Origin of the sequence: Pseudoscardovia radai (genome assembly GCF_002259605.1) — a bacterium.
In the GTDB taxonomy this organism is placed as follows: Bacteria; Actinomycetota; Actinomycetes; order Actinomycetales; family Bifidobacteriaceae; genus Pseudoscardovia; species Pseudoscardovia radai.
The window spans coordinates 230686-288356 of record NZ_MWWR01000003.1 but is presented as its reverse complement, the minus strand read 5'-3'; the positions used below and the strand labels follow the sequence as shown (position 1 = coordinate 288356).

The 57671-nt window shown below is 67.1% G+C and carries 45 protein-coding genes and 1 tRNA gene (2 of these 46 only partly in view); 6 read left to right on the top strand and 40 right to left on the bottom strand.

Translation table 11 applies throughout. The features are described from left to right. Both PSRA_RS02160 and PSRA_RS02155 read left to right on the top strand, forming a co-directional pair. A protein-coding gene (locus PSRA_RS02160) for a hypothetical protein (protein WP_094660207.1) crosses the window boundary here: on the top strand, positions 1 to 640 show its 3' portion. Its footprint begins 557 nt before the window's first position; only the last 640 of its 1197 coding nucleotides appear in the window; its start codon lies off the left edge, out of view; its stop codon occupies positions 638 to 640. Positions 641 to 710: 70 nt separating this feature from the next. After that, positions 711 to 2300, top strand: a complete 1590-nt coding sequence (locus PSRA_RS02155) for a hypothetical protein (protein WP_094660206.1) — start codon at positions 711 to 713, stop codon at positions 2298 to 2300. 6 nt (positions 2301 to 2306) lie between these two features. Here the strand turns inward: PSRA_RS02155 and PSRA_RS02150 are convergent, their stop codons facing one another. The 11 genes from PSRA_RS02150 to PSRA_RS02100 form a co-directional block, all read right to left on the bottom strand. Next, entirely contained in the window at positions 2307 to 3203 is an 897-nt protein-coding gene (locus tag PSRA_RS02150; RefSeq protein ID WP_094660205.1) for a hypothetical protein, read from the bottom strand. A gap of 245 nt (positions 3204 to 3448) precedes the next feature. After that, a complete protein-coding gene (locus tag PSRA_RS02145) occupies positions 3449 to 4588 on the bottom strand; it encodes a hypothetical protein (RefSeq protein WP_094660204.1) in 1140 nt (379 codons plus the stop codon). Positions 4589 to 4822: 234 nt separating this feature from the next. Continuing rightward, a complete protein-coding gene (locus tag PSRA_RS02140) occupies positions 4823 to 5623 on the bottom strand; it encodes a histidine phosphatase family protein (protein ID WP_094660203.1) in 801 nt (266 codons plus the stop codon). Next, positions 5620 to 6081 carry a ribosome silencing factor gene (rsfS, locus tag PSRA_RS02135; protein ID WP_094660202.1) on the bottom strand — a complete coding sequence of 154 codons (462 nt, stop codon included), beginning with the start codon at positions 6079 to 6081 and terminating at the stop codon, positions 5620 to 5622. The genes PSRA_RS02140 and rsfS overlap by 4 nt, the downstream gene beginning before the upstream one ends. A gap of 99 nt (positions 6082 to 6180) precedes the next feature. Continuing rightward, complete coding sequence (gene glmU, locus PSRA_RS02130) at positions 6181 to 7608, bottom strand: bifunctional UDP-N-acetylglucosamine diphosphorylase/glucosamine-1-phosphate N-acetyltransferase GlmU (RefSeq protein ID WP_094660201.1); 1428 nt, start codon at positions 7606 to 7608, stop codon at positions 6181 to 6183. Between the two features lie 112 nt (positions 7609 to 7720). Further along, entirely contained in the window at positions 7721 to 8533 is an 813-nt protein-coding gene (locus PSRA_RS02125) for a Fic family protein (protein ID WP_094660200.1), read from the bottom strand. A 206-nt stretch (positions 8534 to 8739) separates the two neighbouring features. Beyond that, positions 8740 to 8810: transfer RNA gene (locus tag PSRA_RS02120), tRNA-Gln, on the bottom strand. A 136-nt stretch (positions 8811 to 8946) separates the two neighbouring features. Further along, on the bottom strand, positions 8947 to 9963 hold the full coding sequence (locus tag PSRA_RS02115) for a ribose-phosphate diphosphokinase (RefSeq protein ID WP_094660199.1): 1017 nt from the start codon (positions 9961 to 9963) through the stop codon (positions 8947 to 8949). Positions 9964 to 10055: 92 nt separating this feature from the next. Continuing rightward, positions 10056 to 10799, bottom strand: a complete 744-nt coding sequence (gene nadD / locus PSRA_RS02110) for a nicotinate-nucleotide adenylyltransferase (RefSeq protein WP_094660198.1) — start codon at positions 10797 to 10799, stop codon at positions 10056 to 10058. A 14-nt stretch (positions 10800 to 10813) separates the two neighbouring features. Next, complete coding sequence (locus PSRA_RS02105; protein WP_094660197.1) at positions 10814 to 11449, bottom strand: hypothetical protein; 636 nt, start codon at positions 11447 to 11449, stop codon at positions 10814 to 10816. Then, positions 11446 to 12768 (bottom strand): glutamate-5-semialdehyde dehydrogenase, encoded by a 1323-nt coding sequence (locus PSRA_RS02100; RefSeq protein WP_420820532.1) that lies wholly within the window; start codon positions 12766 to 12768, stop codon positions 11446 to 11448. The genes PSRA_RS02105 and PSRA_RS02100 overlap by 4 nt, the downstream gene beginning before the upstream one ends. A gap of 206 nt (positions 12769 to 12974) precedes the next feature. Between PSRA_RS02100 and thrC the strand changes: the two genes are divergently transcribed. Next, positions 12975 to 14462 (top strand): threonine synthase, encoded by a 1488-nt coding sequence (gene thrC / locus PSRA_RS02095; protein WP_094660196.1) that lies wholly within the window; start codon positions 12975 to 12977, stop codon positions 14460 to 14462. 88 nt (positions 14463 to 14550) lie between these two features. On the opposite strand, the gene PSRA_RS02090 is transcribed toward thrC, so the two are convergent. The 29 genes from PSRA_RS02090 to PSRA_RS01950 all read right to left on the bottom strand — a co-directional run bounded on the left by PSRA_RS02090 (position 14551) and on the right by PSRA_RS01950 (position 54818). Further along, complete coding sequence (locus PSRA_RS02090; RefSeq protein WP_094660236.1) at positions 14551 to 15228, bottom strand: HAD family hydrolase; 678 nt, start codon at positions 15226 to 15228, stop codon at positions 14551 to 14553. 57 nt (positions 15229 to 15285) lie between these two features. Further along, a complete protein-coding gene (locus PSRA_RS02085) occupies positions 15286 to 16476 on the bottom strand; it encodes an SLC13 family permease (RefSeq protein WP_094660195.1) in 1191 nt (396 codons plus the stop codon). Positions 16477 to 16649: 173 nt separating this feature from the next. Next, entirely contained in the window at positions 16650 to 18374 is a 1725-nt protein-coding gene (gene recN / locus PSRA_RS02080) for a DNA repair protein RecN (RefSeq protein WP_094660194.1), read from the bottom strand. 2 nt (positions 18375 to 18376) lie between these two features. Further along, on the bottom strand, positions 18377 to 19378 hold the full coding sequence (locus tag PSRA_RS02075; RefSeq protein ID WP_094660235.1) for an NAD kinase: 1002 nt from the start codon (positions 19376 to 19378) through the stop codon (positions 18377 to 18379). 83 nt (positions 19379 to 19461) lie between these two features. Beyond that, entirely contained in the window at positions 19462 to 20328 is an 867-nt protein-coding gene (locus tag PSRA_RS02070; RefSeq protein WP_245834833.1) for a TlyA family RNA methyltransferase, read from the bottom strand. A 3-nt stretch (positions 20329 to 20331) separates the two neighbouring features. After that, positions 20332 to 20709 (bottom strand): hypothetical protein, encoded by a 378-nt coding sequence (locus tag PSRA_RS02065; protein WP_094660193.1) that lies wholly within the window; start codon positions 20707 to 20709, stop codon positions 20332 to 20334. Continuing rightward, positions 20706 to 21836 (bottom strand): HAD-IIA family hydrolase, encoded by a 1131-nt coding sequence (locus PSRA_RS02060; protein WP_094660192.1) that lies wholly within the window; start codon positions 21834 to 21836, stop codon positions 20706 to 20708. Before PSRA_RS02060 ends, PSRA_RS02065 begins: the two co-directional genes overlap by 4 nt. Continuing rightward, positions 21833 to 23965 carry a tetratricopeptide repeat protein gene (locus tag PSRA_RS09770; protein ID WP_476704356.1) on the bottom strand — a complete coding sequence of 711 codons (2133 nt, stop codon included), beginning with the start codon at positions 23963 to 23965 and terminating at the stop codon, positions 21833 to 21835. Before PSRA_RS09770 ends, PSRA_RS02060 begins: the two co-directional genes overlap by 4 nt. A gap of 176 nt (positions 23966 to 24141) precedes the next feature. After that, positions 24142 to 25467 carry a tyrosine--tRNA ligase gene (tyrS, locus tag PSRA_RS02050; RefSeq protein WP_094660191.1) on the bottom strand — a complete coding sequence of 442 codons (1326 nt, stop codon included), beginning with the start codon at positions 25465 to 25467 and terminating at the stop codon, positions 24142 to 24144. 207 nt (positions 25468 to 25674) lie between these two features. Beyond that, on the bottom strand, positions 25675 to 27294 hold the full coding sequence (locus tag PSRA_RS02045) for a hypothetical protein (protein WP_094660190.1): 1620 nt from the start codon (positions 27292 to 27294) through the stop codon (positions 25675 to 25677). 1012 nt (positions 27295 to 28306) lie between these two features. After that, positions 28307 to 29323, bottom strand: coding sequence for a hypothetical protein (locus PSRA_RS02040; RefSeq protein ID WP_094660189.1), 1017 nt, complete (start codon positions 29321 to 29323; stop codon positions 28307 to 28309). A gap of 119 nt (positions 29324 to 29442) precedes the next feature. Next, on the bottom strand, positions 29443 to 30741 hold the full coding sequence (locus PSRA_RS02035; protein ID WP_143516298.1) for a hypothetical protein: 1299 nt from the start codon (positions 30739 to 30741) through the stop codon (positions 29443 to 29445). Between the two features lie 257 nt (positions 30742 to 30998). Beyond that, positions 30999 to 32168: a mediator complex subunit 15 domain-containing protein gene (locus PSRA_RS02030; protein ID WP_143516297.1), complete on the bottom strand. Its 1170-nt coding sequence runs from the start codon at positions 32166 to 32168 to the stop codon at positions 30999 to 31001. Between the two features lie 163 nt (positions 32169 to 32331). Then, complete coding sequence (locus PSRA_RS02025) at positions 32332 to 33336, bottom strand: hypothetical protein (protein ID WP_143516296.1); 1005 nt, start codon at positions 33334 to 33336, stop codon at positions 32332 to 32334. Between the two features lie 171 nt (positions 33337 to 33507). Continuing rightward, the gene (locus PSRA_RS02020) at positions 33508 to 34827 is read right to left on the bottom strand and encodes a hypothetical protein (protein ID WP_143516295.1); all 1320 of its coding nucleotides are present in this window, start codon (positions 34825 to 34827) and stop codon (positions 33508 to 33510) included. A 264-nt stretch (positions 34828 to 35091) separates the two neighbouring features. After that, a complete protein-coding gene (locus tag PSRA_RS02015) occupies positions 35092 to 37731 on the bottom strand; it encodes a hypothetical protein (RefSeq protein ID WP_094660184.1) in 2640 nt (879 codons plus the stop codon). A gap of 245 nt (positions 37732 to 37976) precedes the next feature. Next, complete coding sequence (argH, locus tag PSRA_RS02010) at positions 37977 to 39479, bottom strand: argininosuccinate lyase (RefSeq protein ID WP_094660183.1); 1503 nt, start codon at positions 39477 to 39479, stop codon at positions 37977 to 37979. Positions 39480 to 39647: 168 nt separating this feature from the next. After that, on the bottom strand, positions 39648 to 40886 hold the full coding sequence (locus tag PSRA_RS02005; protein ID WP_094660182.1) for an argininosuccinate synthase: 1239 nt from the start codon (positions 40884 to 40886) through the stop codon (positions 39648 to 39650). Between the two features lie 120 nt (positions 40887 to 41006). Further along, entirely contained in the window at positions 41007 to 41564 is a 558-nt protein-coding gene (gene argR / locus PSRA_RS02000) for an arginine repressor (RefSeq protein ID WP_094660181.1), read from the bottom strand. Beyond that, positions 41561 to 42535 carry an ornithine carbamoyltransferase gene (gene argF / locus PSRA_RS01995; RefSeq protein WP_094660180.1) on the bottom strand — a complete coding sequence of 325 codons (975 nt, stop codon included), beginning with the start codon at positions 42533 to 42535 and terminating at the stop codon, positions 41561 to 41563. Before argF ends, argR begins: the two co-directional genes overlap by 4 nt. A 41-nt stretch (positions 42536 to 42576) precedes the next feature. Further along, entirely contained in the window at positions 42577 to 43872 is a 1296-nt protein-coding gene (locus PSRA_RS01990; protein WP_094660179.1) for an acetylornithine transaminase, read from the bottom strand. Beyond that, entirely contained in the window at positions 43862 to 44815 is a 954-nt protein-coding gene (gene argB / locus PSRA_RS01985) for an acetylglutamate kinase (protein ID WP_094660178.1), read from the bottom strand. Before argB ends, PSRA_RS01990 begins: the two co-directional genes overlap by 11 nt. A 51-nt stretch (positions 44816 to 44866) precedes the next feature. Further along, a complete protein-coding gene (argJ, locus tag PSRA_RS01980; RefSeq protein ID WP_094660177.1) occupies positions 44867 to 46045 on the bottom strand; it encodes a bifunctional glutamate N-acetyltransferase/amino-acid acetyltransferase ArgJ in 1179 nt (392 codons plus the stop codon). Beyond that, positions 46042 to 47136: an N-acetyl-gamma-glutamyl-phosphate reductase gene (argC, locus tag PSRA_RS01975; protein ID WP_094660176.1), complete on the bottom strand. Its 1095-nt coding sequence runs from the start codon at positions 47134 to 47136 to the stop codon at positions 46042 to 46044. Before argC ends, argJ begins: the two co-directional genes overlap by 4 nt. 252 nt (positions 47137 to 47388) lie before the next feature. Further along, a complete protein-coding gene (locus PSRA_RS01970; RefSeq protein ID WP_094660175.1) occupies positions 47389 to 48108 on the bottom strand; it encodes a DUF4190 domain-containing protein in 720 nt (239 codons plus the stop codon). 329 nt (positions 48109 to 48437) lie between these two features. Next, entirely contained in the window at positions 48438 to 51041 is a 2604-nt protein-coding gene (gene pheT / locus PSRA_RS01965; RefSeq protein WP_094660174.1) for a phenylalanine--tRNA ligase subunit beta, read from the bottom strand. A 3-nt stretch (positions 51042 to 51044) separates the two neighbouring features. Beyond that, the gene (gene pheS, locus PSRA_RS01960) at positions 51045 to 52112 is read right to left on the bottom strand and encodes a phenylalanine--tRNA ligase subunit alpha (protein WP_169712461.1); all 1068 of its coding nucleotides are present in this window, start codon (positions 52110 to 52112) and stop codon (positions 51045 to 51047) included. A gap of 186 nt (positions 52113 to 52298) precedes the next feature. Further along, a complete protein-coding gene (locus tag PSRA_RS01955) occupies positions 52299 to 53261 on the bottom strand; it encodes a TrmH family RNA methyltransferase (RefSeq protein ID WP_094660172.1) in 963 nt (320 codons plus the stop codon). A gap of 129 nt (positions 53262 to 53390) precedes the next feature. After that, on the bottom strand, positions 53391 to 54818 hold the full coding sequence (locus PSRA_RS01950; protein ID WP_094660171.1) for a dipeptidase: 1428 nt from the start codon (positions 54816 to 54818) through the stop codon (positions 53391 to 53393). A gap of 144 nt (positions 54819 to 54962) precedes the next feature. On the opposite strand from PSRA_RS01950, the gene PSRA_RS01945 reads away from it, so the two are divergent. From PSRA_RS01945 to PSRA_RS01935, 3 genes are all read left to right on the top strand, one after another. Then, a complete protein-coding gene (locus tag PSRA_RS01945) occupies positions 54963 to 55571 on the top strand; it encodes a DUF3043 domain-containing protein (protein WP_094660170.1) in 609 nt (202 codons plus the stop codon). Between the two features lie 131 nt (positions 55572 to 55702). After that, complete coding sequence (locus tag PSRA_RS01940) at positions 55703 to 57211, top strand: FAD-dependent oxidoreductase (RefSeq protein WP_094660169.1); 1509 nt, start codon at positions 55703 to 55705, stop codon at positions 57209 to 57211. A gap of 266 nt (positions 57212 to 57477) precedes the next feature. Beyond that, a protein-coding gene (locus tag PSRA_RS01935; protein ID WP_094660168.1) for a DUF4191 domain-containing protein crosses the window boundary here: on the top strand, positions 57478 to 57671 show its 5' portion. It continues 580 nt past the right edge of the window; only the first 194 of its 774 coding nucleotides appear in the window; it begins with the start codon at positions 57478 to 57480; its stop codon lies beyond the right edge, outside the window.

The window sequence follows — 57671 nt, the reverse complement described above, 5'->3', positions numbered from 1 at the left end:
CGCCTTCAGCAAGGACGGCTGGCAGGACGATCCCACATACGCCGCCGAGCAGGCGGCGAAGCTGCGCACGTCCATCGATTCCATGCAATCCCACCTCGATGCCACGTTCTCGGACCTGCACGGCAGGGAGAATGCCGTGGCGGGAATCGTACTGAACGATTCCGCGAGCGAAGCCGACGTCTGGAACGCCATCGACTCGGCGACCCAGGCCATGGGCGTCACGTACGCGTTCGGTTCGGATGCCGCCGATTGCGGCGACGCCGCGTCGCAGGACGAGACGGACGACGGCTCCGCGATCGCCTCCTTCTGCTTCACGGATGCCACGACGGACCACCGCAACACCATCACGTTCGTCAACGACGCGGCGGATTGGAACGAGATAAAAGCCAATCCCTTCCTGCTTGATGCGACGAAGCACGAGCTGGCGCACCGCTCCATCTCCATCGTCTGCGGCACCACCGAGCCGAATATCGTGGGCACCCGCACGGAAGCCGTGACGAACGCCTATTCCTTCACCTACCTGGGCGGCGACCGGCAGCGCAGCGAGAACATGCAGGCGGGGCTCGAGGACTACCAGGTGCAGGACCAGGACATCCAGGTGGCCCAGAAAATCCACGATTCCGGCACCTGCCGCTGGTAGGCGGACCGGTGTCGTATCCGCCACATCGCTGAAATCCGGCGGATACGATGGACGGGGGAAGGAGAGGCATATGGACACCCGGCAGCATGACCCCCGCGGTTCCGCACGCTACGATGCGCAGGGATACGATGCGCAGGGATACGATGCGCAGGGATACGATGCGCAGGGATACGATGCGCAGGGATACGATGCGCAGGTCTGGAATCCGTCCGCACCGTATCCGCATAGCCAGGCGATGACATCCGAAGCGCCGTATGGCGTTCCGTATGCGGCGCCGTATGGCGGTGAGCCACATCACGCATACGGCGCGGCACCGACCACGGGGCGGGACTCCGCGTGGTGGACGCCCTCGCCATACCCCGTCGTCCCGCCCCTTCCGGATCGCCCGCCGTATCCGGGGGCGACGCAGCCGCCTGCCGCCGCAACCCGCTTCCCGGCACCGTTACCGCCCTCGTCACAGCCCTACGTCCCCGCTTTCCGCACGGCGTACCCGCCGCTCGGCACCGGCCCCGTGTCCTCCGACCGGCGCCGATCGAACGGCTTGGCCATCATCGCGTTCATTACGGCGCTTGTCGTGCTCATCACATGCGCCGTAGCGCTGCGCGGCGTACCAACCACCGACACCGTGCTCGGCAGCGGCCGGACCGCAGCCTCCGACTCCTCGGCGCAGCCGCCGTTCGCATCGTCGGGCTCCTCGCCCAGCCACCGGCGGGATGCGTCGAACGGATCGTGGTCCCTGACGGCCGACCAGGTGTGCTCCAATGTCTCGTCCGCACTGTCAAGCACCGACGGCTGGACCGATTCGACCGGCTCCGCCCCGGCCGAACTGACCGCCCTGCAGGCGGACCAGTCCACGTGCCAGAGCGGCGCGTCGTCGCTGAGCTCCACCGATCTCGACGCCATGAGCAACCGCACGATCGATGCGCTGCTCGCCTGGTACGACGACATGGCCGCGCGCTATTCGGACCGCTGGATGCTCAACTACCAGCTCGACGGGCAATGGTCCGACGAGACGAAGTCGCTCTCGCGCGCCTTCTCCGACGACGGCTGGGACAGCGATCCCACGGTCGCCGTGCAAGGCGCCGCGTCGCTGCGCTCCGCCATCGACCCCGTCAAGGCGCATCTCGACTCCGTGGTCTCCGACCTGCATAGCCGCGAGTCCACCGTGGCGGGCATCACCGTAAGCGCCACTGCAAGCGAGCAGGAAATCTGGTCCGCCATCGACACGGTGGCACAGGACATGGGCGTCACCTATGACTACGGATCGATTTCGGACTGCACAGAGGACCGCGTCGCCGACGCGAGCGACGAAGGCACGGCCATCGCCTTCTTCTGCTTCACGGATGCGACGACGGACCTGCGCAACAAAATCACCTTCACCGACGATTACCCCGAATGGAACCAGCTCAAGAAGGACCCGTGGATGCTCGACGCGACGAAGCACGAGCTGGCGCACCGTTCCATCTCCATCATGTGCGGAACGACGGACCCGAGCATCGCAAGCGACCGTACGGAGGCCGTGACGAACGCCTACGCCTTCGCCTTCATGGGCATGGATCGTCAGCGCACCGAGTTCGAGCAGTTCGGCCTTGATGATTACAAGGCCACCGACGCGGATACCGCGGTTGCGCAGAAAATCCACGATGGCATCTGCGAGTAGACTGTCTCAGGCGCTGGTGGCGGTGGAGCCGGAGGAAGAGGAATCGGTTCCATAAGGGTCGATTCCGTAGGGATCGGTGCCGAAGAGATCAGTGTCATAGGGATCCGATCCGTAGGGGTCGATTCCGTAGTAGTAGTAATCCGTGCCGTAGGAATCGGAGCCATACGGATCCGTGCTGTCATACGGATCGGAGCTGTCATACGGATCAGAGCCGAATCCATACCCGGCATCGGCCGAATGCGAGGCGCCCGACGTGGACACCTCGAAGGAGTTCCTGTGGTCCGCCTCCGCGAGCACGCACAGCACGACGACGAGCAGCATCGCAATCAGCCACACCGCCGTATGCGCGTACCACGGGCGACGTGCATCGACGACGGGTGCCGTCGCCCAGTAGGGCGCCCCCGCCACAGGCGCCGCAGCAGCCGCGGCATTCGCGGACGGCGGCACAGACGATGGCGCAGATGGCGCAGATGGCGCAGATGCATACGATGCCGCCTGATAGACGGCGCCATACGATTCTCCGGCCGATGACCCGCCGGAGAGGGGACCACGGGAGAAAGAACCACCGGCGAAAGAATCGTCATGATATCGGTCGGCATGCCAGGCTCCGTTATCCGCGAAGCCCCCGTTATCCGAGAAGCCCCCGTTATCCGAGAAGCCCACGTCGCTCGCAAAATCCGTGTCGTTCACAGTGCCCTCGGCGACCCCGTGCCACGAATCATCACGGTAGTTCATAAGCTCATCGGTGGCTGACGCCGCGGAATCCGCCTCATCGTCGAAGCCATAGCGGGCGTCATAGGTCGAACGACGCGGGCGGGACGCGTCGGAAGGCTTGGTGCCAGGACCACCGCTGCCTGGACCACCGGCACCGGGAACGGGCATGGGCCCGGATGGGTTCTGCATAGGTGATGGGTTCTCCATAGCTCCCCTTTCGATTCGGCGCGCTGATTCGTGGCGCTGGTTCGTCGCGCCATGGAGCAGACGGGCGGGTTCCATGGACGGGACTCCCCTGCGCTCTCCTGTGCTCCATCGTGCGGCACCGCACCGACGCGCCGCTTCCATCTGTGGCCATTATCTCACAGCGGTTCCGGCGCGCCGCGTCATCGCCCGGTGGCGTCACTGCCCGGTGGCATCACTGCTCGCTGGCATCACTGCTCGGCCACGTCGGCCTGCGAATCGACGGTGGACGACGCGCTGGCCGAACTGCCGGACGACGCGCTGGCCGAAGCCGAAGGCGACGAGGATGACGAGGCGGAGGCGCTGGGCGAGGACGTGACGGACGAGGATTGCGACATCGAGGCGGACGGCGTGCTCTGGGCCGTCTCCGACTCGGAAGCCGACGGCGTGGAGGAGGCGCTTTCAAAGGTCTCGGACGGGGCGTCGGTCTGCTCGTCCGTCGACTCATCGAACGGCGTTTCCTCGCTCGACGAGTCCTCCCCGTCGGTGGTCTCGTATGTGGTGGTCACGACGACCTGAGGCGCGGGATGCACGTCGGCGGGCTTGGAGCCCAGCCCCTCGCCGCCCGTGGCGAACTGGATGACGACCGCCGTGAGAATGACGGCGACAACCGAGCACACAAGGGCGACGATGAACAGCTTGGTCTTGTTGCTCAGGCCTTTCTTTCCCGCGCCGGATTCCCCGGACGCGTCGGCGTATCCGGCGGCGTCATATCCGTCCGGCTGCGAAGCGATGGCGCGTGCCCCGTCGCCCGTGGCGCCGTAGAGGGTGCCGGAGGCGGCCGACGGTTCCGCGGCAAGCGGCTCCCCTGTCAGCGGATCGAGAACGACTGTTTCGTCGGAACCCGCGGCAGCAGGCGTCGCCGCGCTGCCGAAATCCTCGTCCGTGACACCGGGCATGGCCTGCGTCGCGTCAAGGTTCTGTGACGACACGCCCTGTGACGGGTTCTGCGACGGGTTCTGCGACAGGGCGGCGGGAAGAACCGCGGGCATGATGGCCGTTTTATCGAGACGCGCCGCGGAATTCAGGCGTGTCGCAGTGCCGACCGCCGCACGCGGGGCACGCCGGGCGCGCGGGTCGGCGGACGCCGCCCCGTCCTTCGCATCGTTTTTCGAATCGTCTCGCCCCAGCTGCTCCTGCATTTTGTCATGCGAGACATTGAGCACGTTCTGGTAGATCTGCGTGGCGAGCGCCGTCACGATGGACGCGACGGCGGCGCCGATGACGGATCCCGCGATGCCGATGTGGTTCATGAGAAGGAACGATGTGACCGCCGCGAGGGCACCCGCGAGAATCTGAAGCCATTTGATGTTCTTGAAGAAATCCTTCATACGCCTGCCACATACCTCCGGGTTCATACCGATCTCTGCCGCCGGCATCCCATCGGCCGGCGCACCGTCATTCGGTTGCGTTTCCACATTCGGTTGCGTTTCCACATGCGGTTGCGTTTCCACATGCCGTAACTTTCTGCATCCAGTGATAGCGCATCATGCCGCATGGATGCCGGGAAAATCGTGAAAACACACAATATTCACCGAACCTGCATCAGCAAGGCGCGCCGCGCCTCAGAGAACCGGCGGCACGGCGGCCGCGACGTCGCCGCTGGCGAAGGGGTCGTTCCACTGCACCCCGTCGGGCACGACGGGGCCGCGGTTGAACTCCATGAGGCGCCACAGCAGCGTCCCGTCCATGGTGCCCAGCACGCGGAAACGGCACCAGTGCCCGTTGTTCGGGCCGCTCACCGACGCATACGTGGGGTCGACCACATCCAGGTGCATCAGCCGCTGGATCGTCTGGGAAATCCACGCGCCATGCGAGAACACGAACAGCTCGCACGATTCGTCGTACTCCGTCGCCCACTGCGTCACGGCCTGCGCCCCGCGATGCCCGACGGAGGCCTTCGACTCGGCCCCGTGACGCATCTCGCCGTCCTGGAAGCGCTTCCACAGCTCGAAATCGCGCGGCTGGCGCTGTTCGAGGTCGGACCAGCGGCAGCCCTCCCATTCGCCGAAGCCGCGTTCCTTGACGCGCTCGTCCACATGCACCCGGGCCCCGACAAGGGATGCGAAGTCCCCGGCCGTTTCCTGGGCGCGCACCAGCGGCGACGATACGACGACGGGTGTGCGGCCGGAATCGCGCACATACGCGTCGGCAAGCGCCATCGCCGTCCGGTGGGCCTGCCACCGGCCCACGTCGTTGAGCGGAATGTCGACCTGCCCCTGGAGGCGGCCTGCCGCGTTGTAATCCGTGCGCCCGTGGCGCACGAAGGTCACGGCGTAGACGTGGCGCGCCGTACCGGCGTCACCGCGGTCCGAGGCGTCGAGCTCAGCGCGGGCGCCGGCGGCGCCGCGGGTCGGTGCGGTCACTGCTCGTCCGAGCTCTCGGCGTCGTCAGCCGCGTCGTCATCGGCATCATCGGCCGCAGCACCCGTGCCTTCCGGCTCCTTGAGCACGGAGGCGGTGTCGGGAAGCTGGAGGTCGATGCGCGGGCAGTCCTTCCACAGGCGCTCGATGTCATAGAACGCGCGGGCCTCGGCGTCCATCACATGCACCACGAAATCGCCGTAGTCGAGCAGCACCCACTCGCCTTCCTCGATGCCCTCGCGCTGGCGCGGGTCGCGCTTCGTGGCGAGGTACAGCTGTTTCTCGATCTCCTCGGCGATCGCCAGAACGTGGCGGGGCGACGTTCCTGTGGCGAGGAAGAAGATATCGGTGATCGCCAGCGGCTCGGACACGTCGAACGCGACCATGTCCTCCGCCTTCTCGCTGTCCGCGGCGGCTGCCGCGATACGCACCGCATCAATCGAATCCTGAACCGCTGCCATGGTCCATCCTCTCTCCCCGCGTCCGGCGCGGGACCCTGGGCCCCCAGGCTTCGGGGACCGCTTCTATCGTACCGACATCGTATCGGAAGGCGCGGAGCGTCAGTCCGCGTCGCGCTCCCACTTGGGCTTCCAGCCCTCGACCACATGCTGCGTGTTCTCCGAGAACACCATGGAATCGTCGGGCACGGCGTGGCGCACCACGGATCCGGCGCCCGTCGTCACGCCGTCGCCCACCGTCACGGGGGCCACGAAGAGGTTGCCGGCGCCCACATGCACGCCCGAGCCGATCTCGGTGCGGTTCTTGTGCACGCCATCGTAGTTCGCGGTGATGGTGCCGCCGCCGATATTCGTATGCTCGCCGATATGCGTGTCGCCAATGTAGCTCAGGTGGGGCACCTTGGTGCCCTCGTCGATATGCGCCTTCTTCATCTCCACGAACGCGCCGGCCTTCGTCTCCGCGGCCAGCTCGTTGCCGGGGCGCAGATACGTCCACGGGCCGATGGTGGCGCGCGGACCGATGTGGCTGGACTGGACGCGGCTGCGCTCCACATGGGCGCCTTCGTCCACGATGGCGTCGATCAGCGTGGTGTACGGACCCACGACGGCGCCGCAGGCGACGCTTGTGTGGCCCTGCAGGAAGCTGCCCGGAAGCACCTCCACGTCGCGGGCGAGCGTCACGTCGTCCTCGATCCACGTGGTGTCGGGGTCGAGGATCGTGACGCCTTCGCGCATCCACGCCTCGCATACGCGCAGGTTATGCGCCTTGGCGAGGTGCGCGAGCTGCACGCGGTCGTTGACGCCTTCCACGCTCAGCGAGTCCTCGGCGACGCACGCGCCGACCTTGCCGAGTTCGCGTGCCTTTTCGAGCGCGTCGGTCAGGTAGAACTCGCCCTGCGCGTTGTCGCTGCCGAGGTCGGCGATGGCGCGTTCGAGCACACGGCTGTCGAAGAGATAGACGGAGGTGTTGACCTCGGTGACGGCCTGTTCGGCGGCGTTCGCGTCCTTCTGCTCCACGATGCGCAGAACCTGGCCGTCCTCGTCGCGGATCACGCGGCCGTAGCCGAACGGATTGGCCAGACGGGTGGTGAGCACGGTGGCGACGTTGCCCTGGTCGGCGTGGCATGCGGCGAGGCGGCGCAGCGTGGCGGCATCGAGAAGCGGCATGTCGGAGGCGGCGATGAGCACGGTGCCCTCGAAGCGCCCTTCCTCGCGCAGCTGACTGACGGCGCACTGCACGGCGCGGCCGGTGCCGGGCTTGTCATCCTGGCGCACGATGACGGCGTCGGCATCGTAGTCGAGGGCCGCGGCGGCGACGCGGTCCGCCTGGTAGTGCACGACGACGCCGATCGTGGCGGGGCTGAGCTGCGCCACGGAGCCCATGACGCGCTGGAGGAACGTCTTGCCCGCGAGGGTGTGGAGCACCTTCGGGGTATCGGATTTCATACGGGTTCCCTCGCCCGCCGCAAGAATAATCGCCACGTCAAGGCCCGTCGGGGCCGTCGTCCGTCCATCGGCGGAAGCGCTCATGGAATTCTCCCTCACTAGTCGTGATACTGGTCGAGATATCTACCCTCGTTGCCGGCGCTTGCCGGCGCACTGCTGTCAGGCCCGTGTCTGAGTGTGGATTGTAGACGTGGGGTCAGGACAGACCCGCCGGTTGCACAGCACGGTGATATTCCGCCTCGCTCCACCGGTCGCGATATGTGTACGCAAGGTCATCGCCGCCACCGGGCAGAAGGATATGCGCGCGGTACATGTCCCGCTCGAAAAGCAACGTATCCACGAGGTACCCCGGTTCCTCGGGAAATCTCATCAAGCCGTTGATATACCTGTCACGAAAGTTGTCGTGGATAACGAAAGGCAGTGCGTCGATGCGCAGCAGCTCCTTGAAGATGATGAGGCGTCCCACCCTTCCGTTGCCGTCGGAGAACGGATGGATGCGTTCGAACATCCAGTGCGCACGGGCTATCTGGAGCGGATCGTCCTCGAGACCGGCGAGGATGCCGAACAGGTCATCCATAAGACGCGGCACATCATCGGGCATGGCCGTGCGCACGGGTGTCGCGAGGGCCCCGATGACGTTCGGCCGACGCTTGTAGTCGCCTACGCTGAGGGAAGGATCCGCCGCCTGGGCGGTGCCGCCCTTGAGGATGGCGTGTACATGGCAGACCATGTCACGGTCCACGGGATCGTCCACATGGTCGAGAATCCAACGGAAGGCGGTGAAATGGTTACGCGTCTCGATGGCATCATCGGGACGTATGGTCTCGCCTTCGCTGCCTGCCGTGTACGTACCCGTGGCAAAAAGCTGCGCAGTCTGCCGGGCCGTCAGCGTGGACCCCTCCATGTGGTTGGAGTTCCACGCGAACTGAATCTGCGTGGGAACGTAGATGCCGTTGCTATACCCCGTGTCACGTTCACTGACGAGTCTGTCCACAATGCGTTCCGTCATCGTCTACCAACTCCCAATCATCTGACATGTATTCCGCCGTCCTGCCGTCCATGATATCGTCCGTCGGCTTCGAAGCCGGCTCCGGGGAAGCACAGGACGCACAGGGCGGGAAAAGAAAAGGCGCACGGTCACAGGGCCGTGCGCCTCATGCCTCCCGGGGCGCCGAGAGGCGGCAATCGTGTTCCGTCTGAGCGGAACCGTTCGGGCTCCCCCACCTGGATTCGAACCAAGACAAAGGGTTCCAAAGACCCGTGTGCTGCCATTACACCATGGGGGAATGCTGCGGGTATGTTCGCGGCCGGAGGGCTTGCGCCGGCCGGCCGCGCCGCACAATTCATACAATGTACACCATCGGGGCGCCTTCGCGCACGCGCGCGGTGCGGCGGAAGGCTCCGCCGGGCGCCGGGAATCCGTCAGGCGAAGAGGAAGCCCTGGCCGTGGTGCGTCGGATACTTATCGAACAGCTCGGCGACGGAGCTGTCGTTGAACACGGCCTGGATCGCGCTGGCGAGAAGCGGCGCGATGGACAGGACGGTCAGGCCGTCCCAACGCTTCTCCTGCGGGATCGGCACGGTGTCGGTGACGACGACCTCGCGGGCGCCGCACGCCTTGAGGCGGTCGACGGCCGGGCCGGAGAACACGCCGTGCGTGGCGACGACGGTGATGGAGTTGGCGCCGGCGTCGCGCAGGACCTTGCAGGCCTCCGCGATGGTGCCGCCGGTATCGATGAGGTCGTCGACGAGCACGCAGTCCTTGCCCGCCACGTCACCGACGACGCGGTTGGCGACGGCCTTGTTCGGGCGCGTGATGTCGCGGGTCTTGTGCACGAAGGCGAGGGGGCCGCCGCCGAGGCGCTGCGCCCACTGCTCGGCCACGCGGATACGGCCGGCGTCCGGGGAGACGACGGCGACGTTCGACAGGTCGAGGCGGTCGCGCACGTAGTCGACGAGCACCGGCATGGCCACGAGGTGGTCGACGGGGCCGTCGAAGAAGCCCTGGGACTGCGCGGCGTGCAGGTCGACGGACATGATGCGGTCCGCGCCGGCGGCCTTGAGCAGGTCGAACATGAGGCGGCAGGAGATGGGCTCGCGGCCCAGGTGCTTCTTGTCCTGGCGCGAGTAGCCGAGGAACGGGCAGACGGCGGTGATGGAGCGGGCGGAGGCGCGCTTCGCCGCGTCGATCATGATGAGCTGCTCCATGATGAACTTGTTAATCGTCTCGCCCGCATGGGTCTGGAGAACGAAGACGTCGGCGCCACGCACGGATTCCGTGTAGCGCACGTAGATCTCACCGTTGGAGAAGTCGTACTCCGTGGTGCCCATGACGTCGATGCCGAGCTGCTTCGCCACGTCGGCGGCGAGCTTGGGATGGCACCGGCCGCTGACGAGGATGAGGTTTTTATCAGGTTTTCCTGCGAGAACTGCGCTCACCGTATCTCCAAACTTGTGATTGAAGCTGACTTAAAAACATAGTAGCGAGTCGCGCTGACAGCCCGCCCGCGCATCGTGTCGCTCCCCCAAGCCTAGCCTTCCTTCGACGCCGGGGGCCGGCGGTACAGGCCGTGCTTGGAGATGTACTGCACCACGCCGTCGGGCACGAGGTACCAGACGGGTTCGCCGGCCTCCGCGCGCCGGCGCACGTCCGTGGAGGAGATGGCCAGGGCGGGGATCTCGATGACGTCGACGCTGCGCAGCGGCACGCCGGCCTTGTGCAGGTTGACCTCGTAGCCGGGACGGGAGACGCCTACGAAATGCGCGATGCCCCACATCTCCTCGGCGTCCTTCCAGCGCATGAGCTGCGGAATGACGTCCGCCCCTGTGATGAAGAACAGCTCGGCGTCCGGGTACAGCGTGCGCATGTCGCGCAGCGTGTCGATGGTGTACGTCACGCCGGGGCGGTCGATGTCGACGCGGGAGACGACGAAGTTCGGGTTCGACGCCGTGGCGATGACGGTCATCAGGTAGCGGTCCTCGGCGTTCGTCACGTTGCGGTCGAGCTTGAAGACGGGGCGGCCTGTCGGCACGAAGATGACCTTGTCGAGGTCATACACCCACGCCACCTCCGAGGCGGCCACGAGATGCCCGTTGTGGATAGGGTCGAAGGTGCCGCCCATGATGCCGATGCGCATGACGTCGTGGTAGTTGCCGCGCGCGGAGCGGCGCCGCGCCAGATGGGTCTGCGCGCCGATGCGCGCGGGCGTGCGCTGGGGGTTCGGGTTCGGGACGTCCGGCGTCGGGAAGCCCGGGTTCGGGGAGGTGTCGGTCATGCGGTCCGGCTTCCTTATGCGCGGGAGGCGCCGGAATCATCCGGCGATTGCGCGTCTGACGATTGTGCGTCCGACGATTGCGGGGCCGGGGCCTGCGTCGAAGCGCCGTCCGCGGAAGCGCCATCCGACGCCTCGGCCTGCGCGGCGGGCGCGTCATCGGACGGGATGCCGGGATGCGCCTCGCGGTTCTCGGCCTCGATGCGGCCCATGTCCTCGTTCCATTCGTCCTCCACCACGCGCCGGATCTCGGCGAAGGTGGGCAGGAGGAACTCGGGCTGGTAGGACTTGCGCACGGCGGCGATGCAATCGGCCACCTGCACGAGCGAATCGGCCATGTCGTCGGCCTTGTCGGCGCGTTCGGACTCCATGAACTCGCGCACGTGGCTCTCGGCCCAGTCGAACTGCTGGGCGATGAAATCGTATTGCGATGCCTCGGGCGTCACGACGTCCTCGGCGTCCTCTTCCGGCCAGCCGATGAGGATCGCGTCGGCGTATTCGAGCGCGGCGCGCTGGAAGGCCGAGGGAATGCCGTCCTCGATATGCACGAGGAACACATAGCGCACGATGCTCAGGCGTCCCGACGAGAGGCGCAGCGGCGCCTTCGGGTCGTCGTCCATCATGAGGCGCATATCGCCGTCTTCGTACGTCATGGCCTCACCTGGCCCGTCCCGTAGCCGATCCACTTCGTGGTCGTCAGCTCCTCGAGGCCCATGGGGCCGCGCGCGTGGAGCTTCTGCGTGGAGATGCCGAGCTCGGCGCCGAGGCCGAACATGCCGCCGTCGGTGAAACGCGTGGAGGCGTTGACCATGACGACCGCGGAGTCGACGCGGGAGACGAATTCCTCGACGGCGCCGTAGTCCTGCGACACGATGGCCTCGGTGTGCCCCGTCGAATACCTCTGGATATGGCGCACGGCCTCGTCAAGCGAGTCGACGACGCGGATGCCGATCTGGTAGTCGAGGTATTCGGTGTCCCAGTCCTCCGGCGTGGCGTCGACGATGTCCTCGCCGGTCACGCCCGCGTCGGCCAGGACCTTCTTCGCGGCGGCGTCCACATGCATAAGCACATGGTGCTCGCGCAGCGCGGCAGCCGCACGGGGCAGCACGTCGCCGGCGATGCCGGCGTGCACGAGCAGCTTCTCGGCCGCGTTGCACACGCCCACGCGCTGGGTCTTGGCGTTGATGAGGATCGCGATGGCCTCGTCGATGTCGGCGGCCTTGTCGACGTAGATATGGCAGTTGCCCGAACCGGTTTCGATGGTGGGCACCTTGGAGTTCTCGACCACGGCCTTGATGAGGCCGGCGCCGCCGCGCGGCACGAGAACGTCGATGGAGCCGCGGGCGAGCATCATGGCGGTCGCGCCGGGGCGGCCGATGCGGTCCACGGTCTGCACAAGGGCCGGGTCGTAGCCGCGGTCGGCGAGCGTGCGGCCGATGATGTCGATCGTCGCCTCGTTCGTGTTGAAGGCGGCGTGCCCGCCGCGCAGGATCGCGGCGTTGCCGGACTTGAGGCACAGCGCCGCCACGTCGATCGTGACATTCGGGCGCGCCTCGTAGATCATGCCGACGACGCCCATGGGCACGCGCACCTGCGTCAGGCGCATGCCGTTGGGCAGGTTGTTGCCGCGCACGACGCGGCCGACCGGGTCGGGAAGCGTGGCGACGTCGCGCACTCCCTGCGCCGTGGCCTCCACGCGCGCCTGGTCGAAGCGCAGCCTGTCGAGCAGGCCGGTGGACATGCCCCCGGCCTTCGCGATCTCGTAATCCTTCTCGTTCGCGGCCGCGATGCGGTCCTCCCCGGCCACGAGGGCGTCCGCGATGGCGTCGAGCAGGCCGTTCTTCTCGAGCGTCGTCGCGCGCGCGAGCCTGCCTTGGGCCGTCCGGGCGGCGGCGGCCATCCCGCGCACCTGCGCGAGTGCCTCGGTGACGTCGGTATCGTCGGTCATATCAGCCCTTCCCTTGGCATGCATGGGCCTTCCATCCATGTGGGAAACATCATGCCACCACCACCTCCCAACGCGCCCGGCGCAGGCGCCCGCGGACGCCCTGTCCCTCCCCGATCCCCGTCTTTCCCCGCCGCACGCATCGTCTCTCCGCGCCGTTGCGCCTCCTTGCCCATGGCCGCATATAGACTGGAGCGCGTAGGTTTCGTCATTGCGCAAGACAAGGATTCGTCGTGGAACTCTTTCACAGCACCCGCAGCACCGCCAGCCAGGTCACCAGCAAGCAGGCCATCCGCAAGGGCATTGCCTCGGACGGCGGCCTTTTCGTCACCGATTCGCTCGGCGAGAAGAAAGTCGACATCGCAGGCCTGACCGACCTCGACTACCAGGGCATCGCCCGCACGGTGCTCGGTGCCCTGCTCCCCGACTTCACCGAGGAGGAGCTCGCCGACTGCGTGGCGGGCGCCTACGGCGAGCAGTGGGACGACGCCGCCATCACCCCGCTCAAGCCGCTGGGCGACGACTTCATCCTCGAGCTGTTCCACGGCCCGACAAGCGCCTTCAAGGACGTGGCGCTGCAGATCCTGCCGCGCTTCATGGCGCGCACCACGGCCTCCGATGCGGACGAGCGCATCATGATCCTCACCGCCACCTCCGGCGACACGGGCAAGGCGGCCCTCGCGGGCTTCGCCGACGTGCCCGGCACCGGCATCACCGTGTTCTACCCGGATGGCAAGGTCTCCGAGGTGCAGCACCTGCAGATGGCCACCCAGAAGGGCGCGAACGTGCAGGTGTGCGCGGTGCGCGGCAATTTCGACGATGCGCAGAGCGCCGTCAAGTCCATCTTCGCCGACGGCGAGCTGGCGTGGGACCTCGAGAACAACGCGCATACGGTGCTCTCCTCCGCCAACTCCATCAACGTGGGCCGCCTCGTGCCGCAGGTGGTGTACTACTTCGCCGCCTACGCGCAGCTGCTCAAGCGCCAGGAGATCAACGCGGGCGACGAGGTGGAGTTCTGCGTGCCGACCGGCAACTTCGGCGACATCCTCGCCGGCTACTACGCCCAGCGCCTCGGCCTGCCCGTCTCGAAGCTCATCGTGGCGTCCGACAAGAACAACGTGCTCTTCGACTTCCTGACCACCGGCACGTACGACCGCAACCGCCCGTTCTTCACCACCATCTCCCCGAGCATGGATATCCTCATCAGCTCGAACCTGGAGCGCATGCTCTACTACTTCGCCGACGGCGACACGAAGCTCATCTCCGGCCTCATGGATTCGCTGGCGACGACCGGCCGCTACGATGTTCCCGCCGATGTGCTGGCGAAGATCCGGAAGACCTTCGGGGCCGGCTGGGCCGACGAGGACCAGGTGCGCGCCGCGATCAAGGATTGCTGGGACAGGAACCACTATGTGATCGACCCGCATACCGCCTGCGCGTACCACACGCTGGCCACCACGCCGCGCACCCCCGGCGTGCCGCGCGTCATCCTGAGCACCGCGAGCCCGTACAAGTTCCCGCGCGCCGTGCTCGAGGCGCTCGGCGTCGAGGCCCCGGCCAGCGACTTCGCATGCATGGACACGCTCTCTCAGCTGTCCGGCACGACGGCGCCGGCCGCGCTGCGCGGTCTTGAGAACGCCGAGGTGCGTTTCACCGACGTCATCGACGTGCCCGACATGACGGGCTATGTGCGCGACACCGCGATGAAGATGGCCGAGTAATGGCGATGGCGCAGTAAGCCGATCGCCGAACCGACTGCGGGGCCCCGGGAAACCGGGGCCCCTTTCATATCCACATGAAAGCGCGCCGTCAGGCGAGAATCGCAGGCGCGGTCGTGAAATCGCGCAGGGTGCCGTCGGCCTCCGCCTTCAGCTGCGGCCAGATGGAGCGGGAGGAATCGTCGAGCATCGCCCACGCCGCCATGCCGATGCGGTGCGCGGTGCATACGCCGATCACGATGTCTTCGAAAACCGTGCACCGGCGCGGCTCGACGCCCATCTCGGCGGCGACACGCAGGTAGAGGTCCGGATGGTCCTTGTTCAGGCCTCCGACCTCCTCGATGCCGCAGACGGCGTCGAAAACGCCGGCGAGCCCGAGATGGTCGAGCGTGGGGTCGCGCAGGGACGGCATAAGCGTGCTCGCCACGCCGATCCTGGCCCCGGTGGCCTTGAGATGCGCGAGGTAGTCGCGGGCGCCGGGCTTGAGGCGCACGCGTGTGGTGTACAGGTCGAGCGCGAGGTCGTTCCATTCGTCCATGACGGCCTGCGGGGTGTCATCCAGATGGAAGCGGTCGATCGTGTAGCGCGCGATATCCGGGAAGGCCATGGGCGAGACGGCCTGCTGGTAGTCGTCGGGCACGCTGATGCCGCGGCGTGAGAAGAAGATCTCGTCCACGTCATCCCACACGCCGAGCGAGTCGAGCAGCGTGCCGTCGAGGTCGAAGATCGCGCCCGCGCCGGCATTGGGCTGCGCAGCTCCGGACTGCATGGCTTCGGAGCCGGAGCCGAGGCCGGGTGCGGATGCGTGGTCCATAGATGTCTCCCGTCAGATTCCCGTGGGTTCGATGATGGCGGCCAGGCCCAGCAGCACCACGAGGAACAGGATGTTGACCGCGGTGTACGTGAGCAGGTACTGGCCTTTCTGGCGCCGGTACGTGCGCGTGACGGATTTATACGATACCAGCGACGCCATCGACGCGATGAGGGTGCCCATGCCGCCGAGGTTGGTGCCGATGATCAGCGGGCGCCACGCGTCGGAGAAGCCCGACAGCAGCAGCGTGGTGGGCACGTTCGAGATGATCTGGCTGAAGCCGACCCCCAGGGAGATCGGATGGCTTCCCACCAACGACGCGGCGATGTTGTAGAACTCGGGCACGCGGCGCATATTGCCGATGAACACGAAGAACGCGGCGAAGGTCAGCGGTAGGAAGTAGTCGACCTTGCGCAGCGTGCGGTGGTCGCATGCAATCATGACCACGACCACGAGGCCGAGCATCAGCCATTTGTTCACGATTCCGTCGACGCCCAGAAGGCAGATGACGAACAGCACGCCGTACACCCACGTGCGCCACCCGCCGAATCCCATCGTGCGCACCTCGTCGGGCTGCATATCGGTGCTCGGGGCAAGCACGGAGCGCTCGATGTCATCGGAATCCACGGAATCGAAGGAACCGATCTTGCGGTTGCCGAACACCACGCATGTGACGATGACGAGCAACGCGGCGGCCGCCGCGGAATACGGCGCCATGATTCCCATGACCGCCGCCGTCGACAGGCCCGACAGCTGATGCAGGTACAGGTTGTGCGCGTTGCCGATGGGCGTGAGCATGGAGCCGACGTTGGCGCCGATCGTCATGAGGGTTACGACGAGACAGGTGCGCTCGCGCATATTGGCCATCGCGAGAACCGAGATGGCGAAGGGCACGAAGGTGACGAGCGCCACGTCGTTGGTGATGAACATGGCGGAGAAGAATGTCAGCGAGATCAGCGTGAGCACGAGGCCGCGCTCGGTATGCGAGCGCCCCAGGAGCTTGGAGCCGATGATGTGGAAGAGGCCGACGCGCTGCCATCCGCAGACCACGATCATCAGCGCCACGAGCTGCACGATGGTGTTCATGTGGATGTACGTGGCGTACTGTGCGTCGGGCGGCACGATGAAACACGATGCGATGGCGAGTACGAGGGCGACGGCGAATACCGTCTCATCCTTGAGCCAGTCGGCGAACTTGCGTCTCATTCCTCTCCTTTGCCGGTCAATAGGCACCATGATATCGCGCCGTCTGGCACCGCTCCGACCACCCCGGAGGCCCCATGAGCCCTAGAGCCGCCACGAAAACACCGACCGTCGGCCGGCTGTGGCTAGGTGAACGCAAGGTTAACCGGCCGACGCGCACCCCTTGGCGTCGGCGGTCACAATTGGCTGGATTCGAGCAATTCCCTGGCGTGTTTCATGGACGCGGCGGACTCGCTTCCCGACAGCATGCGCGCGATCTCGTGCACGCGCTGCGTTCCCGTCACCTGCGTGACGCCGGTGCTCACGGAGCCGCCGGCGTCCTTCGTCTTGGCGACGACGAACTGCGCGGACGCCCACGAGGCGACCTGCGCCAGATGCGTGACGACGATGACCTGCGCGCCGGTGGCGAGGCGGGCGAGGCGTTTGCCCAGCTCGGCGGCGGATTTGCCGCCGACGCCGGCGTCGACCTCATCGAAGACGAAGGTGGGAAGTTCGGCGGCGCCATCGTGTTGCGTCCCGGACGCGGAGCGCTGCGAGCGCGCGTCGGCGGCGGCGAGTTCCATCGACAGCATGAGGCGGCTCAGCTCGCCGCCCGATGCGGATTTGCCCAGCGGCAGCTCCCCCGCGCCGGGGAACGGCGTGAACAGGAACTCCACGCGGTCGGCGCCGTGCGCGTCGAGTCCGTCGGCGGGCGTCACGCGCACTGCGAAGCGCGCGTCGGGCATGGCGAGCGAGGCGAGCTCCCCCGTCACCTGCGAGGCGAGGCGGTCGCCGGCCTCGCGGCGCACTTGGGACAGCGCCCCGGCGGCGGTGCGGGCGGCCGCGAGCGCCGCGTCACGCTCCTGGGTGAGCTCCTCCACGCGTTCGGGCGAGGCGTCGAGGTCCTCGAGCTCGAACCCGGCCTTGCTGCGCCATGCGAGCACGTCGTCGAGCGTCGGGCCCCAGCGGCGCATGAGTTCGTCGAGGTCATGGATGCGCGAGTTGATGGAGTCGAGGTCGGCGTCCTCCCCCTCGTCGTCGATCAGCGCGGAGAGCTGGAACACGATGTCGTCGACGTCGGCGCATGTGGCCTCGAGGCGTTCGATCAGCTCATCGAAGACGTCGACGCCGTGAACGGAGCGCAGCGAGTCGATGGCCTGACGCATGAGGTCGCCCGCGCCGGAGCGGTCGGTGGATTCCACGACCTGCGACGGGTCGAGGGCCGTGAGCGCCGTGCCGATGCCGCGTGCGATGTCGGCGGCGTGCTCGACGCGGTCGCGCTGCTGACGCAGCTGCTCATACTCCCCCGGTTCGGGGGCGACGCGGTCGATGCGCTCGATGGATTCGCGCAGGTAGTCCGCGCGCTGGCGGGCCTCGGCCTGCTGGTTCGTGACGGCGTCGAGCCTTTCCTGCGCGGCGCGGTACACCTTCCATGCGGCGGCGTAGGAGTCGAGAAGGGATGCGTCGGCGGCGTAGGAGTCGAGGAAGTCGCGTTGGCGGGGTGCGGAGGCGATGCGCAGCTGGTCGGCCTGCCCGTGGATGACGATGAGCTCCCCGGCGAGCGAGGACAGCACGCCGCGGGGCACGCTGTGGCCGCCGAGCACAGCGCGGGAGCGGCCGGAGGCGGGAACGGTGCGTGTCAGGAACAGCTCGCCATCCTCCGGGGTGACGCCGGCGTCCTTGGCGATGGCGCAGGCCGTGGGGTTGTCGGTGACGTCGAAAACGCCTTGCGCCCACGTGCCGTCGGCGCCCGCGGACACGGCCTCGGCGTTGGCGGTGCCGCCGGAGATGAGGCGGATGGCGTTGAGAAGCATGGATTTTCCGGCGCCGGTTTCGCCGGTGATGGCGGTCATGCCGGGCGAGGGGGTCACGATGGCGTGGCGGATCGGCCCGAGGTTGCGGATCTCGAGTTCCTCAAGCATGCTCAGGCTCCTTCGCGGGTGTCTGGGGTCGCGGAAATACCAGGGGTGGCTTCATCGTCCGCCGCCCCGTTCCAGCGGGCGTGGGCGGTGCGCTTGCTCTGCTCGCGCCAACCGATGACGGGCAGGTCGAATTTCGTCACGAGGCGGCGGGTGAAGGGCACGTCCTCGAGGCGCGCAAGGCGCAGGTGGCTGTCGGAGGCGCGCACGATGACGCGCGTGCCGTTGGGAACCCGCCCCTGGCGGCGTCCGTCGCAGCAGATCCACCCTCCCGATGACGAGGGCGGTGAATCGAGGATCTCGATGCCGAAGGTGGATTTCGATCCGATGATGAGGGGGCGTGCGAACAGGGCGTGCGCGGCCAGAGGCGTCAGTTCGAGGGCCTCGACGCCCGGCCAGATCACGGGGCCGCCGGCGGAGAAGGCGTAGGCGGTGGAGCCGGTGGGCGTGGAGACGATGACGCCGTCGCAGCCGAAGGAGCTCATGGCCACGCCGTCGACCTCGATGCCCACCTCGATCATGCTGCCGCGGTCCGTGTGCTCGAGCGTGATGTCGTTGAGGGCCCAGTCGCGCAGGGGGGCGTCCCGCCCCGGGATCCACACCTCCATGTCGGCGATCATGCGCTCGTCAATCGTGTAGTCCCGGCTGGCGATGCGGCGCACGGCCTCCTCCAGCTCGAAGCTTTCGAATTCCGCAAGGAAGCCCACGTGACCGAGATTCACGCCCAGCACGGGCACGCGCGTGCCCTTGACGAGTTCGGCGGCGCGCAGAATCGTGCCGTCGCCGCCGAGAACCACCACGATCTCGGTGTCGTCATCCACATGGGGCGTCGGCTGGCCGAAGGGGCGCGGGTCGATCTTGTCGATGAGGCGCACGTCGAAGCCGCGCGATTCGAGCGCGGCCATGGTGTCGGCGACGACGGGAGACCCGGTGGCCAGGCGCGGATGCGTGACGATAACGGCCTTGCGCACGCCAATGGCCCCGGCGGGGACGTCCGGCAGGCTCATCCCCTCCCCTGTGTTCGGCCTGAGATCCATGCCACGCACTCCTTTCGCCTCCGCGCCGCGCATGCCGCGCGTCGTCTTCCATCCTATGCGCGATCGCCGCCCTCCGCGCGGTCGCTTCGCGCGGGGCGCGACAGCCACAGGAGGAATTCCTCGTTGCCATGCGTGCCCAGGATCGGGGACGGGGCGAAGCCGCGCTCCGTGAAGCCGTTGCTGCGCGCGCACTCGCGCACGGTGCGCACGGCCTGGTCGCGCCGGGCCTCGTCGCGCACGATTCCGTTCTTGCCCAGATGCCCCTTGCCGACCTCGAACTGCGGCTTGACGAGCAGCACGATGGTGGCGTCGAGCGTCGGGTCGGCGTCGAGAATGCGGCGGATGACGGGGATGACATACGTCAGTGAGATGAACGACACGTCGGACACGATGAACGACGGGACGGCGGGAAGGTCCGCCGCCTCGACGTCGCGCACGTTGACGCCGCTCATGTCGAGCACATGCGGGTCGCGCGCCACGCGCGGGGCGAGCTGGCCGTGGCCGACGTCGAGCGCCGTGACGCGCGCGGCTCCGCGGCGCACGAGGACCTCCGTGAAGCCTCCGGTGGACGCGCCGATGTCCAGGCATTCGCGGCCGCGGGGCGACGGGAGGTCGAAGACATCGAAGGCGCCGACGAGTTTCAGCGCGCCGCGCGACACGTAGTCGTCGCCGGCATCGACACGCAGCTCGTCATGCGGCAGCACATGCTGCGATGCCTTGCGCACAGGCGCCCCGTTGAGGCTGACGGCGCCCTTGCGGATCAGCGCCTGCGCACGGGTGCGGGAGGCGGCGAGGCCACGGCGCACCAGGGCGGCGTCGCAGCGCTCGGTGGGAATGTCGGCGGACGTGCCGGCAAGCGTGCCGGAGGACGACAGACGATGCGGCGATCCGCCGAGGGAACGATTCATCGATCGGGCCATGGCTCACCGCCTGTGATGGCGACCGTGGCGGCCGGACTGGCGGTCGCGGTTCGACTGGCCGGGGTTCGCGGCGCCGTTGGAGGCGCCGTTGGATGTGCCATTGGAGGCACCAGACGCGGCGGACGAGGCGCCGAGGGCGTCGAGATCATGCTGGAGCGCGGCGAGAACCGCCTCGTAGGCCTCGGCCTGGGCGTCGTAGTCGTCGCCGCGCGTCTGGCGCAGGGCCGGGAAGCGCTCGAGAAGCTCGCGATCCGATGCCCCGTCGGCATCCGGAGACTCGCCGGAAACATCAGGCGTGTCGCCGGTTTCCGGAGCCTTGTCCGAGTCGGGCGCCGAGCCGAACGGGGCCGCGCTCCGCGGCATGTCGTCGATATAGCTCATCGGCTGCCGTCCGTCCCGGTCCCATATGCGCCATCGGCCTCGTCGGCTTCATGAAGCACAGGTGCGAAATCGGGCAGGCGGAGCGCCTCGGGATTGGCCCCGTTCTCGTCCACGGCGGCCCAGGCGCAGTCACATGCGGCGCGCAGGGCATCCAGCGTGTCGGGGGCGTCAACCGGACGGCCGCCAATGTCGATGCGCACCGTCCGGCCATCGCAGCGCGCCACGGCGTCGCCGCAGCGGAACGATCCGTCCGCCCCGCGTTCGACGGCGGGCTGCACGCGGTTAAGGCCCCTCAGGTCGGCGGCCACATACGTGGGTCGCTGCAGAGGCGCGGCGGTCAGGATCTGCGCGGGGTCCGCCACTCCCGTGAGCACGACGAGGGAATCGTATCCCCCGCGGTTCGCGGCCTCGATATCGGTGTCGAGGCGGTCGCCGCAGGGCAGCGACCTGTCGACCGGCACGAGGGATGCGGTTTTCGAGAACAACTGGCGCGACTCGTCGTACATAGCGGCCTCGGGCTTGCCGGCGGAGCCCTCGGGCCTGACGCCGGTGGCGGTGATGACGGGCAGCTGCATGGCACCGTTGCCCGGCGCGATGCCGCCTTCGCGCGGAATGGTGAGGTCTTTGTTCGTCACGAAATACCGCGCGCCCTGCGCGATGGCATACGATGCCTCGGCCAGCTCCGCCCAGCTCAGGTCCTGGTGCCAGGACTGGATGACGGCGTCGGGATGCTCTGCGGCTGTATGCACAACCGTCAGGCCGTTCTTCTCGATCTCCTCGCACAGATGCTCGCGTCCCACGACGAGGACGCGCGAGCCCTGCGGAAGCCTGTCGGCGAGCATGCGCGCGGCGACGATGGCGGAGGTGATGACCTGGTTATCGGCGACTCTCAGGCCGAAGCCCTCGAGTTGCTCGGCCACGGTATGCGGGTAGCGCGACGGATTATTCGTCGTGTACGAGATCTGCATGCCGTGGCGCTCGGCGTCGGCGATGCCGTCCGCCGCATGCTCGACGGGGTTCTTGCCCCGGTAGACGACGCCGTCGAGGTCAAGCAGGACGAGATCGTACGTCTCGCTGAGCGGGGCGGCGGTTGATTTCAGGGCATGCGGCGTGCGGATATCGCTCATGCGGCGTCCGTTCCGTTCGTCGTGTCGACGTCGGCAGCGTCAGCGGATGCGGCGTCGGCGGTCTGCTCCGTCGGCTCCACGATATCCGCGGCCGGCGCGGCCGACTCGGTTTCGGCAGGCTCGGCTTCGGCGGGCTCAGCAGGCTCAGCAGCCTCGGCGGGAGCATCATCCGTCGTCTCGGCATCGGCCGCATCGTCCGCGTCCGCCTGCTCGGAGGCAGCATCGTCGGCCTTCTCGGAATCATCGGAGGCAGCATCGTCGGACGTTTCGCCCTCGTCGGAGGCAGTATCGGACGCTTCGGCGGATTCCTCACCATCGGAAGCCTCGGCAGCCGCCTCGCCATCGGAAGCCTCGGCAGCCTCACGCTCGGCCTCGCGCTGGGCGCGGCGCTCCTCGGCCTCGCGGCGTTCCTCCTCCTCGGCGTCGAGGATGTCCTCGGCGGTCACGATGCCCGTACGTTCCATCTCCTCGGGGTTGAGCAACTGCAGGTCGTTGTCGATGAAGGTGTCTTCGGCAATCTCCTCATCATCCATGTCGGCGTACTCGTCCTCGTAGGTCTCGACGGTGTCCTCGAGCTCCTGCGCCTCCTGGGCGCGGCCGGCCTGCTCGAGCAGGTTCTGCTCGGCCTGGAGGGCGCGCATGCGGTACGGGCCGGGCAGGCCCTTGGAACGGGACAGGCGGCGGATGACCTCGATGGCTTGGTCCCACTTGCCGAGGTCGCCCAGGGCGCCGGCGTACACGATGAACATCTCGGCCTTGGAATCGGCGGTCAGACGCTTGGCGTCCTCGCTCATGGCCAGCTCGACGGCTTTCTCCGGGTGTCCGAGGGCACGCTCGCAGTCGGCCATGAAGGGCAGGTAGTCCGGGTAGCCGTTCATGCGGTAGGCGGTGCGGAATTCGCGCAGCGCCGTCTCGTACTCGCCCGTGCGGTAGGCCACGAGGGCGTAGGTCTCGCGCGCGAAGTCGACGCGCGACGCCTGGTGCGCCACCCACTTGGCGTGCTCGAGGGCAGCCTTCGGATCGGTGTCGACGAGGGAGTCGGCGGCGAGGATATGCAGGCCGATGTTCTCGGCGTGTTCCTTCGACAGGCCGCGCAGACGCTCGCGCTCATCCTCCGACAGCATGTTCCACATCATGCCCTCGGGCATGACGGGCTCGTTGGGACGGCGCGCCTTGTACGGGTTCTGCGACGGATACGACACGGTGCCGTCGGAATTGCGGCGGCCGCCGCGGTAATTCGCGTCGGAATCGCGGCGGAAGCGGTGCTCGCGCTGGAAGTCGCGGCTGTCGCCACGCCCCTTCTCATAGGAATCCTGATTCGTCCTCTCGCGGTCGTCGCGGCGGAAGCCACGATCGCCGTCGCGATCGCCGCGGAAGGAGCGGCGGTCGTCGTGCGCATAGCGCGGATTGCCGCCCTCGCGGCGGTCATCGCGATGGAAGTCACGGCGGTCGCCATCACGGTGGAAATCACGTCGATCGTCACGATCGAAACGCTTCCCGCCGGACCTGCGGTCATCGCGGTCGAAACGCCTGCCGCCGTCACGGCGGTCATCGCGCTTGAAATCACCGCCGCGCTTGAAATCACGACGGTCGCCATCGCGATGGAAGTCACGACGGTCGCCATCACGCTTGAAATCGCCACCGCGCTTGAAATCGCGACGGTCGCCATCGCGATGGAAATCGCGGCGATCGCCGTCACGGTGGAAGTCACGACGGTCACCATCACGGTGGAAATCACGCCGATCGTCACGATCGAAACGCTTCCCGCCGGACCTGCGGTCATCGCGGTCGAAACGCCTGCCGCCGTCACGGCGATCATCACGCTTGAAATCACCACCGCGCTTGACATCACGACGGTCACCATCGCGATGGAAGTCACGACGGTCGCCATCACGCTTGAAATCGCCATCGCGATGGAAATCGCGACGGTCGTCGTGCTTGTGGAAGCCCCCGCGGTTCGATCCGCCCTTATGGAAGCCGCCGCGATTGCCGCCGTAGCCGCCGTGGCCGCGGTCGCCGCCCTTGTGATACCCGCCGCGGTCCGAACCGCCCTGACGTCCGTATCCGCCGTTGTTGTCGTTCATTGATGATCCTCCAAGACCCCCGGGAGACCGGGATATGCGCCTCATGCGCCTGCCGCGTCCGGGGTGGCGCGCCCATGCCGGGCCGCGCCGGCTCTTATTGCCGGAATCGCGAAGTAGACAATACTCGATAGTGCCAGACGGGACACGCCGCGGTCGCGGCCTCCCGAAGGAAACCGCCGGTCGCGATGCGCCCCGTCACGCTGCACAAAAACTTACGGGACTCAGGCGTTGCCCAGTTCCACAGCGCCGAGGGCACGCTTGCCGCGGCGCACGACCGCAAAGCGGCCAGACAGGAAATCCTCCTCCGTCAGCTCGGCGTCCACATCCGTGACGCGTTCGTTATTGATATACAGGCCACCGGACGCGATGGTCTTGCGCGCCTCCGACATCGACTTGAACAGGCCGGCCTTGACGGCGGCCTCGGTGACGCGCGTTCCCGGCGTCGCCGTGGCGAACACGGAACGGCCGTCCTCGTCGGTCACCTTCACGCCCTCGAGCGCGGACTCAAGCGTCGCCGCGTCCACACCCGACAGCTCGCCGCGGCCGAACAGCGCGGCGGCCGCGTCGATGGCCTGCTGCGTGGCATCCTCGCCGTGCACGTAGCTCGTAACCTCCCAGGCCAGCGTGCGCTGGGCCTCACGGGCGCCGGGGTTCGTCTCCACCTCGCCGGCCAGACGCTCGATCTCGTCCTTGGGAAGGAAGGTGAACACCTTAAGCAGCTTCACCACCTGGTCGTCAGGCTGGTTGAACCAGAACTGGTAGAACTTGTACGGGCTGAGCATCGTCGGGTCGAGCCACATGGCGTTGCCCTCGGACTTGCCGAACTTCTTGCCTTGCGAATCCGTGATGATGGGGCTCGTCATGACGTTCACGGACGCGCCGCGCACCTTGCGGATGAGGTCGAGGCCCGACGTGAGGTTGCCCCACTGGTCGGCGCCGCCGGTCTCGAGCACCACGCCGTATTCGTCGAACAGGTGCAGGAAATCGTTGCCCTGCAGCACCTGGTAGCTGAACTCGGTGAAGGAGATGCCCTCCTCGGAGTTAAGGCGACGGGCGACGGTCTCCTTGGCGAGCATGGTGCCGAGGCGGAAGTTCTTGCCCACGTCGCGCAGGAAGTCGATGACGGACATATTCGCCGTCCAGTCGTAGTTGTTGACGAACTTCACCGCGTTGTCGCCTTCTGCGGAGAGGAAGCGCGAGATCTGGGTGCGCAGGCGCTCCACCCAGCCGGCCACGATCTCCTTGGGGTTGAGGGTACGCTCGCCGCTCTGGCGCGGGTCGCCGATAAGGCCGGTGGCGCCGCCGACGACGGCGTAGGGCTGGTGGCCGGCGGCCTGCAGGTGGCGCATGACGATGAGCTGCACGAGGTTGCCGATATGGAGGGACGGGGCGGTCGGGTCGAAGCCGCAATAGTAGGCGATGGGCTTTCCGTTGAGAACGGCGGCAAGCTGCTCGCGGTCCGTCGACTGATTGATCAGACCGCGCCACTCCAGCTCCTCCATCAGCGTGGAGAAGCCCGCTTCGCTGTAATTCCTCACCTGAGCCATGATGCTCCCTCTGTTCTTGTATAACCGCGCCCTGCGGCGCGTCGCGCCCGAAACCGGGATGTCGTTCCGGCTGTGCCGGAGAGCGCGCCGGTGTTGCCGACGCGGATACTCATACTCCTGACATTGTGCCAGCCTATGGCGACAGGGCGGAAGCTCGATGGATGGCGGAGGCGCGGACGGGGCGACGGGGCGCGGACGGGGCGACGTCTAGGCGCGGTCGCCGTTCGGGGCCGCTCCCCTCCTGGGATACATGAACGATTGGTCGCCGTCATCGGAATCGTCGAAATCCCTGTAGCGCTGCGGGGAGAAACGCCAGGGCACGGAGGCGCCCGACGCCTGGCGCTGCGGGGGCTGCGCGGCCGACGACGTCTGCTGCGGCTCGTCGGACGGCGCGGGATCCTGCCGTGCGGCGGCCGGGTACGGACGATCCGGGAAATCGATGCCATTGGCATCGGCGTTGCGTTCGTCTCCCGACGGCACGTATCCATAGGCCGAACTTCCGTAGGCGCCGGTTTCATACGATGGCACCGACACGGGTTCCGTCGGATAAACGGGTTGCTCCGGATAGGACGCGCCCTGGTCCGCTGGCTCGGGTTCCGCCGGCACGTCGGCATGGTCCGGATGGTTCTGCTGGCGCGGGTCAAAGGAATGGATGGGATCGAGACCCGGATTCGCCTGGGAGACCTGTCCAGGCTCGAAAGACTGCCCAGGTTCGAAGGACTGGCCCGGCACGAAGGAGCGGTTGCCGCGGTATGCGTCGGCTGACGCATCGTAGTGTCCGTTGCGGCTTGCCGCATCATCGTCCCTCACGGCATGGTCCGCGCCGTCATCGTATGCCTTGCCGTCGTATGCCATGCCGTCGCGCGGAGCGTTCGCCGACGCGGCGCCGTTGGCGAAACCGACACCGGCGCCGTCGTTCGCCGCGCCGCCGTTCGCACCACCGTTCCAGTCGAACGGGACGAACTCCTGCCCCGGCTGCATCACCGCGGCGTTGCGCGGAAGCAGATGCGGGTCGGCCGGCACCCTGGCCGCGGAATCATGCACGGGCAGGTTGCCGCGGATCGCCTCGTCCATCTCGCGGTTGATGCGCTTGCGGCGCATCGACGACGACATCATCGCGAGCAGGATGAGCACGATGATCGCCAGCACCACCACGCCCGCGATGACGAGGCTGCGTTTGTCGACGATATGCGTGGCGAAGCCGGATTCCTTGACCACGGGGCGCAGTTCGTCGGAGTTACCCACCACAAGCAGGATGCTGTTGCGCGCCGTGTAGATGCCGATCCACAGGTCGTTGCCCGCCACCGAAGTGGAGGCGCTGTAGCCCGCGTCGTCCGACTTGAACAGGCTTGACAGCGTTTTGTTGCTTTCCATGTTGCTCGTCATGCTTTCGACGATGCCGCGGTCGTCGACCTCGAGGTACATGAGCAGTGCGGAGATCCGGTGGGTGTTGTCATCGGCTTTCATTGCGACGGAGCAGGTGGCGATGTCAGCCATGCTGGGGCCGGACGCCATGGAATCGTCGGAGCCGGAGGACGCCGAGCCGAGGGCGGGCGACAGCTCGCCGGAGTACTGCGTGATGTACTGCTCGCACAGATCGGTGGACGGAGTCATGCCGTTGCGCTTGGCGGCGGATTCGAAGCGTTCTGTGGACGGGCCGTCGATCGAGACGGAGCAGCCGCCCAGGGTCAGGAGCATGGCGACGAACAGCACGAGAAGCGCCACCGCTCGGGGCATGCGGGAGCCGGAGAGCGGTTCGGACGCCGTGACGCGCAGGGGTACGGGCGATGGCGCTGATGATCGCTCGGATCCGCCTATGTTGTGCATGTTTCCTCTTTCTTCGTGTCTCTCGCGTATGTCTCTCGTGCGGCGCCCCCACCCGGTGTTTCGGTGTCCCGGTGTCTCGCACGCCCGACGTGGCGCGGGTTCGCGGCTCGCGGTTGCGCGGCTACGATGGCGGGACGTCGGAATGGGGCCGGGAACCTCCGGGGCCGGAACTCCGACCGGTGTCTGGGGATGCAATCACCATTGATCATCGCACGTGTCACATGATACATGGAGGCGTCTACGTGCGGCGGAGTCTGCGTGCGGCGGAGTCTGCGTGCGGAGGCGCGAAGCCACGATGCCCCATCTCGTCGTGTCACACCCCGCCCCACCAACGGCAGCAGCCCCGAAACCGCCTAAAGTGGGTGCCGTCACACCCGCCGAAACCCATTCCGGCCGGAAAATCGTCGAAAACCGCCCCGAAACCGCCCAAAGCGGGTATCCAGACACCCGCCGAACGCCATCTCGGCCACCCAACCGACCCCAAACCCCACCAAACCACCTAAAGTGGGTATCCAGACACCCGCCGAAGCCCATCCCGGCCGGAAAATCATCGAAAACCACCCCAAAACCGCCCAAAGCGGGTACCCAGACACCCGCCGAACGCCATCCCGGCCGGAAAATCATCGAAAACCACCCCAAAACCGCCCAAAGTGAGTGCCGGCGCACCCGCCCAACGCCATCCCGGCCGGAAAATCATCGAAAACCACCCCAAAACCGCCCAAAGTGGGTGCCGGCGCACCCGCCGAACGCCATCCCGGCCGGAAAATCATCGAAAACCGACCCAAAACCACCCAAAGCGGGTGCCACCACACCCGCCGAACGCCATCTCGGCCACCCAATCGACCCCAAACCCCACCAAACCACCCAAAGTGGGGATCCCGGCCTCTCGGACCGCAGCCGTTGCGATCATTCCTTACCGGCCGTTGCCGCCCTGCTGCGGGTACTGGCCCTGCCGCCGGTACGGCTGCGGCTGCGTCGGATGCCGTGGAACGCGCGGCTTCCCGTCATCGCCTTACGCCTTGCCGTTCCATCCGGACGGAGGGTTCCCCGTGTTCCGACGGTCCCCGGCGTCGCGGGTGGTTCCTTGCGGCGCATACGGGGCCGTCTGCCCGAAAGCCTTCGCTTGGGGAGGATACTGGCCGTTCCCCCAGGCTCCCGGCCATGCACCGCCCCCGGGCTGCTGATACGGCTGGCTCGGGTATTGCTGATTCGGGTACGGCTGATTCGGGTACGGCGGCCTCGCCTGCCATGGCCCCATGGCGGCTGCACGGCGCCTGCGCACCGTAACAATCACGATGGCGACGACGAGAAGCACCACGGCAGCGATGGCGATGCCGATGACCGCGGCAAGCGACAGAACCGTGTCCTGCGCCGAGCTGGTCGGGGAACCGGAGGATGCCGACGAATCCGATGAGCCCGACGCATCGGACGACGCATCCGACGATGAGACGGATTCCGGCGCATCCACGTCGAAGCCGCTCTCCTTGGCGATGGCCCGGTACCGATCCCCGTAGTCAGGCGTCCATGCATTGCCGAAGAAGATGGCCGAATCGTTGAAGTAGTACAGCTTGAGGTGCTCCGAGGACCCGCTCCCGTCGTCGGACCCCGTGGAGACCTCCCATCCCGCGCGGGTCCGGACCGCACTACGGCCATCGAGGCTGTGCTCCAGCGCCTGCTTGAAGGAATCGATCTTCGACGGATCGACTTTCGCATACGTGATGTCGGACATGATGTCATGCCCCTCGTCGCGATATTCGTACGCCCACAGGCACCAGGTGATGTCGGCCGCTTCGAGACCCATGCCCGCATATGCCTCGATGCTGGTGGCGCAGGTCTCGGCGTCCGAATCCATGACGCCCATGTCGTGGTTGTCAGCGGCGGTCTTGAATGCGCCGGCCTCATCCGCATCATCCGCGAAGGCGGCGGGTGCAACCATTCCGCCGAGCAGAAGCGGCACGACCAAAGCCAGCGCCAGCAGCAGGCCGCGGCGTCGCGCACCATGACGGCGAGACGAGACGATCCATGTCATCGATGGTTCTCCTTGTTTGTCCGATTTGTCCGAGCCGGGTCCCGCCCGGCGGTCGATATGAGGCCGGGACGCGGCCATCCGTTGCGACGGCGACCGCCATCTCTCTCCCCTATGCTCCCCTATGCGTTCCGCGACGGTCCGCTCGTCGGATGGCCATCGACTGCACCGCCATCGTCGGCTTCGCCGTCGCTCGGCACATCGGAGAAGCGCGGGGCGTACGGGTTGGACTGGTCGAAGCGCTGCGTCGGGGAATCCCAGCCGTTCGACTGGCCGTACCCATTCTGCGGTCCGTTCGGTCCATACCCGTTCTGACCGTTCCCGTACTGGCCATTGCCGCCCTGCGGGCCATACCCATATCCACCTTGCGGTCCATGCCCGTTCTGGCCATACCCGTTTCCGCCCTGCGGGCCATACCCACCGTTCCGGCCATATCCGCCCTGCGGTCCGTACTGACCATTGCCATACTGACCATTGCCGTACTGGCCGTTATTGCCGCCCTGCTGCGAGTACTGGTTCTGCTGCCAGTACGGCTGCGGCTGCATCGGGTACTGCGGGACGCGGGGCTTCCTGCGCGAAACCACGATGATTACGATGACGCCTGCCACGAGAAGGACGGCGACCACGACGATGATGACGATCGCGGTGGTGGACATGCCTTTGTCCGACGAGTCCTTGGCGGATGCGGAATCCCCCGTGCCCTTGGATGCATCGCCGTTCGCCTTGGTGCCGCTGGAGCTGCCGGAACCGCTTTGACCGAATGGCGCGCTGACGCCGCTTTCGCCGCTGGAGCTGCCGTCGGAGGAATCGTCGCCAGGTTCGGAACTGGTGGAGTAGGAACCCGAGGAACCGGATCGCTTCAGGGGCGTTCCGGGATCGGGTGCGTCGAATCCACTGCTCTTGGCGACGGAACGCGCTGTGTCAAGAGCGCTGGTCGTATCAGCGAAGACGGAGAAAACCGATGTGTCGCTGAAATAATACGCCTGCACGGCATCCGACGTACTGAAACCGTATTCGTAGCCGCCGCTGGTCTTGGTGACGGAATCCTCGATGATGAAGCTGCTCTCGACGGACTTCTTGTAGGAATCCATCTTCGACGCATCAAGGTCGGCATAGGTGATTGTCAGATCATAGTCCGGATCCATCGCCCACTTGCAGTTTTTGATGTCCCCACTCTGGACGTCCAGGTCGTATAGATCCGAGGCGCACGCATCGGCGTCCTGGTCGCTGATGTCCAGCCCCGCCGCCTGAGCCGCGGACATGAATGCATCGGCGCTCGTCGCCGCATGCGCGGCCGGCGCGACCAGGCAGGAGCCCAGCACCATGAGCACGCCGGACGCCAGCGCGACGACCAGCGCGCCAAGGCGCCGTGCGGACAATCGGTTTGTGGAAAATCGACGGCTCGTCCCTATCCGTGACATATTCGATCCTCTCGTGTGTCTCTCTTTTCGCACCGGCGCCGCTCCTGACGCCTGTGCCGAACAAGCGGCTGTGCCTGCTTCGCCCCATCGTAGCGGAAGGGCTCGTCCTGCCCGGAGGAGAACGGCCGGCATTCCGTGTCATGGAACGTCCTCATACGCAGACGGCGGCCGGACGCGTGAATCACGCGCCGGCCGCCGTTCGGGGTCGGGATGGGTCTGCGATGAAAAGCCGGGAGAGACCCTACCGGAACACCGTCCTACTGCTGGTTCGGGAACTGGCCACCGTACGGGTTCTGGGAACCATACTGGTCGGAGGAGCCGTACGGATTGGCGTTCACGACGTTCTGCGAACCGTCATACGGCTGCTGCGGCTGGCCATAGCCCTGGCTCGGACTTGCGTTCTGGCCATAGTCCTGCGAACCGTAATCCTGGGAACCGTAGTTCTGGGCACCATAATTCTGGCCGTTCTGCTGACCGTAATCCTGGGTGCCATATCCCTGGGCGCTCTGAGCACCGTAGTTCTGGCCATTCTGCTGGCCGAACGGATCGGTCTGACCTTGCGCGGGCTGGCCGAACTGCTGGTTCGGGGCGAGCGCGGGCTGGCCGAACTGCTGGCCCTGGTCAGGCGCGGGCTGGGCGAACTGCTGGTTCGGGTCAAGCGGCGCATAAGGCTGGGCCGCGAACTGACCGTTCGGCTGCTGCGGGGCGCCGGGCGCTCCATACGGCATGGCCATCGGCATTCCGTCGGGGCCGAGCTGAGGCTGGCCCATCGGATACATCGGGGCCTGCGCGGCCTGGGCGGACCTCCTCTTCGTCACCACGACGACCACCACGATGGCGGCGACAAGGAGCACGGCCACGACCGCGATGATCACGATGGTGGTGACGGGCATGGAGGACTTGCCGAAGCCGGCGGCATTGGCGATCTTGTTGGCGGTGTCGAGGTCACTGTCGGAGGATCCGTAGCCGACGAACAAAGCATCGCCGCTGACGTAGATGACGGCGTTCTCGCCGCTCTGCGACACCTGATATCCGCCGTTGATCTTGGTCGCCTCGTCCGGGCTCTTCTTGATTTCGGAATCGAGGGAGCTGGAGAACTCCGAGGCCTTGGATCCGCTCAGGCCGATGTACATGACGGTCACATCGCTGGAATACGCAGCGGAACATGACGTGATGTCGCTGGACGACATGCTGTCCATGATGGACGACATCGCACTGGCGCAATCCGACGACGTGAACGAGTATTCCGACGACAGAAGCGTCAGCCCCTCGTCCTTCGCGGCCTTCTCGAACTTGTCGACGCTTGTGGACGAGCCCGACGAGCATCCGCCAAGCATGAGAAGCAGGCTGGCGGCCAGCGCCACGACCAGCGCCACGACCCTGTGCGTCCGGCTTCCTGCGAGACGCCTTACCCCTGTACGAGACATTTTTACCCTCTCTCTTTGCAATCGTTGCCCCGCCGAAAACCCGAAGCCCGGATTCGCGCCACCGGTGGCGCGAATCCGAACGGCATGGCCGGAGAGGCAGTAACACTTCCATTGTAAGGAAACGACATATCGCCGTGACGGCGACTGTCTGCCATGCGGATTGTCAGCCTCCGTACGGCCATCCCTGCGATTCGCCGTACGGCTGGCCGTTGCGCCGGGCCGTTTGGTCATAGCCGGCCGGACTGCCCGCCTGCCAGCCCGGAGCGTATGGGTTCTGCCCGTATTGCCGTCCGTCATACCCTGCGCCATCGGCGCTGGGCCAGGCGGAATCCGGCTGCCCCTGGAACTGCCGCTGACCTTGCATCGCCGGATATCCCGGGAACACCGGGGCCCGGTATCCCGCGGCGGCGACCTGTTCGAGCGCCGTCTTCCTCCTGTTATGCACAAGGACGCCCGCAGCCACGATGAGCACGACGACGGCGGCGCCGCTGGCCACGGCGATCCAGATGATTCTCCTGTCGGTTCCCTGGGCGCCGCCGTTCGGCTCGGCACCGGTCTGCGAGTCGGAGGACTGCGAGGGCGAGGACGAGGAGGACGAAGGGGCGTTTGCGCCGAACCCCGAATCATCCGCTATCTTCGCCGCACCGGTCTCCCCGTACTTGGAATCGTAGGACTTGGACGTCATGGTCAGCACCGCGTTGTCGCTGATATACAGGTACCCGGTCGCCCCGCTGTCATCCCCCTCCACCTTGTATCCGGAACCGAACTGGGTGACGGTAGCGGAGCTGGACGCCATGGACTGCGCATGGGAGCACGCATACCTCACCGTGGAGACGAGATCGGACGTCGCCCCGACGTACGCGGCCGTGAAGGAGCCGTTCGAATCGACGGCGACGAGGCACTCGCTGATATCGGCATCGGTCGCGCCCATGCCCTGCAGGGCATCGGCGCATTCGCTGACGGTCGCTTCTTCGATGTCCAGACCTTCCTGTCGGGCCACGTCGCGGAACTTCTGGGAATCCGTCGTAGCCGCGTGCCCTGCGGGGACGAAGAAGGCGAGCAGCAACATCGAGACCGCGCATGCCAGCGCCGCCATGACGATGCGCCCCCGCGAACGATGGCGTTCCGCCATCGGCCTGGCCTGGGTTCCGGATCGGGATGATCCCATGGTTCTCCCCCTTCTGCCCGAGTACACGGCGCGTAGGATGGAGCGACACCGCCCCGTGGCGGCTTCGCTACGGTGATTTCTCCGTCTCTCCGCCGGAATCGCTACTCCTGCGCGATGACGCCCGACGAAACTCCTACCTATCGTACTACGGGGCGATCTCCCGCAGGCCGGTCATCGCCCATAGCCCTGGCCGTCGTTGTACTGGCCGTATTGCTGGATGGTCTGGTCATATCCGATGCGCTGCGTGGCCTGCTGGTCCGAGGCGTACGGATTCTGACCGTTCTGCTGCGGGGTGCCGTAGTTCTGCCCATAGCCGCCATAGCCATAGCCGCCGTTGCCCTGCTGTCCGTAGTTCTGGCCATAAGCCTGTTGGCCGGACTGCTGGCCCCAGCCGCCGCCGGCGCTCTGCCCGTAGTTCTGGGACTGGCCGTAGGCCTGGTTGCCGTAACCGTTCTGGCCGTACCCGCTCTGGCCGCCGTACCGCTGGTTCCCCGGCGCGCCGCTCACGGGTCCGAAGTCGCCCTGCGACGGGTATCCCGGCATGCCGCCCATGCCCTGCTGTCCCGGATACCCCTGGTATCCCATGCCCACCTGGCTCGCCTGATCCAGCGCCGTCTTCTTCCTGTTGTTCACGATGACGACGGCGGCCACGATCAGCACGATGACGGCCACGCCGGCAGCGACGGCGATCCAGATCATCGTGTTCTTGTTGTCCTTGGTCGAATCGGACTGGGGCTCGGCTCCGGCCTGCGAGTCGGAGGTCTGCGAGGGCGAGGACGAGGAGGCCGAAGACGTCGGCAGCGCAGAGGCGGAGGACGCGGAGGAGGACGATGACGGCGCAGACGACGGCGACGCCGAGGACGGCGATGCGGAGGCGGATGGCGACGCCGACGAGGAACCCGACGCGCCGCTCGTTTCGAAGCCGGAATCCGCGGCGATCTTCAGGGCCGCGGTCTCTCCGTACGCGGGATCGGTCGACTTGCTGGTTACTTCGAGAACCGCGTTATCGCTGGTATACAGCCACGAGAGGAGACCCGAGCCCATGTCGATCTTGTATCCGGAACCGATCGTCGTGACGGTCATGCCGCTGTCGGCAAGCAATTCAGGATGCGAATATGCATAGTCGATCGTGGAAACGAGGTCCGAGGAGGCCGCAATATACACGGCGATGAAATCGCTGGCCGAGTTGGCGGCGGCCACGCATTCGGTGATGTCGGATTCCGCCACCCCGGTATCCGACAAGGCGCTGGTGCAATCCCAGGTCGAGCCATCGATGACGGTGAGGCCTTGCTGCTGGACCGCGTTACGGAACGCCGAGCTGTCCGTCGTCGCGGCATGGCCTGCGGGAACGAGGACGGCGAACATGATCATCGTCGAGATTGCGAGGGCAAGCGCGCCCAGCGCGGTCCGACGCCCGGTGCGACGACGCATGCCGGTAGAGCCGGTAGAAACGCTAGAAACGATGGGGGTTCCGGATCCGGATATGCCCATGATTGTCCCCTTCTGCACCGAATGCCCGGTGCGTAGGACGCAGCGGCGCCGCTCCGTGGCGACTTCGCTACGGTGATTTCTCCGTGAATTCTTCCTGTGAATTCCTGCGCGCGAATTCCTTCTTGCGAGAAGCGATTCGGAATTCCCCGTCTGAATTCTGTGTCTGCCCACCGTATCCGCTGTGTCTCCTCGGCAGCAGGAAACGACGGCATTACAGGACATGCTACACCTGTGCCTTGTCACGCCACCGTCGGCGCACCGTCATCAGCGGGCGCCCGGGAAGTACACGCCCTTGAGCCGGTGCAGGTTCTTCTTCAGCGACCTGCGCTTGGCCTCCTCCACGGCGTGCTCCCCCTGGTTGTCGGAGTCCTGCGGCTCGGTCGGCGCCTGCGGTGTCTCGTCATCGCCAAGACGCACGGGCACGAGGCCATCGGATTCGGACGCCGCCGATGCCTCGGCGTCGGCGGATTGCACGGAGCCACGAAGGGACGGCGGCACGAACACCTGCCCCGGCTGCGTTCCGAACAGCGGGTCGTCGGCGAGGGCCTCCGGGGAGTGCGACGCCACGGTGGCGGCGTAGCGCCCCGATGACGTGGGGCGGCTGACGACGGGCGCCTGCATGGACGGACGGTGCCGGCCGAATGACGACGAGGGTCCGGTAAGCGAACCGGCGCCGTATCCGAACGCCGTATGCGGTACCGAGGAAGAATGCGAGGCGGCGGAAAACTCGGCGGAATAGCCCGTGGCACGGTGCGACGCGCGGTAGGGGTTCGCGGGTTCGGAGGCGACGGGCACCTCGGAATACCCAGTGCGCACGGGTGCGGCGCTCGGAGCATACGATGGCTCCGCTGACGCGGGTGCCATGCCTTCGACGATTGGCTCGGACGGGGCAGGCGCGGTGGCGCGGACGGATGCGGATGCCGGCGTGGAGCCTACGGACTCAGGCGCAGAGGACTCGGTCGCCGAGGATTCGGGTACGGCGGGAGTGACGGATGCCGCGACATGCCGCGCGGCGGTGTGATGCTCCGCGACATGATGCTCGGCGACATGATGCTCCGCGACGTGGGCTGCCGCGGCGCTGTGCACAGGGACCGTATGGGCGGCCAGTTCGGAAGCGGCACCGTATTCCTGCGATGCAACCGGCGACATCGTGGTGTCGGCCGCCGGTTTCGCCATTGTCGGCGCCGTTGTCTTCGGCGCCATCGTCGCCGCTGCTGTCTTCGCCGCTGCCGGCTCCACTGTTGCCGCCGCGTCGGCCCCGGTGGCGCGCGGAGCGAGCGCACCGCCGGGAATATGCATCAGCGGAGCGGCATCGGAGGCGCCGCTCATCAGGGGCGCCATCATCAGCGGAGCCGTAGCGCGCGGGGAGGATGCGGAGCGGCGCACGACCGACTGGGCGCCGCGATCGTCCGTCGCGACCACGACCGGCGTCTGCGCCAGCGTGTAATGCGCGGGGGCCGTGGCGACGGATGCGGCGGCGGACCGCACGGCCGGGCTGGCCTTGGTCGAGACGAAGGCGGAGGCATGCGTTTCACGACGCGGGTCGCGGCGCGACTCACGCACCTGCTCGCGGCGCGGGGTCTCACGCACCGTCTCACGCTGCACAGGCTCGCGCTGAGCAGTGGCAGAAACCGCCGGCACGGATATGTCTGAGGGCACCCGGGCGTCCTTGGGACGGGCCGGCGCCGCGCTGGCCGTGGCGTAGGAAGCGCTGCTGCGAGCCTGGAGCGGCTGCGAGCTGCGGGCGGAGACCTGCGCACGCCGTCCGGCTTCATCGTATTCCGGGGCCGATGTGCGCGCGGGGTAGAACGTGGTCGGACGGTTGTTACGGCGCGCGTGCTCTTTCTCGAGGCGTGCGTCGGAGATGGAGACGCCCAGCGACCGGGACAGCGCCATGTCATCATGATGTCCGTCGTACCGGTCGGCGAGCCTCTCCCCCGCCTCCTGGAGAACCGGGTCGGGGCGGAATTCCAACGATTCGTTGCGCGGCGCGACGACAGGCAGCGGACTCAGGCCTTCGCGTTTCATCTGCTCACGCCGGCGCGCCGCCGGGTCATCCTGGTCCGCATCGGGATGGTATTCCTCATGCAGGTCGGATTCGGTGGTGCCGTAGGGAGACGAGTCATACAGCATCGATTCGACGTCGGGCGTCGACTCCTGACGGGTCAGCCCGCTGCGCACCCTGCGGTTGATGCCGCGCAGGATCCTGAACACGATGGCCAGCAGCAGGAAGACAATGATGGCGGCCACGGCGAAGCGCACGACGCGCTCGGCCTTCGATTCGCGAAACCCCAGGTCCGTCAGGATGGACTCGGCCGCATCGGAGCCCTCGCCGACGATTCCGATGACGGACATGGTCCCCTTCACCGCCTGGTACAGCGTGGCGTTGGCACCTGTGTAGGTGGCGATGACGGCCGTTCCCGAATACGTGACGGACGAGCTGGCGATGCCCAGGTCGACACCCCGGCTCTGGGCGAACTGCGAGGCGAAGCCGTTGGTCAGGGATGCCGTGGCATGCTCCGGCGTGTCGAATTCGATGAGGACGGCCACGTCGGAGGTGGTGGAGTTCGTGGCGTTCGTGTCGGATTTCTTGCCTTCCGGCGACACGATAATCGGCTGGGCGTCGATGGAATAGCCCTTCGACGCCATGGTTCCGGCGAAAAGCTCGGGTGTGACGGTTTTGCTCAGTCCCGGGACGGGAATGCTTTCGAAACCGTCAACAGGCGTGCGCGCAGGAAGGGACGCCCCCTCCGCCCCATCGGGCGACGATACCGTGGCCGACATGGGAATCGTGGACCATGCCGCGGCCGCCGCGGCCTGCGGCGCCGGCGCAACGCCAAGTATCGCGACGCATATGGCGAACGCCGCGACCACATATTCGAACACCGATATCGCGCGATGCATTGCAGTCTCCCTCTGAATGTCTTCGTTTGGGCGTTGCGCGAACGGCTTCGTCTGCGCAACGCAGGTGCACCCGAGATGTCCCCGACCCTACACTCTGGCTTCATTGTAACCGAGACGAAAGAAGACACGGGGGTGCGAATCCATCGAACAACAACGAACGCGGAACGGTTTCCCGTCCCGCGTTCTCAACATCCGCAGCATGACAGCCGGCCCGAGGCCTATGCCCGGCCGGCGCTCACGGCGTCTCAGGCAAGCGAGCCCGCCGGTTTGTACGCCGAGCCGTCCGACACGGACCGCGCGAAGACACGCGCCGCGTCCACGGTCTTTTCGGCATCGGCAATCTGCTCCTGCACACGCACGAAGGCGGTGCCGCCCTTGCCGCGGCGGGAGTCAACGGAGCCTTGCGTGCTGAGCACCTCGCGCACCTGCGGCGCCACGTCGGCGGGAAGGAAATCGGCGAAGGTGGCGGCGAAATCATCGTCGGTCAGGTCCCACAGCTCCACGCCGCGGGATTCAGCGAGCTTGACGCAGGCGCCCGACAGCTCGTGCGCATGGCGGAACGGCACGCCCTTCTTCACCAGCCATTCGGCGATGTCGGTGGCGAGGGCGAAGCCGGTGGGAGCCTCCTCCTCGAGGCGGGCGTCGTTGAACACCATCGTGTCCACCATGCCCGTGAACGCCGGCAGGATGGTCTCGAGCTGGGCCACCTGGTCGAAAACGGCCTCCTTGTCTTCCTGAAGGTCGCGCGCGTAGGCTGTCGGCAGGCCCTTGAGCGTGGCGAGCAGGCCTGTGAGGTCTCCGATGAGGCGTCCGGCCTTGCCGCGCGTGAGCTCGGCGATATCCGGGTTCTTCTTCTGCGGCATGATCGAAGAGCCCGTGGAATAAGCATCGTCGAGCTTGACGAAGGCGAACTCCTGCGTGTTCCAGATGATGATCTCCTCCGACAGACGCGACAGATCGACGCCGGTCATGGCCGCGATGAACGCGAACTCGGCCACGACATCGCGCGAGGACGTGCCGTCGATGGAGTTGTCGGTCACCTTCGAGAAGCCCAACTCCGCGGCCACCTGCTGCGGGTCGAGTCCCAGCGTGTTGCCGGCGAGGGCGCCGGAGCCGTAGGGGCTGGCGTCGGCGCGGCGGTCCCAGTCGGCGAAACGGTTGATGTCGCGCAGAAGCGGCCAGGCATGCGCCATGAGCTGGTGCGCGAGAAGCACGGGCTGCGCATGCTGCATATGCGTGCGGCCGGGCATGGCCGTGTGGCCGGCTTTCTTCGCCTGGCCGATCAGCGCCGTGACGAGGTCGATGAGCTGGCCGCAGATGGTGCGCGCGTGGCGGCGCAGCCACATGCGGATGAGGCAGGCGATCTGGTCGTTGCGGGAGCGGCCGGCGCGCAGCTTGCCGCCGAGTTCGTCGCCGGCGATTTCGAGCAGGCCACGTTCGAGCGCGGTGGCCTCGTCCTCGTCGGCCTCGATGGGCGCGAACTCGCCGGAGTCCACACGCCTCTGGAGCTCGTCAAGCGCGGCCTCCATGCGGGCGAGCTCGTCGTCGGTCAGGTGACCTGCGCGGCCCAGCGCGCGGGCGTGCGCGCGCGACCCGGCGATGTCATCGTCCGCCAGAATCCAGTCGAACTGCGTGGATTTGCTCAGGCGCGCGAGCGCCGGGGACGGGCCGGAGCTGAAGCGGCCTCCCCACAGCGCGATGCCGTCCTGTCCGGGCTCGCCATTGCGGGAATCGGTGTTCTGTGTCATAAACCCTCCAGATGCGTGGGTGTCAGATGCGTGAATGTCAGGTATGTGCGGCGTGGCAGAACGACGATGACGGCGGCATGCGGCGGCCGGAACCCGGCCGCGCCGCATGTCGCCGTCATCGCATCGTCATATCGTCATCGTCTTGTCATGGTCACGCCGTCCGGGCGGTTACTCGACGGTGTTCTCCGGCACCTCGATGGCGTTGCCGAACTTCACGTCGCGGGCCGCGGCCACCTTGCTCGGCAGGCCGTAGATCTCGATGAAGCCGACCGAGGCGTGCTGGTCGAAGGTATCGCCGGAATCGTAGGTGGCGAGCTTGTAGTCGTACAGCGACGCGTCGGAACGACGGCCGGTCACGACGGCGCGGCCGCCATGCAGCGTCATGCGGATCTCGCCAGAGACGTACTTCTGCGTGTCCTCGATGAATGCGTTGAGCGAACGCACGGCCGGGGAATACCACTGGGCGTCGTACACGAGCTCGCCCCAGCGCTTGTCGATGTCGCGCTTGATGCGGTGCTGCTCGCGCTCGAGGCAGCAGTTCTCGAGCTCCTGGTGCGCGGTGATGAGGGCCACGGCGCCCGGGGCCTCGTACAGCTCGCGGGACTTGATGCCCACGAGGCGGTCCTCGATGAGGTCGATGCGGCCGATGCCCTGCGCGCCGGCGCGGCGGTTCATCTCTTCGATGGCCTGCAGCGGGGTCACGTCACGGCCGTCGATCTTGACCGGCACGCCCTGCTTGAATTCGATGGTGACCTCGTCCTCGACCGGCGGGAAGGCCGGGTCGTCGGTGTAGGAGTAGACGTCCTTGGTCGGGCCGTTCCACGGATCCTCGAGGTAGCCGGTCTCGATGGCGCGGCCCCACACGTTCTGGTCGATGGAGTACGGGGACTTCTCGGTCTGCTCGATCGGCAGCTTGTGGTCCTGCGCGTACTTGATCTCCACGTCGCGCGTCAGCTGCAGGTCGCGGATCGGGCTGATGGCCTTGAGCGACGGGTCGATGGACTGGATCGACACCTCGAAGCGCACCTGGTCGTTGCCCTTGCCGGTGCAGCCATGGGCGATCGTATCGGCGCCGAACTGGTGGGCGGCGCGCACGAGATGCTTCGTGATGAGCGGACGGGAGATCGCGGAGACGAGCGGGTACACGCCCTCGTACATGGCGTTGGCCTTGAGCGCGAGCATGCAGTATTCGCTGGCGAACTCATCGCGGGCGTCGACCACGTAGGCCTCGACGGCGCCGCACGCGAGGGCGCGGGCCTTGACGGTCTCGAGGCTTTCGCCGCCCTGACCGACGTCGAGCGACACGGCGACGACGTCCTTGCCGGTGCGCTCCTTGAGATACGGAATGGCGACGGAGGTGTCGAGGCCTCCGGAGTACGCCAGAACGATGCGGTTCTTGTCTGCCATCTTGTGTTGTGCCTTTCGGTTATGCCGTCCGTTGGGGAACGGTTCCTGTCACTTGTTCAGTTATACACCGGTCGGGCCGTCGGCGGGGCCCGGCGGGGCCTGCGTCGGACGGGCGGTGCGTCAGTCCTGCGCGTCGGCGTCGGACGGGCCGGCGCTGCGCTGGTCGGAGGCCAGGCGCAGCAGACGGCGTGCGGTTTTCGCCGCCGCGTCCGCGTCGCGCGTCACGATCATCACCGTGTCGTCGCCCGCGATGGTGCCCAGCACGGAGTCGAGCGCGGATTTGTCGAGCACGCTGCCCAGGTACTGGGCCGCGCCCGACGGGGTGTGGAGCACCACGATGTTCCCGGCCGCCGCGACGGAGATGACGAGCCCGGTCAGCGTCTTCGACAGCTGCTGCTCGTCGCGCGCGCTCTGCTGCTCGGCGGCTCCGTCATGCGAGACGGCGATGGGGATCTCGTAGGCCACGGTTCCGTCCGCCTTGCGCGTCTTGACGGCATGAAGCTCGTCGAGGTCGCGGCTCAGCGTGCTCTGCGTCACGTCGAGACCCTGTGCGGACAGGAGCCCGAGCAGCTGCTGCTGCGACGTGATGACATGCGAGAGCAGCGCCTCCTCGATGACGCTCAGGCGCGCGGCCTTCGTCATCGGACGACGCACGGCGGGGTCGGTCGCGTCGCTCATGCGCACTCCCCGAGCAGCGACGGATCCTCGCGCTGCCAGGCGATAAGCCACGTCATAAGGGCCTTCTGCGCATGCAGGCGGTTCTCCGCCTCGTCCCACACCACGGACTGCGGGCCGTCAATCACCGACGGGGTGACCTCCTTGCCGCGGTAGGCGGGCAGGCAGTGCTGGAACAGCGCGTCCGGCTTGGCGAACGACATCAGGCGGTCGTTGACCTGGTAGTCCCAGAACGGCTTGGAGCGGATGGCGTATTCGGCCTCCTCGCCCATCGACACCCACGTGTCGGTGAACACGCAGTCGGCGCCGGACACGGCCTCGACCGGGTCCGTGGTCACGAGGATGCTGCCGCCGGTGGTCGCCGCGATGCGGCGCGCGTCATCGACGATGTCCTGGCGCGGCAGGAAGCCCTGAGGTCCGGCCACGCGCACGTCCATGCCGGCCACGGCACCCGCGAGCAGATAGGAGTTGGACATGTTGTTGGCTGCGTCGCCCACGTAGGCGATGGTCTTGTTCTCCAGCTCGTCCACGCCGCCGCGGAACTGCGCGATCGTCAGGAAGTCGGCGAGCACCTGGCAGGGGTGGAAATCGTCGGTCAGCGCGTTGATGACGGGGACGGTGGCGTATTTCGCCATCTCTTCGACGCGGTCCTGGCCGTAGGTGCGCCAGACGATGGAATAGGCCATGCGCGTGAGCACGCGCGCCGTGTCGGCGACGGGCTCGCCGCGGCCCAGCTGGGAGCTGGACTTGTCGATGACGAGCGGGTAGCCGCCGAGCTCCGCGACTCCGATCGAGAAACTCGAGCGCGTGCGCGTGCTGTTCTTGTCGAAAAGCACGGCCACGGCCTGGGGGCCGGCGAAGGGCTGCGAGTAGAAGCGGTTCTCGCGGAACTTCATGCCGAGGCGCAGGATTTGCTTCTGCTCCTCGTGGTTGATGTCGTCGTCGCGCAGCATATGGCGCAGTTGGTGGGTCATTCCCTCTCTCCTTTCTGGGATTGGCTGAGGATTGGTTCGTGTCAGTCGTCGGGCAGGTCGTCCGGAATCGCGGCGAGCACCTCGACGGCCTGGTCGACGTCCTGCGCCGTGATGATAAGCGGCGGGGCCATGCGCAGCGCGCCGGGCGCCACGGGGTTGACGATGAGGCCGTGTTCGAGAGCCCAGTTGGCGGCCGCGTGGGCGCACGGATGCTTGAGTACGATGGCGTCGAGCAGGCCGCGGCCACGCACGGAGGCGAACAGCGGGTTGCCGCAGTGCTCGAGCGCGTCGCGCAGCTGTGCGCCGCGCTCCTCGGCGTTCGCGATAAGCCCCTCGGATTCGATGGTGTCGAGCGTGGCGACGCCGCAGGCGCAGCCCAGCGGGTTGCCGGCGAAGGTGGAGCCGTGCGAACCGGGCGTGAACAGAGACGAATTGCGCTTGCCGAAGGTGATGAGGCCGCCCATCGGGAAACCGCCGGCCACGCCCTTGGCGAAGGTGATGGCGTCGGGAGTGACCCCGCCGGAGAGGTCTTCGCGCTGGAAGGCGAACCATTCGCCGGTGCGGCCGATGCCGGTCTGCACCTCGTCGATGATGAGCATGGAACCGTATTCGTCGCACAGCTGGCGTGCGGCGCGCACGAATTCGGGGCCGACGGGCAGCACGCCCGCCTCGCCCTGGATGAGCTCCATGATGATGGCGGCCACCGGGCCGCGTTCGTCACAGGCGGCAAAGGCGGCGCGCAGGGCGTCGATGTTGCCGGATTCCACGAATTCCGCACCGGGCACCAGCGGGCCGAACTGCTCGCGAATCGTGGGCTTCCACGTCACGGACAGCGCACCGAGCGTGCGGCCGTGGAAGCCGTGGGTCAGGGCGAGCACGCGGGCGGGCTTGCCGGTGTTGTTCTCCATGGTGTTGCCGTGCAGCTTGGCGAACTTGATGGCCGCCTCGTTGCCCTCGGCGCCGGAGTTGCCGAAGTACACGAGGGACCCCTCGGGGGCGCCCGCCTTCTCGATGAGCTTGCCGGCGAGCGTGATCTGCGGCACCGTGGCGAAGTAGTTCGAGGTATGCGCCACCTTCGACGCCTGCTCGGTCAGGGCCTTGATCCACGCGGGGTGGCCGTAACCCAGGGAGTTGACGGCGATGCCGGCGAGGAAGTCGAGGTATTCGTTGCCGTCGACGTCCCAGATACGGGCGCCCTTCGCGTGGTCCATGACGCGCAGCGGCGTGCCGAACACGTTCATGTGCACGGCGCTGTAGCTTTCGAGCAGCGCGGCGTCGCGCGCACCGAGCGTCTCGAGGCCGCCCTGCGCGGCCGTCTGTGCGTTCTCACTTGCCATAGGAACTCCTCATATCCATTCCCTCTCCGGGCACCACCATCGTGCCGATGCCGTCGGAGGTGAAAATCTCGTTGAGCAGGGAATGCGGACGACGTCCGTCGATGACGTGCGCCTCCTCCACTCCCCCGTCGACCGCGCGGATGCAGGCCTCCATCTTGGGGCGCATACCGCTTTCGAGGTCGGGCATCATGTCGCGCAGCGTCTCGGTGCCGATGCGGCCGACCAGCGAATCGCGGTCGGGCCAGTCGGCGTACAGGCCCTCCACATCGGTGAGGATGACGAGCTTGCGGGCGCCGACCGCCGAGGCGAGCGCCGCCGCCGCGGAATCCGCATTGACGTTAAGCACCTGGGTGGTGTCGTTCTCGTCGGGGGCCACGGAGCTGACCACGGGGATGCGGCCGGCCGCGATAAGGTCCTCGACGGCGGAGGCGTCGACGCTCACCACGTCTCCGACCAAGCCGATGTCGGTGGGCTCGCCGTCGATGACGGGGCGGCGCTTGACGGCCGTGAACAGGCCGCCGTCCTCGCCGCTCATGCCGATGGCGAGCGGGCGGTGCGCATTGATGAGGTCGACGAGCTCGCGCGACACCTTGCCCGTGAGCACCATGCGCACGATCTCCATGGCCTCGGGCGTCGTGACCCTCAGTCCGCCCTTGAACTCGGACTTGATGCCGAGGGCGGCAAGCATCTTGGAAATCTGGGGGCCGCCGCCGTGCACGACGATGGGGTGCATGCCCACCTGGCGCAGGAACACCATGTCCTCCGCGAAGGCGCGCTTGAGGCTTTCGTTGACCATCGCGTTGCCGCCGTATTTGATGACGACGCGCTGGCCTGCGAATTCCTCGAGCCACGGCAGCGCTTCGATAAGCACCTCGGCCTTCTGGTCGGGCGTCAGGTCCGAATGGACGTCGATATGATATCCGGGACCTTTCAGTTCAGGCATTGCACTCTTCTTTCGTCAGGTTCTTCCGTCAGGTTTACCGCCGGTTTTCCGTCAGGACTCGTAGTCCGCGTTGATATGGACGTATTCGTGCGTCAGGTCGTCCGTCCACACGGTGGCCTCGGCGTCGGAGCCGGTGTTGAGGTCGATGTCGATGCCGACCTCGCGCTGGCCCTCCATCGTCACGAGGCTGCGCGGCTGGCCCGGCTTGCCGCCGTCGCACACGCGCACGCCGTTGACATCGACGGTCACGTCGTTCGGATCGTACGGCGCCACGTCGGCGGGTACGGTGCCGAGCGAGCTGACCACGCGGCCCCAGTTGGGGTCGTTGCCGCAGATGGCGCATTTGAGCAGGTTGCTGGCGGCGACGGCGCGGGCGCAGGCCAGGGCAGCGTCCTCGCTCGTGGCACCGCTGACGGTGATGCGGATGTCATGCGAGGACCCTTCGCCGTCGCCCACGATCTGGCGGGCGAGGCTGGCGGTGGCCTTCGCGATGTTCGCGGAGAACTCGGCCGGGTCGGGCGTGACGCCGGAGGCACCGGATGCCAGAAGGATCACGGTGTCGTTGGTGGACATGCAGCCGTCCACGTCGATGCGATTGAAGCTGTATTCGGCGCCGTGCTCGAGGGCCTCGTGCATCTGCTCGGGGGTGACGACGGCGTCGGTGGTGATGATGCAGATCATGGTGGCCAGCTGCGGGGCGATCATGCCCGAGCCCTTGACCATGCCGCCGATGCGGTAACCGTCGGCTTCGATCTCGACCGTTTTCGGATGCGTGTCGGTGGTGAGGATGGCGATGGACGATTCCTTGCCGGCCTCGGCGCTGTCCGACAGCGTCGGGAAGGCCTTGTTCATGCCGTCGAGCAGGTTGTCGAGGGGCAGCAGGTCGCCGATCATGCCGGTGGAGCACACGGCCACGTCACTGGCCTGCGGGAAGCCGGCGAGCTTGGCGAAGTTCTCGGCCTCCGCCTGGGCCTGTGCGTAGCCTTCCTGGCCCGTGCATGCGTTGGCGCATCCGGAGTTGATGACGACACCGCGCAGGTGGCCGTCGGCGATGGCCTTGCGGGACCACTGCACGGGCGCTGCGCAGAAGCGGTTGGATGTGAACACGCCGGCGGCCGCGTCCAGCGGACCGTTGTTCACGACGAGGGCAAGGTCCTTCTTGCCGGCATGCGCTGAGATACCCGCGGCGATGGACGCGGTGGTGAAGCCTTTGGGGAAAACGACGCTCACGGTGCGACTCCGATCTTGGTCAGGCCGGTGGACTCGTCGAGCCCAAGGGCGATGTTCAGGGATTCGACGGCCTGCCCCGCGGTTCCGCGGTTGAGGTTGTCGATGGCGCAGAACGCGTAGAGGCGATGCGCGTTGTGGTCGACTGCGACCTGGATATGGGCCGCGTTCGAACCGATGACGTTGCCTGTGGCGGGGAGCATGCCCTCGGGAAGGACGGTCACGAAATCCTGGCCTTCGTAGGCCTTGGTCCACACGGCGCGGATGGCGTCGTCTGCGAGGCTCTCGCCTTTCTCGGTCAGCGGCGCGGACACCGTGGCGAGAATGCCCCTCGACATAGGCGCGAGGATAGGCGTGAAGCCCAGGCGGAAGCGGGAGGCGTCGGCGGCGGTCAGGCCCACGGCGTGCGCGAAGTTCTGGAGGATCTCCGGGATGTGGCGGTGCCTGCCGGCGACGGAATACGGCAGTGCGGACTGCAGGGCCTCTGAGGCGAGCAGATACGGCTTCTTGAGGCTTTTGCCCGCGCCGGAATACCCGACGACAAGGTCGGCCACGATGGCGCCGGGCTCGACAAGCCCTTCGGCGACGGCCGGCTGCATGGCGAGGGTCGTGGCCGTCACGTTGCAGCCCGGCCCGGCGATGCGCTTGGCTCCCGGGAGGTTCTCGCGCTGGCGGGTGTAGGAGCCGTCCGCGGCCTTGCCCGTGATGAGCTCGGGCATGCCGTAGGTCCAGTGATCGTAGAAATCCCCGCCGTAGAAGGCGTCCCAGGCGTCCTTGCATTCGAGGCGGTGGTCGGCGCCCAGGTCGATGACGATGCTGTCGGGGTCGAGCTGCGCGGCGAGCGCGCCGGAGGCGCCGTGGGGCAGGGCGAGGATGATGATGTCATGCCCGTTGAGGTTCTCGGGCGTGGTGTCGACGACGGTCAGGTCGGCCAGCTGCGGGATATGCGGTGCGAACTGCCCGAAGCGCTCCCCCACGGAGGAATGACCGGCCACGCACGTCACCTCGCATTCGGGATGCGTCGCGAGGATGCGCAGCGCTTCGCCGCCCGCGTATCCGGTGGCGCCAGCCACGGCAACGGTGAGCTTGCCCATGGTCCGCTCCTTCCTCATGCAGCCCGTCGCTGCATGCCTTGTCCGATCCCGCGGTCACGGCCGCGAGAGGCCGGCATCCGTACCGGCATCGGAATATATGCGAATATATGCATATATTATGCATACAGAAAGCGGCATAAGGCAAATCCGACACGCCATCGTTTCACGATGCGGCTGTTTCGCCATGTGACTTTTCACGATGGCGCGGTTTCGCGGATATGGACGACGCGGATCTGCGCGCCGCCGGCGGCATCAGGCCGGCGTGGCGGTGGAGGTCGCCGTGGCTGCGGTCGAGCCCGTCGAGTCGGACGGCGCCGGCGTGCCCGCCGTGCCGTAGACCGACGAGAGAATCTCGGTGTATTTGCCCGTGGCCACGAGATATGCCATCGCGAGCATCGACGCCACGCTGATCACCACAGCCGCGATGGCCAGGCCGCGCCCCTTCATATGGAACATGCGCGTGCGGCGCATGGACACGACGCCGAAGACCAGGCCAAGGATCGGAATGAACAATGACAGCACGAAGGAGATTACCGCGTAGCTGTCCCACCGCCCGTACCACGGGTTCTGGTGCGGGTCGTCGAGATTGATGTTGCCCATCGGCGTCCACAGGGAGTTGTTGCCCGGCGCGTTCTGGCCGCTTTGCCCCGGCTGACCGACCATCCCCTGCCGCGAATCGGCGCCGTAGGGCGACGATGCGCCGCGGGCCGCATCGTCGGAGGAGAGGGAGGCCGTGCGGCGCGACGCGGAACCCTTCGAGGAATCGCCGTCGTTGGAGCGCCCCGTGTCGGGAGCCCCGTACTTATACGGATTCCAGCCCGGGTAGTCGCTGGCCATCGCGCCATACTTGCCCTCGAAGGAATCGGACTGCGCGGATCGATCCGGCTGCGCGGGCTGATCGGGCTGCCGCGGCTGTGCGCCGGAGGGCACAGCGTGGTTCTGCGAGGACGGGTTCGGATTGATGTCGGACATATACCCTCCTTGGAACGATTCGGCCGGTCGGCCCTGCGGTCGGCGCAGCGGATGCGCGACTCCCGCCGGCGCCGTTCCTTCGGGCGCCGTCTATCACATGCATTATAGGGTTCCCGCTGAAAGACGGCTGGGAATCCGCTCCGCGCATACGACGCGCATATGAATTCCAGAACAGTTGTACGGCTTGCGGACATTTCCTGGCGATATCGACCGCAGAATCGTGGATGTTTGTCCGGAAACCGTACCATCGTTTCCGATACGACGGACGCTGGATACGACAACGCGGCGGCCGGGAATCCCGACCGCCGCGTGTCATGTGCCAGCGCGAGCTAGGCGCGAAGCTGCGCACCGAGCCTCTCGCAGGACTCGACGATGGCCGCGCGCAGGGCGTCGGTGTCGTCGCCGGTCAGCGTCTTGCTCGGAGAGCGGAAGGTGACGGAGTAGGCCAGGGACTTCTTGCCCTCGCCGAGCTGGCCGCCCTCGAACACGTCGAAGAGGCGGATCTCCTCGAGGTCGTCGCCCGCGGCCTTGCGGATCGCGTCCTCCACCTGGTCGGCGCTCACGCCGGAATCGACGGTGAAGGCGAAATCCTGCCTGACCGGCGGGAAGGTGGAGATGGGCTTGGCCTGCAGCGGCTCGTACGCCACGCCGTCGAACAGGGCCGTCAGGTCGAGCTCGAACGCCGCGGTATGCGCCGGGAAGCCGAGGGCCTCATTGACGCGCGGATGGAGCTCGCCCACGCGCCCCACCATCGTGCCATCGGGAAGGCGCACGGCGGCGTAGCGTCCCGGATGCCACTGCTCGGGCACGGCGACGCCTTCGGCCGGCTGCGCGAGGCGCAGGTCGGCGCCAAGGCGGTCGGACACGCGGCGCACGGCCTCGACGGCATCGCTCCAATCGACGGGGCGCTTGTCGCCTAACCAACCGTCGTCCTCGGCCAGGCCGGTCAGGATTCCCGCCACATGCAGCGGCTGCTTGGGCAGACCCGCGTCAAGCGCGGCGAGCTGCTCGTCGGTGGGCTTGACGCCGCCGGGCAGCGCCGGAACCGCCGGGGCCTTGGGATCGGCGAGGAACACATGGCCGATCTCGTACAGGCTCACGTTCTCGATGCCGCGGCGGATGTTACGCTGCACGGTCTGCGCCAGCGTGATGAGCACGTTGCGGCGCAGGAACGGGCGATCGCCGGCCAGCGGGTTCTCGATCTCCACGCTGTACGGCTTCTCGGCCTCGGGGTCGAAGGAGAAGGCCTTGTAATCGGCGTCGCCGACGAACGGATATGTCAGCGTCTCCACCAGACCGTACTCGGCGAGCGTGTCGGCCACCATGCGCTTGCGCTTCTGGTCGGCCGTCAGGCCCACGTTCCCGGCGGGCACCGGCGGCACCGTGGTCGGGATCGTGTCATAGCCCTCGATGCGCGCCACTTCCTCCACGAGGTCGCACGGCATCGTGATGTCGGGACGCCACGACGGCACGGCGACGGTGAGTTCGCCGTTGCCGCCGCCGCCCAGACGGCAGCCGATGTCCTCGAGGATGTCGGAGATGCGGTCGATCGTCAGGTCGAGGCCGGTCAGGCGCTTGACCTCGCTCGTCTTGAAGCGGATGGTCTGGCGCGGCGTCACCGTGTTGTAGTCGGTCGGCGTGGCACTGGCCTCGCCCCCGGCATAGGTGGTGAGCAGGTCGGCGGCCATCTGCGCCGCGGCGGGCTGCAGCGCGGTGTCGACGCCGCGCTCGAAGCGGCGCGAGGCCTCCGAGGGGATCTTGTGGCGGCGCGCCGAGCGGGCGATCGTGATGGGATCGAAATGCGCGGATTCCAGCAGGATGTTCTTCGTCTCGCTCGTCACCTCGCCGTACAGGCCGCCCATGACGCCGGCCAGGCCCAGGATACGGCCGCCGCGCTCGCCGTCCGGCGAATCGGTGATGAGCAGGTCCTCGGTCGACAGCTCGTGCGTCTTGCCGTCGAGCGTCGTGAGCTTCTCGCCCTCCTTGGCGCGGCGCACCACGATGGGCGGGCACAGCTTGTCAAGATCGTAGGCGTGCATCGGCTGGCCCAGGTCGAGCATGACGTAGTTCGTCACGTCCACGGCCAGCGAGATGGGGCGCATGCCGGCGCGCTGCAGGCGGTGCTGCAGCCAGGCCGGCGACTTGGCGGACGGGTCGAAGCCGCGCACGGTGCGCGCGTAGTAGCGGTCGCAGCCCACCTGTCCGTGGATCGGGTTCTCGTCATCCACGATGACCTCGATGTCGCCCTTCGCGTCATGGGCGAGCGTCGGGACCTTGGCATCGAGCGCTTCCACGGGGTCGGTGAACGCGGCGCCCGTCGAATTGTGGAATTCGCGGGCCACGCCGCGGTACGAGAACGCGTAGCCGCGGTCGGGCGTGATGTTGATCTCAAGCAGCGGCTCGTCCATATGCAGGAGCTTGATGGCGTCGTCGCCGGGCTTGATGGCGTCGTACTCCTCCGGGGAGTAGCCGCGCTCCGACAGCAGGATGATGCCGTTGTGGTCGGTTCCCAGGCCAAGCTCGCGCTCCGAGGCGCACATGCCGTTGGAGATATGGCCGTAGGTCTTGCGCGGCTGGATCTGGAAGTCGCCGGGCAGCACGGCGCCCGGCAGCGTGACGACGACCTTCTCGCCGGCGCGCATGTTCGGCGCTCCGCACACGATGCCGCGCGGCACCTTGTTGCCGTCCGCGTCGGTCTCGTTGTACTCGTCGCCGACGTCCACATGGCACCAGTTGATGACCTTGCCGTTCTTCTGCGGCTCGGGCGTGGCGTCCACCACGTAGCCCACCACGATGGGGCCGGTCACCGAGGAGGTGTGGATCTCCTCTTCCTCCAGGCCCACGCGCACGAGGTCCTTGGCGAGCCGCTCGTAGGTCTCGTCCTGCGGCACCGCCACATGCTCACGAAGCCAATCGATGTCAATGAAAGGCATTGCTCACTCCCCCATCACGAATTGCTTGCTGAAACGCACGTCGCCCTCGACGAGGTCGTGCATGTCGTTGATGTCATGGCGCAGCAGGAGCGTGCGCTCCATACCCACGCCGAACGCGAAGCCGGAGTACACATCGGGGTCGATGCCCGCGGACTTGAGCACGTTCGGGTTGACCATGCCGCAGCCGCCCCATTCGATCCAGCCCGGGCCGCCCTTCTTGTCGGGGAACCACAGGTCCATTTCGGCGCTCGGCTCGGTGAACGGGAAGTAGCTGGGGCGCAGGCGCGCCTTGGCGTCGGGGCCGAACATGGCCACGGCGAGCTTGTTCAGCACACCCTTGAGGTCGGCCATCGTGAGGTTCTTGTCGATGGCGAGGGCCTCGCACTGGTGGAACACCGGCGTATGCGTGGCGTCGAGCTCGTCGGTGCGGTACACGCGGCCCGTGCAGGCGATGTACAGCGGCACGCCGCGTTCGATCAGCGAACGCACCTGGTCGGACGAGGTCTGCGTGCGCACCACGATGTTGGAGCCGACGAAGCCGGCGGCGTCCTTGGCCTGGCTGCCCTTGACGTAGAAGGTGTCCTGCATCTGGCGCGCCGGATGGTCGGGTCCGAAGTTCAGCGCGTCGAAGTTGTACCATTCCGTCTCCACCTCGGGGCCGTCCGCGATCTGCCAGCCCATGGAGACGAAGAAGTCCTCGACGTCCTCGAGGAGCTTGGGAAGCGGATGGCGTGCGCCGAGCGGCCTGCGCTCGACCGGCTGCGTCATGTCGACGCGCTCCGCCGCGAGCGCCGCCTTCTCCGCGGCCTCCTTGAGCTCCTTCTCACGCGGACCGTAGGCGCGTCCGAAATCGGCGCGCAGCTTGCCGAGCAGCTTGCCGGCGTCCTTCTTCTGGTCTTTGGGAAGGCCGCCGATGGCCTTCGATGCAGCGGCGAGGGCGGAGTCGGCGCCCGCGTACTCGGTGCGCACGGCGCGCAGCTCGTCGAGCGTCGAGGCCGCCTTGACCTTGGCGATTCCTTCGTCGATGGTCGCCGTCAGTGCGGCGGCGTCAAACGTTGAGCTATCTACCACTGGATTACCTTTCTGGTTTCCTGGGTTCGGGAAGCCGCCGGCGCTGGCGGACGGCATACCCCTCCACATTGTCTTGGCATGACTAGACATAGCGCCGGACACGGCAACCCTAGCGCGGCCCGCGCCTGTGCGCCGCACGGCGGCCGCATCGTGTGCCCGGGGGCGTATCGCCGCCGGCGCCTTCCATCAGCGCCTGGCGCGCAGGGCGAAGGCGTACAGGAGCACGGCGGCGCTCGTGGCCACGTTGAGGGATTCGGCCTGGCCGTAGATGGGAATCGTCACGACGTCGTCGCACCGGTCGACGGTTCCCTCCTCGAGGCCGCGCGCCTCGTTGCCGAAGAGGATGACGTGCGGGCGGGCCAGGGCCTCGGCGGGGGCGTCGCCGCGCCCCTCGAGCATGTCGGGAAGCGGGATGGGGCGACGGCGCGCGGTGCCGTAGACATCGGCGGCCGTGACATGCACGCCGCGGTTGGCGGCCCATCCGAAGAAGCCGTCCACGTCGAGGCGCGCGACGGGAAGGTGGAACAGGGAGCCGGCGGTGGCGCGCACCACCTTGGGGTTCGTCACGTCCACGCAGTCGTCCACCAGAAGCACGCCGGCGCAACCGGCGGCGTCGGCGGCGCGGATGATGGTGCCGGCGTTGCCCGGGTCGCGCACCTGCCAGCAGGCGGCGATAAGAGGCACGGGGCGCCCTGCCTTGCGGGTTTGGGACGATGCGCCGTCGGGCGATGCATCGGGTGCCGATGTGCCGTCGGACGATGTGCCCGGCGCCGATGCGGCGATCGCGCGGTCGATGGCGGCCGTCGTCTTCAGGTCGACGGCGTCGCAGTCCATGACGGCGGCGATGCCCTGGCAGTCCGGGCTGATGCGCTCCATGACGGCCCCGGTGCAGGCATGCACGTAGATGCCGGCGCGATCCGCGGCGTAGGCGATGACGGACGCAGCGCTGTCACGCTTGTCGAACAGGGCGGCGCTGACATACAGGTCATGCACGGAACCGGGCATGAACCGCACGGCCTCGCGCACGGCCTGGGGTCCTTCGACGAGGAAGCGCCCGATCTTGCGGCGCGCGTGACGCGAAGCGAGCTCCGCGACGTGGCGGATGCGGTCGGACTTGGGGTTTTCGAGGATTCCTGAGCTGATGGGCATGATGCCATGATACGGCCGCGCCATGATACGGCCCGCACGCCCCTGGACTGGCCCGCATGCAGGGCGCCCTCAACCGCGATGACGGCGCACCGGCAACGGGAGCCCCGGAAGCAGAACCGACTGCCCGTGCTAGCGGCCGAAGCGCTCCAGGAACAGCGCCTCGGTGACGATGTTGTTCCTCAGTCCGCTCAGCGAAATCGACTCGTTGGGGCTGTGCGCGTTGGCCTGCGGGTCTTCGGGGCCGGTCACGATCACCTGCGCGTGCGGGAACAGCTCCTGCAGCTCGGGGATGAAGGGGATGGAGCCGCCCTCCCCCTTGTTCACGGGCGCCGTGTCGAAGGCATCGGCCATCGCCCGCTGCGCCACCTGGACGGCCTCGCACTCCGGATCCATGGCCCAGCCGCGGCCGTTCTCACCGCATTCCACGCTCACCTCGGCGCCGAACGGCGCATGGGAGACGAGGAAATCCGCGAGCGCCCGCTGCGCCTTACGCGGGTCCTGCGAGGGCGCGGTGCGCAGGGACAGGCGGAAGCGCGCGGCGTCGGCGATGACGTTGAACGATCCGTCGACGGGGTGCGCGTCGAATCCGATGACGCTGACGGACGGCTTGGTCCACACGCGCGAGGCGAGGGAGCCGGTTCCGGCTAGGCGGTAGGAATCCACGATGGCCGCATCGTGACGGAAGGTGCTTTCGTCGAGGTCTCGCTGCAGGCCGCCGACCGGCTCCTGCGAATCGATGCCGGGGACGGCGAGGTTGCCCTCGGCGTCATACATCGACGCGATGAGCAGGGACGACAGCGTGACGGCGTCGAGGATGGGGCCGCCGAACTGGCCCGAATGCACGGGGTGGCCCAGGACGCGCACGGTGACGTCCACGTCGGTGTTGCCGCGCAGCGAGGTGGTGAGGCTGGGGACGGAGGCGGACCAGTTGCCCGAATCCGCCACGATGATGACGTCGGCGTCGAATTCGGCGCGGTGTTCGCTCAGGAACGGGATGAAGCTGGGAGATCCCATCTCCTCCTCGCCCTCGAAGAACAGCTTGATGTTGCACGGCAGGTCGTCGCCCAGCGCGTGCAGGGCGCCCGAATGGATGGCGATGCCGCCGCCGTCGTCCGCGGAGCCACGGCCGTAGAGCCTGTCGCCCACGACGGTGGCGGTGAAGGGATCCGTATCCCATGCGGTGGGATCGGGCACCGGCTGAACGTCATGGTGCGCGTACAGCAGCACGGTGGGAGCCGCGGGATCCACGATGCGCGAGCCGACGACCTCCCACGCGCCCGGCGTTCCGTCGGGATTATGGGACTGCACCACATGGGCGTCGTCGATTCCCACGAGGCGCATCTGCTCGGCCACGAATTCGGCGGAGCGCTTCATATGATCGGCCGTGATGCCTTCGGCGGACACACTGCGCAGGGCGATTTTCGCCGACAGCACATCCACCACGCGGTGCCAGTCGTCGTCGACCCTCCGGCGGATCTCCTCGGTTCCCAGTGTCCGGACGTTCGTTCCGGCGTTTCCGGCGCCATCGTGCGCGGTAGCGTTCTCAGTGCTCTGCATGCTGTCTCCTTCGTACTCCTTATATATTGGGCGCATGCCCGGGCGTCCGGGGGCTGCCGTCCTATGCGTAGGCGCGTGCGCCGCGCCGCGTTCCGCACCGATTCTAGCCGCTGCGCGTCGAGGCGTAAACGTAACCTGAGCTGCATGGCTCATAACAAGACCTCGGACACGTCAGACAACGCAGATTCCTTGGCGTCCCCCGCCGCCGCCGGCACGACCCCCGGCAAGGGACGGCCGACCCCCAAACGCAAGGACGCCCAGAAGGCGAGTCTGCGTCCCCTTGTCCCCGCCGACCGCAAGGCCGCCAAGAAGGCGGAGAGGGCCAAGGCCCGCGAGAAGCAGGACCGCGAGTACCAGGCGATGGAAACCGGCGACGTGCAGCATATGCCGACGAGCGAGCGCATCCCGTGGCGCATCTATGTGCGCGATTACGTGGACGCCCGCCGCAACCTGGGCGAATGGTTCATGCCCATCGTGTTCATCGCGCTCATCGCCTCGATGATCGTGCAGCGCTGGTCGCCCGTGGCGGCGTTCGTCCTCATGATCGTCGTCTATGTGTATCTGCTGGCCGTCATCATCGACGCGGTTCTTATGTGGAGGTCGCTGAAGAAGAAGCTCGTCGCGAAATACGGCGACAAGGCCGTGGCCAAGGGCCAGCGCACCGGCCTGTACGCGTGGACGCGCGCATTGCAGATCCGGGCGTGGCGTATGCCGAAGCCGCGGTACAAGAAGCACGGCAACTGGCCGGCCTGACCGGCCGTCGCTCCCCCGGGCCGGATTGCGATCCGGCCTTTTTCATACCCGCTCATATCCATCTCGCACTTCAGGAATCCGCCCCATGGTCCGGGCAACGCCCCGGATCGACCCGATCAGAAAGGACTGCCATGTCCATCGTTCCACCGGTTTCTTCCCTCCCGTCGCACTCCGCTGACTCCCCTGTCTTCGATATCGCCGTCATCGGCGCGGGGCCGGGCGGATACTCCTGCGCCCTGCGCGCCGCCCAGCTCGGTCTCAGGGTGGCGTTGGTCGAGCGGGATGCGCGGCCGGGCGGCACCTGCCTGAACCGCGGGTGCATCCCGACGAAGGCGCTGCTGACCGCCGCGCATACCGCGGACGAGGCCCGGCACGGCGAGACGATGGGCATCATGCTGCCGCAACCGCAGGTCGACTATGACAGGCTCGCGGCCTTCCGAGACGCGAGCGTCGACACGATGGTCACGGGCCTTGAATCGTTGCTTTCCCGCCGCGCCGTGACGCTGGTGCGCGGCACGGCGCGACTGGACGATGGCGCGGCACAGGCAGACGCGGCGGCTACGGACGGCGCGACGGACGGCACTCGCCACCGCGTCATCGTGGACACCGCCGATGGCACGACGACGCTGGCCGCCCGCGCCGTCGTCCTCGCGACCGGCGCACGCCCCACCCAGCTCGATGCGCTTCCCTTCGGCGGCCGTGTGCTGGATTCCGACCACGCGCTGACGCTCGACCGGGTTCCCTCCTCCGTCATCATCGTGGGATCGGGCGCCATCGGCCTCGAATTCGCCAGCTTCTGGTCTTCGCTCGGCGCGCATGTCACGGTGCTTCTGCGCCACGGACGCCCCCTGTCGGCGTGGCCGCGCCGCGTGGGCATGGCCGTGCGCCGCGGCATGGGCGCGCACGGCGTGCAGTGGGCCGATTACGAATCCATCGAAGCATACGAGGACGTCGACGGCGGCATCGCCCTCACCCTCTCCGGGCGCGGCGGAGCCACGTCCCGCCTCGAGGCCGAGCTGTGCCTCGTGGCCGTCGGCCGCACGCCGGTCTCCGCCCCATGGGTATCCGATTCCGGCATCGAGACGGATGCCCGCGGCTTCGTCGTCACGGACCCTTGGGGACGCACCTCCCGCCCCGGCGTGTTCGCGGTCGGCGATGTGACGCGGGGCAGGCAGACGGCGCATCGTGCCTTCGAACAGGGCATCGTCGCAGCCGAATGCATCGCCGGCCTCGAGCCCGCCCCCGTCGAGGACGCCGCCTCGCCCCTCGTCGTCTTCTCCTCCCCCGAGGCGGCGAGCGTCGGCCTCGCCGCCGATGAGGCGCGCGCCGACGGCGCATGGACGGATGTCAGGGACACCGCAATTGTGACGCAGGGCAATGCACGCGTTATGATGAGCAGCGCATCGGGCGTCATCGACCTCGTGACCGCCACGCCCGCCGACGGCGGCGAACGCATCGTGCTCGGCGCGCATATGGCGGGGCCGCATGTCTCGGAGCTCGTGGCCGAGGCCGAGCAGCTCGTGCGGGGTCGCGTTCCGCTGAGCCAGGCCGCACGGGCCATCCACCCGCACCCCACCTTCGGCGAGGCGCTCGGCGAGGCGTTGCTTGCGGCGGACGGGCGCCCCCTGCACACCTTCTGAACCGCGGCACCTGACACAGACGGCAGACCGGGATCGTCCGGCGGCGCGTTTCGCCGTCGACGCAATCGGTCGCGAAGTTGGCCGACGCGCCTCGCCTTGGCCAAGCAATCGGCTACCATACACAGAGGAACGACACAGGGAACCCCGCGCCGCAAGAAACCCGCGCCCTCGGAAAACCGCGCCACACAACGCCGGATAAGGAACGTGCGGGCACACATGGCGCTTCCCAACACCAGAAGTTCCCCGGAAACGACAGAAGGATGCCCATGGCGACAGACGATTCGAAGACCAGGAATTCGAAAACCAACGACGGGAAGGACGGCAAGAAGCGCGGAAGGATCCGCGAGACCTTCACGCAGATCGGCCGGGTCTACCGCTATACAAGGCGCGTCGACTCCAAGCTGCCGTGGGTGATGGCGCTGAGCTTCGGCATCCCCGTGCTCATCTCCGTCCTGCTGCC

What these genes read in the sequence shown, in the direction of transcription:
- PSRA_RS02005 (WP_094660182.1), bottom strand. Translation starts at nt 40,886, where the DNA reads ATGGCAGACAAGAACCGCATCGTTCTGGCGTACTCCGGAGGCCTCGAC.
- glmU (WP_094660201.1), bottom strand. Translation starts at nt 7,608, where the DNA reads ATGAGCGCTTCCGCCGATGGACGGACGACGGCCCCGACGGGCCTTGAC.
- PSRA_RS02075 (WP_094660235.1), bottom strand. Translation starts at nt 19,378, where the DNA reads ATGAGCCTGCCGGACGTCCCCGCCGGGGCCATTGGCGTGCGCAAGGCC.
- recN (WP_094660194.1), bottom strand. Translation starts at nt 18,374, where the DNA reads ATGCTTGAGGAACTCGAGATCCGCAACCTCGGGCCGATCCGCCACGCC.
- PSRA_RS02040 (WP_094660189.1), bottom strand. Translation starts at nt 29,323, where the DNA reads ATGACATGGATCGTCTCGTCTCGCCGTCATGGTGCGCGACGCCGCGGC.
- PSRA_RS02030 (WP_143516297.1), bottom strand. Translation starts at nt 32,168, where the DNA reads ATGTCTCGTACAGGGGTAAGGCGTCTCGCAGGAAGCCGGACGCACAGG.
- argR (WP_094660181.1), bottom strand. Translation starts at nt 41,564, where the DNA reads ATGAGCGACGCGACCGACCCCGCCGTGCGTCGTCCGATGACGAAGGCC.
- PSRA_RS01970 (WP_094660175.1), bottom strand. Translation starts at nt 48,108, where the DNA reads ATGTCCGACATCAATCCGAACCCGTCCTCGCAGAACCACGCTGTGCCC.
- PSRA_RS02085 (WP_094660195.1), bottom strand. Translation starts at nt 16,476, where the DNA reads ATGAGACGCAAGTTCGCCGACTGGCTCAAGGATGAGACGGTATTCGCC.
- PSRA_RS01950 (WP_094660171.1), bottom strand. Translation starts at nt 54,818, where the DNA reads ATGCAGAGCACTGAGAACGCTACCGCGCACGATGGCGCCGGAAACGCC.
- PSRA_RS02020 (WP_143516295.1), bottom strand. Translation starts at nt 34,827, where the DNA reads ATGGGCATATCCGGATCCGGAACCCCCATCGTTTCTAGCGTTTCTACC.
- PSRA_RS02045 (WP_094660190.1), bottom strand. Translation starts at nt 27,294, where the DNA reads ATGCACAACATAGGCGGATCCGAGCGATCATCAGCGCCATCGCCCGTA.
- PSRA_RS02090 (WP_094660236.1), bottom strand. Translation starts at nt 15,228, where the DNA reads ATGCAGTCCGGAGCTGCGCAGCCCAATGCCGGCGCGGGCGCGATCTTC.
- rsfS (WP_094660202.1), bottom strand. Translation starts at nt 6,081, where the DNA reads ATGGCAGCGGTTCAGGATTCGATTGATGCGGTGCGTATCGCGGCAGCC.
- argF (WP_094660180.1), bottom strand. Translation starts at nt 42,535, where the DNA reads ATGACCCACCAACTGCGCCATATGCTGCGCGACGACGACATCAACCAC.
- PSRA_RS02065 (WP_094660193.1), bottom strand. Translation starts at nt 20,709, where the DNA reads ATGAGCTATATCGACGACATGCCGCGGAGCGCGGCCCCGTTCGGCTCG.
- PSRA_RS02025 (WP_143516296.1), bottom strand. Translation starts at nt 33,336, where the DNA reads ATGGGATCATCCCGATCCGGAACCCAGGCCAGGCCGATGGCGGAACGC.
- PSRA_RS02145 (WP_094660204.1), bottom strand. Translation starts at nt 4,588, where the DNA reads ATGAAGGATTTCTTCAAGAACATCAAATGGCTTCAGATTCTCGCGGGT.
- PSRA_RS01990 (WP_094660179.1), bottom strand. Translation starts at nt 43,872, where the DNA reads ATGGCAAGTGAGAACGCACAGACGGCCGCGCAGGGCGGCCTCGAGACG.
- PSRA_RS02155 (WP_094660206.1), top strand. Translation starts at nt 711, where the DNA reads ATGGACACCCGGCAGCATGACCCCCGCGGTTCCGCACGCTACGATGCG.
- tyrS (WP_094660191.1), bottom strand. Translation starts at nt 25,467, where the DNA reads ATGGCTCAGGTGAGGAATTACAGCGAAGCGGGCTTCTCCACGCTGATG.
- PSRA_RS02070 (WP_245834833.1), bottom strand. Translation starts at nt 20,328, where the DNA reads ATGGCCCGATCGATGAATCGTTCCCTCGGCGGATCGCCGCATCGTCTG.
- PSRA_RS02035 (WP_143516298.1), bottom strand. Translation starts at nt 30,741, where the DNA reads ATGTCACGGATAGGGACGAGCCGTCGATTTTCCACAAACCGATTGTCC.
- nadD (WP_094660198.1), bottom strand. Translation starts at nt 10,799, where the DNA reads ATGACCGACACCTCCCCGAACCCGGGCTTCCCGACGCCGGACGTCCCG.
- PSRA_RS01940 (WP_094660169.1), top strand. Translation starts at nt 55,703, where the DNA reads ATGTCCATCGTTCCACCGGTTTCTTCCCTCCCGTCGCACTCCGCTGAC.
- PSRA_RS02060 (WP_094660192.1), bottom strand. Translation starts at nt 21,836, where the DNA reads ATGAGCGATATCCGCACGCCGCATGCCCTGAAATCAACCGCCGCCCCG.
- PSRA_RS02015 (WP_094660184.1), bottom strand. Translation starts at nt 37,731, where the DNA reads ATGCATCGCGCGATATCGGTGTTCGAATATGTGGTCGCGGCGTTCGCC.
- PSRA_RS02125 (WP_094660200.1), bottom strand. Translation starts at nt 8,533, where the DNA reads ATGACGGAACGCATTGTGGACAGACTCGTCAGTGAACGTGACACGGGG.
- PSRA_RS01955 (WP_094660172.1), bottom strand. Translation starts at nt 53,261, where the DNA reads ATGCCCATCAGCTCAGGAATCCTCGAAAACCCCAAGTCCGACCGCATC.
- PSRA_RS02100 (WP_420820532.1), bottom strand. Translation starts at nt 12,768, where the DNA reads ATGCATGCCAAGGGAAGGGCTGATATGACCGACGATACCGACGTCACC.
- PSRA_RS02150 (WP_094660205.1), bottom strand. Translation starts at nt 3,203, where the DNA reads ATGCAGAACCCATCCGGGCCCATGCCCGTTCCCGGTGCCGGTGGTCCA.
- PSRA_RS09770 (WP_476704356.1), bottom strand. Translation starts at nt 23,965, where the DNA reads ATGAGGCGCATATCCCGGTCTCCCGGGGGTCTTGGAGGATCATCAATG.
- argB (WP_094660178.1), bottom strand. Translation starts at nt 44,815, where the DNA reads ATGCCTGAACTGAAAGGTCCCGGATATCATATCGACGTCCATTCGGAC.
- pheT (WP_094660174.1), bottom strand. Translation starts at nt 51,041, where the DNA reads ATGCCTTTCATTGACATCGATTGGCTTCGTGAGCATGTGGCGGTGCCG.
- argH (WP_094660183.1), bottom strand. Translation starts at nt 39,479, where the DNA reads ATGACACAGAACACCGATTCCCGCAATGGCGAGCCCGGACAGGACGGC.
- PSRA_RS01945 (WP_094660170.1), top strand. Translation starts at nt 54,963, where the DNA reads ATGGCTCATAACAAGACCTCGGACACGTCAGACAACGCAGATTCCTTG.
- argC (WP_094660176.1), bottom strand. Translation starts at nt 47,136, where the DNA reads ATGGGCAAGCTCACCGTTGCCGTGGCTGGCGCCACCGGATACGCGGGC.
- PSRA_RS02105 (WP_094660197.1), bottom strand. Translation starts at nt 11,449, where the DNA reads ATGACGTACGAAGACGGCGATATGCGCCTCATGATGGACGACGACCCG.